This is a genomic window from Endothiovibrio diazotrophicus (genome assembly GCF_054657215.1).
On the sequence record NZ_BAAHXB010000002.1, the window covers coordinates 56,940 to 112,951 of the forward strand.

At 66.1% G+C, this 56,012-nt stretch carries 53 protein-coding genes and 1 tRNA gene (2 of these 54 cut by a window edge); 36 read left to right on the forward strand and 18 right to left on the reverse strand.

The genetic code is table 11. The features are described from left to right. The 9 genes from ACYQ2W_RS00980 to ACYQ2W_RS01020 form a co-directional block, all read right to left on the reverse strand. Positions 1-1,106, reverse strand: partial view of a beta strand repeat-containing protein gene (locus ACYQ2W_RS00980; RefSeq protein ID WP_459862516.1) — the 5' portion only. Its footprint begins 1,192 nt before the window's first position; only the first 1,106 of its 2,298 coding nucleotides appear in the window; its start codon is at positions 1,104-1,106; its stop codon lies off the left edge, out of view. Between the two features lie 236 nt (positions 1,107-1,342). After that, on the reverse strand, positions 1,343-1,873 hold the full coding sequence (locus tag ACYQ2W_RS00985) for a hypothetical protein (protein ID WP_459862518.1): 531 nt from the start codon (positions 1,871-1,873) through the stop codon (positions 1,343-1,345). A 2-nt stretch (positions 1,874-1,875) separates the two neighbouring features. Then, positions 1,876-2,376 carry a DUF1425 domain-containing protein gene (locus tag ACYQ2W_RS00990; RefSeq protein WP_459862520.1) on the reverse strand — a complete coding sequence of 167 codons (501 nt, stop codon included), beginning with the start codon at positions 2,374-2,376 and terminating at the stop codon, positions 1,876-1,878. 19 nt (positions 2,377-2,395) lie between these two features. Further along, complete coding sequence (locus ACYQ2W_RS00995; RefSeq protein ID WP_459862521.1) at positions 2,396-4,114, reverse strand: COG3014 family protein; 1,719 nt, start codon at positions 4,112-4,114, stop codon at positions 2,396-2,398. Between the two features lie 51 nt (positions 4,115-4,165). Continuing rightward, positions 4,166-5,455, reverse strand: a complete 1,290-nt coding sequence (locus tag ACYQ2W_RS01000; RefSeq protein WP_459862523.1) for a CsgG/HfaB family protein — start codon at positions 5,453-5,455, stop codon at positions 4,166-4,168. Between the two features lie 9 nt (positions 5,456-5,464). Beyond that, complete coding sequence (locus ACYQ2W_RS01005; protein WP_459862525.1) at positions 5,465-5,725, reverse strand: hypothetical protein; 261 nt, start codon at positions 5,723-5,725, stop codon at positions 5,465-5,467. Positions 5,726-5,780: 55 nt separating this feature from the next. Continuing rightward, entirely contained in the window at positions 5,781-6,668 is an 888-nt protein-coding gene (locus ACYQ2W_RS01010; protein WP_459862527.1) for a FlgT C-terminal domain-containing protein, read from the reverse strand. Positions 6,669-7,358: 690 nt separating this feature from the next. Next, positions 7,359-7,859, reverse strand: a complete 501-nt coding sequence (locus ACYQ2W_RS01015) for a hypothetical protein (protein WP_459862529.1) — start codon at positions 7,857-7,859, stop codon at positions 7,359-7,361. Beyond that, entirely contained in the window at positions 7,856-8,281 is a 426-nt protein-coding gene (locus ACYQ2W_RS01020; protein ID WP_459862531.1) for a c-type cytochrome, read from the reverse strand. Before ACYQ2W_RS01020 ends, ACYQ2W_RS01015 begins: the two co-directional genes overlap by 4 nt. A gap of 200 nt (positions 8,282-8,481) precedes the next feature. Here ACYQ2W_RS01020 and ACYQ2W_RS01025 point away from each other — a divergent pair, with 200 nt between their 5' ends. From ACYQ2W_RS01025 to ACYQ2W_RS01035, 3 genes are all read left to right on the forward strand, one after another. Next, positions 8,482-9,258, forward strand: a complete 777-nt coding sequence (locus ACYQ2W_RS01025; RefSeq protein WP_459862533.1) for an oxygen-binding di-iron domain-containing protein — start codon at positions 8,482-8,484, stop codon at positions 9,256-9,258. Further along, positions 9,255-11,432: a PAS domain-containing hybrid sensor histidine kinase/response regulator gene (locus ACYQ2W_RS01030; RefSeq protein WP_459862535.1), complete on the forward strand. Its 2,178-nt coding sequence runs from the start codon at positions 9,255-9,257 to the stop codon at positions 11,430-11,432. Before ACYQ2W_RS01025 ends, ACYQ2W_RS01030 begins: the two co-directional genes overlap by 4 nt. Before the next feature lie 312 nt (positions 11,433-11,744). Further along, positions 11,745-12,356 (forward strand): riboflavin synthase subunit alpha, encoded by a 612-nt coding sequence (locus ACYQ2W_RS01035; protein ID WP_459862536.1) that lies wholly within the window; start codon positions 11,745-11,747, stop codon positions 12,354-12,356. 73 nt (positions 12,357-12,429) lie between these two features. Here ACYQ2W_RS01035 and ACYQ2W_RS01040 read toward each other — a convergent pair whose 3' ends face one another. Then, complete coding sequence (locus tag ACYQ2W_RS01040; RefSeq protein WP_459862538.1) at positions 12,430-12,684, reverse strand: FmdB family zinc ribbon protein; 255 nt, start codon at positions 12,682-12,684, stop codon at positions 12,430-12,432. Positions 12,685-12,793: 109 nt separating this feature from the next. Between ACYQ2W_RS01040 and ACYQ2W_RS01045 the strand changes: the two genes are divergently transcribed. The 10 genes from ACYQ2W_RS01045 (at position 12,794) to ACYQ2W_RS01090 (ending at position 20,200) form a co-directional block, all read left to right on the forward strand. After that, positions 12,794-13,081: a type II toxin-antitoxin system Phd/YefM family antitoxin gene (locus ACYQ2W_RS01045; RefSeq protein ID WP_459862540.1), complete on the forward strand. Its 288-nt coding sequence runs from the start codon at positions 12,794-12,796 to the stop codon at positions 13,079-13,081. Beyond that, positions 13,069-13,506, forward strand: a complete 438-nt coding sequence (locus tag ACYQ2W_RS01050; protein WP_459862542.1) for a type II toxin-antitoxin system VapC family toxin — start codon at positions 13,069-13,071, stop codon at positions 13,504-13,506. The genes ACYQ2W_RS01045 and ACYQ2W_RS01050 overlap by 13 nt, the downstream gene beginning before the upstream one ends. Beyond that, on the forward strand, positions 13,503-13,901 hold the full coding sequence (locus ACYQ2W_RS01055; protein ID WP_459862544.1) for a nucleotidyltransferase family protein: 399 nt from the start codon (positions 13,503-13,505) through the stop codon (positions 13,899-13,901). Before ACYQ2W_RS01050 ends, ACYQ2W_RS01055 begins: the two co-directional genes overlap by 4 nt. Beyond that, the gene (gene hepT / locus ACYQ2W_RS01060) at positions 13,894-14,304 is read left to right on the forward strand and encodes a type VII toxin-antitoxin system HepT family RNase toxin (protein ID WP_459862546.1); all 411 of its coding nucleotides are present in this window, start codon (positions 13,894-13,896) and stop codon (positions 14,302-14,304) included. Before ACYQ2W_RS01055 ends, hepT begins: the two co-directional genes overlap by 8 nt. Further along, entirely contained in the window at positions 14,277-15,950 is a 1,674-nt protein-coding gene (locus tag ACYQ2W_RS01065) for a formate--tetrahydrofolate ligase (protein ID WP_459862548.1), read from the forward strand. The genes hepT and ACYQ2W_RS01065 overlap by 28 nt, the downstream gene beginning before the upstream one ends. Before the next feature lies 1 nt (position 15,951). Further along, positions 15,952-16,143 (forward strand): CPXCG motif-containing cysteine-rich protein, encoded by a 192-nt coding sequence (locus tag ACYQ2W_RS01070; protein WP_459862550.1) that lies wholly within the window; start codon positions 15,952-15,954, stop codon positions 16,141-16,143. 235 nt (positions 16,144-16,378) lie between these two features. Beyond that, the gene (locus tag ACYQ2W_RS01075) at positions 16,379-18,151 is read left to right on the forward strand and encodes an N-acetylglutaminylglutamine amidotransferase (RefSeq protein WP_459862552.1); all 1,773 of its coding nucleotides are present in this window, start codon (positions 16,379-16,381) and stop codon (positions 18,149-18,151) included. A 256-nt stretch (positions 18,152-18,407) separates the two neighbouring features. Then, positions 18,408-18,740, forward strand: a complete 333-nt coding sequence (grxD, locus tag ACYQ2W_RS01080; protein ID WP_459862554.1) for a Grx4 family monothiol glutaredoxin — start codon at positions 18,408-18,410, stop codon at positions 18,738-18,740. A gap of 85 nt (positions 18,741-18,825) precedes the next feature. Then, positions 18,826-19,506: a type 1 glutamine amidotransferase gene (locus tag ACYQ2W_RS01085; RefSeq protein ID WP_459862556.1), complete on the forward strand. Its 681-nt coding sequence runs from the start codon at positions 18,826-18,828 to the stop codon at positions 19,504-19,506. A gap of 52 nt (positions 19,507-19,558) precedes the next feature. Continuing rightward, positions 19,559-20,200 carry a methyltransferase family protein gene (locus tag ACYQ2W_RS01090; RefSeq protein WP_459862558.1) on the forward strand — a complete coding sequence of 214 codons (642 nt, stop codon included), beginning with the start codon at positions 19,559-19,561 and terminating at the stop codon, positions 20,198-20,200. A 314-nt stretch (positions 20,201-20,514) separates the two neighbouring features. On the opposite strand, the gene cheD is transcribed toward ACYQ2W_RS01090, so the two are convergent. Next, the gene (gene cheD, locus ACYQ2W_RS01095) at positions 20,515-21,144 is read right to left on the reverse strand and encodes a chemoreceptor glutamine deamidase CheD (RefSeq protein WP_459862559.1); all 630 of its coding nucleotides are present in this window, start codon (positions 21,142-21,144) and stop codon (positions 20,515-20,517) included. A 6-nt stretch (positions 21,145-21,150) separates the two neighbouring features. Continuing rightward, the gene (locus ACYQ2W_RS01100) at positions 21,151-22,011 is read right to left on the reverse strand and encodes an HDOD domain-containing protein (RefSeq protein ID WP_459862560.1); all 861 of its coding nucleotides are present in this window, start codon (positions 22,009-22,011) and stop codon (positions 21,151-21,153) included. Here ACYQ2W_RS01100 and ACYQ2W_RS01105 point away from each other — a divergent pair. Further along, entirely contained in the window at positions 22,010-22,573 is a 564-nt protein-coding gene (locus tag ACYQ2W_RS01105) for a CreA family protein (protein ID WP_459862562.1), read from the forward strand. The genes ACYQ2W_RS01100 and ACYQ2W_RS01105 overlap by 2 nt on opposite strands. A gap of 127 nt (positions 22,574-22,700) precedes the next feature. Here ACYQ2W_RS01105 and ACYQ2W_RS01110 read toward each other — a convergent pair whose 3' ends face one another. Next, entirely contained in the window at positions 22,701-24,833 is a 2,133-nt protein-coding gene (locus ACYQ2W_RS01110; protein WP_459862564.1) for a nitric oxide reductase activation protein NorD, read from the reverse strand. A gap of 309 nt (positions 24,834-25,142) precedes the next feature. Between ACYQ2W_RS01110 and ACYQ2W_RS01115 the strand changes: the two genes are divergently transcribed. The 20 genes from ACYQ2W_RS01115 (at position 25,143) to mtgA (ending at position 44,284) form a co-directional block, all read left to right on the forward strand. Then, positions 25,143-25,352 carry a hypothetical protein gene (locus ACYQ2W_RS01115; protein WP_459862566.1) on the forward strand — a complete coding sequence of 70 codons (210 nt, stop codon included), beginning with the start codon at positions 25,143-25,145 and terminating at the stop codon, positions 25,350-25,352. Positions 25,353-25,576: 224 nt separating this feature from the next. Continuing rightward, positions 25,577-26,332, forward strand: a complete 756-nt coding sequence (gene tpiA / locus ACYQ2W_RS01120) for a triose-phosphate isomerase (RefSeq protein WP_459862567.1) — start codon at positions 25,577-25,579, stop codon at positions 26,330-26,332. Positions 26,333-26,357: 25 nt separating this feature from the next. Next, the gene (gene secG, locus ACYQ2W_RS01125; protein ID WP_459862568.1) at positions 26,358-26,855 is read left to right on the forward strand and encodes a preprotein translocase subunit SecG; all 498 of its coding nucleotides are present in this window, start codon (positions 26,358-26,360) and stop codon (positions 26,853-26,855) included. 19 nt (positions 26,856-26,874) lie between these two features. After that, a tRNA-Leu gene (locus tag ACYQ2W_RS01130) sits at positions 26,875-26,959 on the forward strand. A gap of 511 nt (positions 26,960-27,470) precedes the next feature. Next, the gene (locus ACYQ2W_RS01135; protein ID WP_459862570.1) at positions 27,471-27,827 is read left to right on the forward strand and encodes an NADH-quinone oxidoreductase subunit A; all 357 of its coding nucleotides are present in this window, start codon (positions 27,471-27,473) and stop codon (positions 27,825-27,827) included. After that, positions 27,818-28,294, forward strand: a complete 477-nt coding sequence (locus ACYQ2W_RS01140; RefSeq protein WP_459862572.1) for a NuoB/complex I 20 kDa subunit family protein — start codon at positions 27,818-27,820, stop codon at positions 28,292-28,294. Before ACYQ2W_RS01135 ends, ACYQ2W_RS01140 begins: the two co-directional genes overlap by 10 nt. A 5-nt stretch (positions 28,295-28,299) precedes the next feature. Then, positions 28,300-28,992, forward strand: coding sequence for an NADH-quinone oxidoreductase subunit C (locus ACYQ2W_RS01145; protein ID WP_459862574.1), 693 nt, complete (start codon positions 28,300-28,302; stop codon positions 28,990-28,992). 49 nt (positions 28,993-29,041) lie between these two features. Further along, positions 29,042-30,295 (forward strand): NADH-quinone oxidoreductase subunit D, encoded by a 1,254-nt coding sequence (locus tag ACYQ2W_RS01150; protein ID WP_459862576.1) that lies wholly within the window; start codon positions 29,042-29,044, stop codon positions 30,293-30,295. Next, entirely contained in the window at positions 30,295-30,795 is a 501-nt protein-coding gene (nuoE, locus tag ACYQ2W_RS01155) for an NADH-quinone oxidoreductase subunit NuoE (RefSeq protein ID WP_459862578.1), read from the forward strand. Before ACYQ2W_RS01150 ends, nuoE begins: the two co-directional genes overlap by 1 nt. A gap of 3 nt (positions 30,796-30,798) precedes the next feature. After that, entirely contained in the window at positions 30,799-32,070 is a 1,272-nt protein-coding gene (gene nuoF, locus ACYQ2W_RS01160) for an NADH-quinone oxidoreductase subunit NuoF (RefSeq protein WP_459862580.1), read from the forward strand. 156 nt (positions 32,071-32,226) lie between these two features. Then, the gene (gene nuoG, locus ACYQ2W_RS01165; RefSeq protein ID WP_459862582.1) at positions 32,227-34,590 is read left to right on the forward strand and encodes an NADH-quinone oxidoreductase subunit NuoG; all 2,364 of its coding nucleotides are present in this window, start codon (positions 32,227-32,229) and stop codon (positions 34,588-34,590) included. A gap of 6 nt (positions 34,591-34,596) precedes the next feature. Further along, complete coding sequence (gene nuoH, locus ACYQ2W_RS01170; protein ID WP_459862584.1) at positions 34,597-35,655, forward strand: NADH-quinone oxidoreductase subunit NuoH; 1,059 nt, start codon at positions 34,597-34,599, stop codon at positions 35,653-35,655. Between the two features lie 4 nt (positions 35,656-35,659). Next, complete coding sequence (nuoI, locus tag ACYQ2W_RS01175; RefSeq protein WP_459862586.1) at positions 35,660-36,148, forward strand: NADH-quinone oxidoreductase subunit NuoI; 489 nt, start codon at positions 35,660-35,662, stop codon at positions 36,146-36,148. Positions 36,149-36,324: 176 nt separating this feature from the next. Next, positions 36,325-36,930 (forward strand): NADH-quinone oxidoreductase subunit J, encoded by a 606-nt coding sequence (locus ACYQ2W_RS01180; protein ID WP_459862588.1) that lies wholly within the window; start codon positions 36,325-36,327, stop codon positions 36,928-36,930. Beyond that, positions 36,927-37,232 carry an NADH-quinone oxidoreductase subunit NuoK gene (nuoK, locus tag ACYQ2W_RS01185; RefSeq protein ID WP_459862590.1) on the forward strand — a complete coding sequence of 102 codons (306 nt, stop codon included), beginning with the start codon at positions 36,927-36,929 and terminating at the stop codon, positions 37,230-37,232. Before ACYQ2W_RS01180 ends, nuoK begins: the two co-directional genes overlap by 4 nt. A 6-nt stretch (positions 37,233-37,238) precedes the next feature. Further along, positions 37,239-39,230 carry an NADH-quinone oxidoreductase subunit L gene (gene nuoL, locus ACYQ2W_RS01190; protein WP_459862592.1) on the forward strand — a complete coding sequence of 664 codons (1,992 nt, stop codon included), beginning with the start codon at positions 37,239-37,241 and terminating at the stop codon, positions 39,228-39,230. Positions 39,231-39,271: 41 nt separating this feature from the next. Then, positions 39,272-40,786, forward strand: a complete 1,515-nt coding sequence (locus ACYQ2W_RS01195) for an NADH-quinone oxidoreductase subunit M (RefSeq protein ID WP_459862594.1) — start codon at positions 39,272-39,274, stop codon at positions 40,784-40,786. A gap of 19 nt (positions 40,787-40,805) precedes the next feature. Next, positions 40,806-42,236, forward strand: coding sequence for an NADH-quinone oxidoreductase subunit NuoN (gene nuoN / locus ACYQ2W_RS01200; protein WP_459862596.1), 1,431 nt, complete (start codon positions 40,806-40,808; stop codon positions 42,234-42,236). 376 nt (positions 42,237-42,612) lie between these two features. After that, complete coding sequence (locus ACYQ2W_RS01205) at positions 42,613-43,440, forward strand: methylated-DNA--[protein]-cysteine S-methyltransferase (protein ID WP_459862598.1); 828 nt, start codon at positions 42,613-42,615, stop codon at positions 43,438-43,440. Positions 43,441-43,576: 136 nt separating this feature from the next. Continuing rightward, complete coding sequence (gene mtgA, locus ACYQ2W_RS01210) at positions 43,577-44,284, forward strand: monofunctional biosynthetic peptidoglycan transglycosylase (protein ID WP_459862600.1); 708 nt, start codon at positions 43,577-43,579, stop codon at positions 44,282-44,284. A 225-nt stretch (positions 44,285-44,509) separates the two neighbouring features. On the opposite strand, the gene ACYQ2W_RS01215 is transcribed toward mtgA, so the two are convergent. The 4 genes from ACYQ2W_RS01215 to ACYQ2W_RS01230 all read right to left on the reverse strand — a co-directional run bounded on the left by ACYQ2W_RS01215 (position 44,510) and on the right by ACYQ2W_RS01230 (position 53,068). Continuing rightward, complete coding sequence (locus tag ACYQ2W_RS01215) at positions 44,510-45,712, reverse strand: hypothetical protein (RefSeq protein WP_459862602.1); 1,203 nt, start codon at positions 45,710-45,712, stop codon at positions 44,510-44,512. A 25-nt stretch (positions 45,713-45,737) separates the two neighbouring features. Beyond that, positions 45,738-48,650, reverse strand: coding sequence for a COR domain-containing protein (locus tag ACYQ2W_RS01220; protein ID WP_459862603.1), 2,913 nt, complete (start codon positions 48,648-48,650; stop codon positions 45,738-45,740). 364 nt (positions 48,651-49,014) lie between these two features. Continuing rightward, positions 49,015-52,086 (reverse strand): hypothetical protein, encoded by a 3,072-nt coding sequence (locus ACYQ2W_RS01225; RefSeq protein WP_459862605.1) that lies wholly within the window; start codon positions 52,084-52,086, stop codon positions 49,015-49,017. Continuing rightward, a complete protein-coding gene (locus ACYQ2W_RS01230; RefSeq protein ID WP_459862607.1) occupies positions 52,070-53,068 on the reverse strand; it encodes a hypothetical protein in 999 nt (332 codons plus the stop codon). The genes ACYQ2W_RS01225 and ACYQ2W_RS01230 overlap by 17 nt, the downstream gene beginning before the upstream one ends. Positions 53,069-53,642: 574 nt before the next feature. On the opposite strand from ACYQ2W_RS01230, the gene egtB reads away from it, so the two are divergent. Continuing rightward, positions 53,643-54,923: an ergothioneine biosynthesis protein EgtB gene (gene egtB, locus ACYQ2W_RS01235; protein WP_459862608.1), complete on the forward strand. Its 1,281-nt coding sequence runs from the start codon at positions 53,643-53,645 to the stop codon at positions 54,921-54,923. Then, positions 54,920-55,870, forward strand: coding sequence for an L-histidine N(alpha)-methyltransferase (egtD, locus tag ACYQ2W_RS01240; protein ID WP_459862610.1), 951 nt, complete (start codon positions 54,920-54,922; stop codon positions 55,868-55,870). The genes egtB and egtD overlap by 4 nt, the downstream gene beginning before the upstream one ends. A 16-nt stretch (positions 55,871-55,886) precedes the next feature. Here egtD and ACYQ2W_RS01245 read toward each other — a convergent pair whose 3' ends face one another. Beyond that, a protein-coding gene (locus ACYQ2W_RS01245) for a hypothetical protein (protein WP_459862611.1) crosses the window boundary here: on the reverse strand, positions 55,887-56,012 show its end. 141 nt of this gene lie beyond the right edge of the window; 126 of the gene's 267 nt are visible here — the last part of the coding sequence; its start codon lies beyond the right edge, outside the window; it ends in the stop codon at positions 55,887-55,889.

Genomic DNA, 56,012 nt, shown 5'->3' on the forward strand with positions numbered 1-56,012 from the left:
GTTCCCTGGCCGAGCACCATGTTGGTGGCGACCCCGTTCAGGGAGCCATCGACGATTCGGGTGGACGCCTGGTTGGCTTCGCTGGCATTGCCAATGCTTGTATTGACCGCTCCGGAACCGGCCACGACGTTGGTGATGGCCCCGTCAAAGTTGCCGCCGGAGACGAGGGTGGCGGCCTGGTTGGCCTCCGCCCGCTGCCCAATCGAAGTGTTGACGGTGGTCCCGGTGGTGGTGTTGGTGATCGCGCCACGCCCGCTGCTGGCTTCCAGACGGGCCGACCCCATTGAAGAGCGGCTTTCGTTGCCGACCGCGGTGTTGGTGGCGGTGTGGCCCGACACCAAGTTGGTGGCCGCGCCGGAGAAGCGGGTACCCATCATGACGGTGGAGGACGTGGCGGCGCTGGTGTCGCGTCCCAGGGCTGTGTTGATGATGGTTGCCGCAGTGACTGCGTTGGTGATCGCGCCGTTCCCGGTGCTGCCCTCCAGGCGGGTCGATCCCGTTGAAGAGCGGCTCTCGTCACCGACCGCGGTGTTGGTGACGGTATGGCCGGACACCAGATTGGTGGCCGCGCCGGAGAAGCGGGTGTCGGTCATGACCGTGGAGGATGCGGCAGCGCCGGCTTCCCGTCCGAGGGCCGTGTTGATGATGGTTTCCGCTGTGGGGGTGTTGACTACCGAGCCGGTGACGCTCGATCCACTGATCTGTTGTGCATTGAGCGTCGCCGATGCACCCGAACCAACCGCGGTGTTGTTGGCGCGGGTGTGATCGGAGGTGTTGAGAAGCATCGCGCGGATCTCGGCGGCTGTGATGGTTACGGAGTTGCGGTCCGCCCGGCTTCCACTGCCGATCGCGGTATTGGTTTCGTTTCGTCCGTCGTATCGGTTGACGATCGATCCTTCGACCGTCGATCCCGCCGTTCGCACGGTCGCCAGATTTGCCGTGCTGCCGTTGCCGACGGCGGTGTTCGCCACATTCCCGGCGGTGGCCTGGTTGGCGATATCACCGTGAATGGTGTTTTCGTCGGCCCAGACAAGTGTGGCGCACAGCGACGCAGCGAGGCCGAGTTGTCTGGAGAGGGTTGCTGTGAATAGGTGACGGCGGCCCATGTCGCTTTCCTTCCGTGGCGGTTGATTGGTTCGGTAGGTGTCTTTTATTTGTGGTCTTGAATTATCTGCTATGAATCTACACCAGATTCCGTCAAAGAAAAATCTTGAATCGATGGGTGAGGCCGGTTCGCGGGTCGGATACAGACGGTTGTGCTTTAAATGTTTCGCCTGCAGGCCGCTTGAGCGGTGGCCGAGAGCCGTTGCTCGTCGGCCACCGGTGTCCCCTCCGGAGCCTCTTACAGGACCCCCCGGCGGGCCTTGGCCAGCTTGAGTCGATCGGACCAGTGCCCTTGCAGGTCTCCTTTCAGATTGAACAGCTTGAGCGTCATCTTGTATTCCACCAGCTCCTCGCCTTTCTCGCCGTATTGGCGGCTGGAGGTGATTTCGGAGCGGACGATGTAGTCGAACCGCGTGGCGGAGTTGTCGACGATACGGGCGACGCCTGCGTTGAAGAGGGTTTCCTGGATGCGGTCGTACATGTCTTCGACCCGCAGGTTGGGGTCATCGGTATTGTTGCGGATACGGCCGACGATCAGGCGCGGGCGGCGCTTGGCCCAGTCGGCAAGCTTGGGATCGGCGAGCATCTTGTTGGTGATGTTCTCGGCAAAACCCATCAGATCACCCAGGTTGAGGTCGGCTTCGAGGTGTTCACGGGTTTCCGAATCGGCGATGCTCACCCGATCCCGGACCGGGTTCGCGGAGTCACAGGCGGTGAGGGTGAGGGCGGCAAGGCCCGCGAAGGTCAGCCTCAGGGCGGTTTGCTTCAAGCTCATTGGTTGGAGTCCTCTTCTTTCTTGGGGGGATTGCGTCGGTCGTAGTCGATGAAATAGTCGTCGGGGGCGCGGACCGTGACGACCATGTGGCCGGCCTGCTGCTGTTTCCCGGTGCTTTGGATGCGCCGGGTCTGACGCGGACCGAGGAAGATCCGGGTCCACATCGCTTCTTGATCGAGCTGGAACCCCTGGTCGTCCTCCCACGTGATGCGATATTCCAGGGCGAGCCGGTCGTCACTCAGGTTCTGCAGCGTGACCTGTCCTTGCATGAAGGCGCCGGCCTGTCGGAGACGGGGATCGATCAGCTTGATTTTTTCCAGCAATGCCGTGGAGCCGACGATGAGGGTGGCGTTTGGATGCTGGCTTCGATCGATGGTGGGGTGGGCGACGTAACGCCCGTCATCGGCACTTTCGCTGCGGGTCTGTTGACACCCCAGGGAGAATGAGGTGGTGACGATCACCGCACAAAGAGCGATCGATTGAAAGAGGGGTTTCATGGCTGGGTTCTCCAACGGTTCAACTCTTGTCGATCCAGAGTTTGGGCGCTTGATGGACCATCAGGTTCTTGTTGATGCTGCGACCATAGATGAATCCGTGTCGACCCTTGGGCAGCTTCAGCTTCTGGCGGGCAACCTCTTTGCCCTTGGCATCGAAGCTGACCAACTGGAGGTTGGTGGTGTTCTTGCTGAGCTCCAGGCGGGCACCGCGGAGGGTGGCCGGCAGGCTCATCCAGGAGCGGGTGTCGGGGGTGGACATCTCCTGGCGCACGGCGCTGAACAGGGCGCCGAACGGGACTCGCGAGAGGGTCTCGTTCTCGATCACGCTACGTACGAGGCCAAGGGTGGCACGTAGCTGGTTGAGTGGCTCGGCGTCCTTTTGGTAACGGAGGGCGAGCGCCTCGACATCGGCGATGGTGCCGAGGCGGGCGAGGCGCTTGCCTTTGCTGTTCTGCACCTCGATGCGCGCTATCTGGCTGTCGGTGGGGGTGTAGATGGGCAGTTGCAGGGAGGCGATTCCCCGGGGGGTGGGGATCATGTTGACCATCACCTTCTTCTCGGGGGCGAAACCGTCGGCGATCACGATGTGTACGAGCTTCTTCTTTTTGTTGGGACTCTTGCGCTTTTTCACCGCCTTCAGCGTTTGCGCGATCAGCTTGCTCTTGGGATTGAGCTTGGCGGCCTTGTCGTAGGCGATGCGTGCATTGTCCCAGGCGCTCGGGTCCTCGTAGGCGTCGAACTCCTGGACGATGCCGGCGAGGTACCAGCCGAAGGGATTGGAGTAGGCGCTGAGGACCCGGTTTGCGCGGTCCTCGAAGCGGGCGTACTCCTTGGCGATGTTGCCACTGAGCGCCTCCTGGGTCTCGGCGGCCTGGCCCTGGTCCGTCTTCTTGTTCTCTTCGGCGAGCTTGCTCTCGACCTCGCTCAGGCGCTCCTTGAATTTTTCCTCTTCCCGGTCCTGCCAGTCCATGGCCATGCGTGCGACGTTGTAGGCACGGCGGTCGCCCTGCATCAGGTACGCGATGGACTGGTAGTTGAGCATCAGCACCCGCTCGTAGCCCTCGCCCTGGTAGGGACCGATCTCTTCGTTGCCGGTGAGGGTTTCAAGGCCGAAATTGAGGGCCTTCTTCGCGGTTTCTGTCAGTTCCCCCTCGTCTTCGCGCACCCCGAGTTGCTCTTGGGCTTGCCGCAGATTGTCGATGGCGGCCTTGCTGTCGCCGCGATCGAGTTCCAGGGTTCCCATCTCCAGATAGTTGAGAAAACGAAGTTTTTCGTCAGTGACGTCAAACCCTTCTTGCGCTTTTTCGTTGGTGTCGTTGCCTAACGAAAGGATGTCGAAGCCACCTTCCGGCGCCGTGGTTTCATCCGCGGCTTGCGTGGGCGTCAACTTTTTCTTCCCGTTGCTTTCGTAGAAGGCCACCGCGTCATCGAGATTGCCCTGGTAGATCGCCTGTTTGACCGGCAGGAACTCCTTGGCGTACCCCTTGTAGACGATCTTCGCCGGCAGGATGCCGCCGCGAACCTGCTGTTCGGGTGGGGCCTCAGGGGTTGGTGTCGGGGTGTCTGCCGATGACGTGGAGGTGGTGGTGGGTTGCGACAGCGACTGGGTCGTCCCGCTCAGCGACTGCCCGATTCCCTTACCGATCTGGTCGAGTTGGTCGAGAAAGCCGCCGTGGGCGGTGGCGGCGAAGAGGGCGGTGAGGGCTACGGTGGCCACTCGATGGGGGAGAGGGGGCATTGTTGCGGGTCCTTCGTCTCTATATTTCTTGGCGTTTTCCGGGAGTGGACGTCAAAAGGCGGGGCGGTAGGCTGGCTTTGCCGGTGCCCCCTTCGCGTCGGTCGATATCGGGGAGGCCTCGCGGGGTTTGCGCAGCAGCGCCCCTTCCGGCACGTCGCGTGGGCCCTCGACCATCCGCGCGACACTGGTCTTGGCGTCGACCTGTCTGATCTCCGCCAGCCCCAGGCGCTGCTCCTGCCGTCCCAGGGATTCGTGGGTGTAGGGGTCGAAGAACTCCCGGCCCTCGCTGAACACCTCGAAGCGTTCGCCGCGGTGGAGGGTGACGCCCCCCTGGTTGATGACGAACTCGCCGCCACCGTTGACGGCGATCACCCGCGGCGGATAGAGGTGGTCGATCACCTGGCGGCTCAGCTCCGCGGCGGCGGCGGTGATGAAGCGGTCGCGGGCGACGGTGGCGTCGGCGGGGTCGCCGAGCTTCTTCGCCCCCTCTTCGGGGGTGACGGTCCACTCGATGGCGTCCGCCCACTTGACCTGCCGGGTGGCCATGACGATGACCCGGTACTCCGCCCGCAGGCGGCCTTCGTAGCCGCTGGCCAGCTCGTCGACCACCGGGATGCGATAGCGCTTCTCCCGCAGGGTGGCGGCGGTGATGGTGCCCACCACCAGGTAGTCGACGCCGAGCACCTCGCCGAGCTTGGCGTATTCGCTCAGCGCGGCATCGGGGCTGTCGAGCAGCCGTCGCTCATCGGCGTACTCGGCGGAGAAGTCCCGATCCATGATGCTGAAACGGCGGCTCTGGGTGAAGTCGGTGACCAGCGCCTGCTGGAAGCGGCGGGAGAGCTCGTGCGGGGGGAGGCCGAGGAACAGCACCTCGCGTAGCGGGAGGTGGAAACGGAAGGGGAGGACGGCCAGCTTGCGCCGGTTGTTGGCGTCGAAGCCGGGAGGGGTGTAGCGCTCGATGGTGGCCTTGACCCGGGCGTGGAACAGCCCCTTGTCGTCGGCGTCGAGGGAGAGGACGTCGTAACCCGATATCACGCCGGCGCTTTTCAGATCCAGGCGGTTGCCGCGCTGGTGCAGCAGGGTGGCGGCGGCGACCTCGCGGTCGCCGAACTGGGCGTTGAACTGGTAGGTGACCTGATCGTGGAGCTGGCGGTGGTCGATCTTGACGCCGGAGCTCTGCTGCAGCGCCTCGACCAGGGCGTTGGCCACCGCTTCCCGTGCCGTCGGGCCGGTGGAGCTGGCCTGCCGCTCGACGGTTTCGCCGACGGCGGAAAGCGACAGGAGGAGCGTGATCGCGGCGGCGCTCAGGCGGAGCAGCGGGCGGCGGTGAAGCGGATTCATGGTGGCCCCTCAGAAATCGTTGGCGCGCAGGTAGACCCTGCCCGGGTGCGTGCCGTCGTCGTCGGCGGTGGTGGTGGTCTGCCCGTCGGCGGCGTGCCGGTCGGGTTCCCGGTGGTCGCGTGCGCCGTCGGCCTCCTCCCCCGAGGCTTGGCGGGCGTCGGTGGGTGAGGTGGTTTCGATCTCGGTTGCGGCGCCGCCGGTTGCCGCCCACAGGGGCGGGGCGGCCAGCAGCAGGGTGCCGATCAGCACCGAGGGAAGGGCGTGTCGCATGGGGGCTCCTTGCGCGGGTGGGGCGTCGTGGCGGCTCGGCTTATGGATTATTGTTTTAAGGCTCACGCAGGATGTCGCCTTGGGCGATTGGCGTCTGGGGAGGCGTTCCGGTGATCACCGTGACGGTGTACTTGGGGTTGATCCGCTCCACCTTCACCTTGCCCAGGAGCTCCTCGGTGGAGCCGAGGCTTTCGCCGGTGTAGGGGTCGATCAGCTCCTCGCCGGGACGGTAGACGTTGAGCAGGTCCCCCTTCTTCAGACCGCCGTCCTTGCCGCGGTTGATCCACACCTGATTGCCCTTGGTGGTGATCACCCGCATCGGGAACACGGTATCGGTGAGCTGGTCCGCCAGTTGGGCGGCGACCCGTTTCGCCATGGTGGAGAAGTGGCCGGCGGCGGGGACGCCGCCGCGGGTGTTGACCACCTCGGGGCGGGTTGAGAAACCACTTTTGAGGAAGAAGGTGGTCTTGATGCCGCCGCTGGAGGTGTCGATCACCTGTACCTGGATCTCGATGGAACCCTGGTCCTGGCGACTGTATTTGTCGTCGATGTTGGGGATCGGCGTGGTGGTGCGGTAGAAGGAGAAGGTCTGGACCGTCGGCAACACCAGGTAGTTGGCGTTTTCCAGTTTGCCGGTGGCGGCGTTGCCCTTGGCCAGGTCGGAATCGGCGAACTGCTGCTCCTCGCGGATCTGGGCGAGGGCGCCGCTCTGTCGGGTCAGCACCTCGAACTTGCGACTCTTCTGCAGCGCGGCCTCCATCTCCGCCACCAGGGCGTCGGTATTGAGGCGGGTGGCGGCGCGCCCCTTGACCCCGTCAGTGTTTGGCGTCTTGACCGCCACTCGTGGTTTTTCGAGGGGCTCGCCCCAGCCGGTGACGGGGAGTAGTGCGGCGGCGAAGAGGAGAGCGAGTGCCGCGAAGGGGCGGGAGGCAACGTGGATCATGGGTCTTGACTCGGCTGTCGTGATTATTGGGGAACGGGTTGTGCGAGGAGCGCTCCTAACATGGGAACTGCTGATCGCGGAATATGGGCCAATGGCGACGGCGCACCCCACCCGAAGGTCTGATATCGAGGCCGAGGCCGGTCGTCGTGCCGGTCGGGTTCAGAATAGTCGGTCGGCATTGCGGGGCCGTGTGTCGTAGCAGTGCGGAGGCGGGCGGACCGCGTTTCCGCGAGGTGCGGGGCAGATCTCCCAAAAAATTCGCCGGAAAATACTGCGGGTATGGGGCGGGCGTGACAATAAGTAAGTGCGCGTAGGTAAATCGATAGGCATTTTTTTCCATTTTCTTACGAGTCAATTGGTCATTTTCTTACATGTGGCGATGGTGTCTGTCGGCTAAGGGCCCGCGAAAGAATAACTTCCTGTTTTGGGGCGTCGAGACGCGCGTCCGGCAAGGTGCGCAAAGGGACGCATACTTGTCGCATGCTGCGGCTTCCGCGTCCTGCTCGCACCGCATACCTACTTCCCTGTCGGCAACCCTTTGCGCAACCGGGGCCGTCATTCCGGTTATGCAGCCGATTTGTGGGTAAGAGGCAGGGCTAGGAGCCTGCCGGACGATGGATGAATCGGCCGCGAAAGCGGGATGACGGCCCTGCCCTCCCGCAGCTCGATCCCCCATAGTCCGACAGGCTCCTAGTCCATGGTGTCGCGGTGGGGCGATTCCGGGATCGGCCGGCGGGGGCCACGCAGGCGGCGGATGACGCGGGCCTCGGTGAGGAGTGCGTCGAGGGGCAGCGGGGGCTGCGGAGTGTCGCCGAGGGCCAGTTCGGCGAGCAGTTCGTGGCGTTCGGTTACGGTGAAATAGTCGGCGGGGGAGAACAGGCGGGCGGCGAGGCGCTCCCCGCGGCGCAGGTGGTCGAGGCCGGCGCGCAGTTTGCGGCTGATCAGCAGTTGGCCGTAGAGCAGCTCCAACAGGGCGGTGGCGTGGGGACGGTGTTTCAGTTCGGCGGACAGGGAGCGATAGTCGGCCTCGGTCGCTTCGCCGAGGTGAAAGCGGGCGGTCAGCTCCTGGAGGCGGGGGGTGAGGCGGCGGCGGTGGGCGCGACCGGTGCGCCGCCGGGCGTTCTCCAGCAGCTGGCGGGCGGCTTCGGTATCGAGCGGATCGGCCAGCCAGCGACCGAGCATTCCGGTCATTCGCGGAACTGGTGGTGGCACGCCTTGCAACTCTTGCCCAGTGCCCCGAGGGTCTCGCCGGTGGGGTTGGCGGCGAAGGCGGCGGAGGTGTGGACCAGCTTGTCGGCGGCCTTCTCGAACTCGGCGCGTTTCGACCACACTTCGGGCTTGGCGTCGGTGTCGCCGAAGTCGGAGCCCGCGGGGAAGCCGGCGGCCATGATCGGACCCAGGTCGGCCAGGGCCTTGGCGTGTTTGGTCAGGTCGTCGCGGAACGGCACTTGCCCCTTGAGAATGGCGGCGGCACTCTTTAGATGGGCGGAGGCGGCCTCCATGGCGTGCTGGCGGTACTTGATGATCTCTTCTTCCTGGTCGGCGACGGCGGCGGTCGAGAGGGCGGCGCCGAGCAGCAGCAGCAGAGCGGGGGCGAGGCGGCGGGTGATCATGGGGCGCTCCTTTATGTTGAGTTGATAGGTCAACTAATGTTCAAGAGCCTATCACCGGGACCGGGTGCGGGAAAGGCGGTCGGTGCCAGGCGGAACGGGGGACGAATCTCTATAGTTGTAGTCATCGTCCGACCGGTGGCGCCCTCCGTGGGGGCTCCGCCGAGGGGGACTGGGGTGTGGTTTTTTGAGGAGGAGTCGTCGTGGTGGTGCTCGATCGATTGACGGCGCCGGAGGAGCCGGGGCCGGTACTGCTGTACGAGGAGGGGGATCACCGACTCTACTGGCTGGGGCTGCGCGAGGAGACCGCCTTTCGCTGCAACTCCTATCTGATCGTCGACGGCGACCAGGTGCTGCTGGTGGACCCGGGGAACCGCGACGCCTTCGGCCGCATCCGCGAGGAGGTGGCGGCGGTGGTCGATCCCACGGCGCTCGGCGGCCTGGTGGTGTGTCATCAGGACCCGGACGTGGCGGCCTCCCTCGGCCAGTGGCTTGCCCTCAATCCCGAGGCGCGGGTGGTGACCAGCCCGCGCACCCGGGTGCTGCTGCCCCACTACGGGGTCCACGACTACCGCTGCCACGACATCGAGGAGGTGCCGGAATTGGCGCTTCCCTCGGGTTCGACGCTGCGCTTCCTGCCCGCCCCGTTCCTCCACTCGCCGATGGCCTTCGCCACCTTCGATACGGCCAGTGGCTTCCTCTTCTCCGGCGACCTCTTCGCCGCCATCGACACCGATTGGCGGCTGGTGGTGGATGACTTCTCCGCCCACGCCGTCAAGCTGGACCTGTTCCACATCGACTACATGGCCTCCAACGTCGCCGCCCGCGGTTTCGTCCGCTCCCTGGCGGGGCTCGATATCCGGGCGATCTGCCCGCAGCACGGTTCGATCATCCCACAGCGCTTCGTCGCCGATGCCCTGGTCTACCTGGAGCGTCTGCGCTGCGGCACCGACCTGCTCTACCCGGACCTGGTGGGATGAGCCGGCGGCCGGACGGCGAGGGGGGGCAGGAGGCGCTGGCCGCGCGGGTCGCCGAGCTGGAGCGGGAGAACCGCCTGTTGCGCGAGGAGGGGCGGCAGGCGGGGCGGATTCGCCGCCTGTGGGAGCGCTCCCTGGCCCAGCTCGATCAGGCGCGCCACGCGCTGGAGGCCGCCGAACAGGAGCTGGGTGGGGCCAATGCCCAGTTGGAGCAGCGGGTGGCGGAGCTGAAGCGGGCCAAGGAGTACGTGGAGCACGTCGCCTACAGCGACAAGCAGGTGATCGAGCACATGCTCGAAGGGGTGATCACCACCGATGCGGCGGGGGTGATCCTGGCGGTCAACCCCGCCTTCGTGCGGATCACCGGCTACGACCCCGAGGAGGTGATCGGCCATACCCCGCGGGTGCTCAAGTCGGGGCGCCACGACGAGGCGTTCTACCAGCGGCTGTGGGCCGAGCTGATCGAGCGGGGGCGGTGGCAGGGGGAGATCTGGAACCGGCGCAAGAGCGGCGAGGTCTTCCCCGAGCGGTTGAGCATCGCGGCGATCCACGATTGGCGTGGGGATACGGTCAACTACATCGGGGTGTTCACCGACATCAGCGAGGCCAAGCGCATCGAGCAGGCGCTGATCGACGCGCGCAACGCCGCCCAGGAGGCATCGCGGCTGAAGTCCCAGTTCCTCGCCAACATGAGCCACGAGGTGCGCACCCCGATGAACGCCATCATCGGCATGGCCGACCTGCTCTCGGAGACCCCGATGGAGCCGGAGCAGGGGCGCTTTCTCAATATCATGCGCTCGGCCAGCAACCTGCTGCTCACCCTGATCGACGACATCCTCGACCTGGCCAAGGTGGAGGCGGGGCAGCTGGAGCTGGAGCACATCGCCTTCGACCTGCCGGAGGTGATCGAGGACGTGCTGGAGGTGCTGGGGGTGCGTGCCCGCGACAAGCATTTGGAGCTCCACGCCCGTCTCGACGACGGCGTCCCCGAGGTGGTGATGAGCGATCCGGTGCGGCTGCGCCAGGTGCTGTTCAATCTGGTCGGCAACGCGGTCAAGTTCACCGATCGCGGCGGGGTGGAGGTGCGGGTGAGCCGGGTGGCGGGGGCCGACGGGGTGCTCGAGTTCGCGGTACGGGACTCCGGCATCGGCATCCCCGCGGAGCGGGTGCGGGCGATCTTCTCCGCCTTCACCCAGGCGGACGCCAGTGTCACCCGCCGTTTCGGCGGCACCGGCCTCGGGCTGACCATCTGCCAGCGGCTGGTGGAACTGATGGGCGGGCGGATCTGGGTGGAGAGCACGCCGGGGGAGGGCTCCACCTTCTTCTTCACCATCCCGGCGCAGGCCGCCAAGGTGGTGCTGCCGCGCCCGGCGCTGGCCGCCCTCGACGGGGTGGCGGTGCTGCTTGCCGGCGGCAGCCCGGCCTCGCGGTTGATCGCCCGCCGGTCGATGGAGGCGGCCGGCGCGGTGGTCGAGGAGGAGGAGCGGATCGATCACGCCATGCGTTGCCTGGAGCGGCCGGAGTGCGGCGGCTTCGCCGCGCTGGTGCTGGATGCCACGCCCAACGGCAGCCACTGCGTGGAGGTGGTGGAGGGGGTGCGTTCGCGTCCGTCGCTGGTCGAGCTGCCGATCGTCGTGCTCGGCTTCGGCGAGCGGCGGGTGGACGCCCGCCGTGCCCGCGAGCTGGGGGTGGTCTATCTGCTCAAGCCGGTGAAGCGGCGCGAGCTGCAACGGGGATTGGCCCTGGCGCTGGGCGGCGAGCCGGAGCCCGAGGCGGGGGCGGGGCTCGAACTGCACGGGCTGAAGATCCTGCTCGCCGAGGACTCCGACGACAACGTGCTGCTGCTCAACGCCTACCTGCGCGAGACGCCCCACCTGGTGGAGCGGGTGGAGAACGGCGAGGAGGCCTTCGAGCGCTTCCAGGAGGAGAGCTTCGACCTGGTGCTGATGGACGTGCAGATGCCGGTGATGGACGGCTACGAGGCGACCCGGCGGATCCGTGTGTGGGAGCACGAACAGGGGCGCCGGCCGCTGCCGATCATCGCGCTCACCGCCCACGCGATGAAGGAGGACCGCGCCCGCTCGAAGGCGGCGGGCTGCACCGAACATTTGTCGAAACCGATCCGCAAGGCCGACTTCCTGCGGGCGGTGAACCGCTACGCCCTGGCTTCGGATTGACGGATCGGTTTGCCGCGGAGGTGCTTCAGGGGTGGTCGCAGGGCCGGGCGGCAACCGGCAACACGAGGGGGTTCACGGTTCCTGGTGGTGGCACATCATTTCCCTGTAGGAGCGGCCCGGAGGCCGCGATCGGGACGGAGTGCGGCGCATGGATCCCGCTTGCGGCAGGATCGGAAACGGCGCCATCGCGGCCTCGGGGCCGCTCCTACAGGTGCGGTCTCGCGATCCCCGGAGTGCTCCGAATCGGCACGGCCGGCGTCCGCTCCGTGGTACAACAGGGCCCTGCCCACCATCCACCGAAGAGGAGAGAGCATGTTCACCGGGATCGTTCAGGGCACCGCGGAGGTGGTGCGTATCGTCGAGAAGGAGCAGTTCCGCACCCACACCCTGCGCTTCCCGCCGGGGAGCATGGAGGGGGTTCGACCCGGCGCCTCGGTGGCGCACAACGGCTGCTGCCTCACCGTCACCCGCATCGACGGCGATCGGATCGACTTCGACCTGATGCGCGAGACCCTGGCGGTGACCAATCTCGGGGGGCTGCGCGAGGGGGATCGGGTCAACTTCGAGCGTGCCGCCCGCTTCGGCGACGAGATCGGCGGCCACGCCATGTCGGGCCACATCATCGCCCGGGCGGAGGTGGTCGAGGTGAACGTCGCGGAGAACAACCGCCAGGTCTGGTTCGAGCTGCCGGAAGAACTGGTGAAGTACGTCTTCGCCAAGGGCTACATCGGCATCGACGGCATCAGCCTGACCATCGGCCGGGTGGAGGGGCGGCGCTTCGACGTCAACCTGATCCCCGAGACCCTGGAGCGTACCACCATCGGCGAGCGCCGGGTGGGCGATCGGGTCAACATCGAGATCGACCCGCAGACCCAGGCCATCGTCGACACCGTCGAGCGGGTGCTGGCGGAGAGAAGGACTTAACCACAGATTTCGCAGATGAACGCAGATTCAAAAGATCGGAAATCTGCGCCAATCTGCAAAATCTGCGGTTGAATCAAATCCCGCAGCCGCCGCTCGGGCAGCAACTGCCGGAGGAGCAGGGTGGCAGGTTGCCGCCGCCGAGGCTTGACGCCTGCACCACATTGCCGCCGGTGGCGAGGCGCTGTACCGGGCTGTCGGCCGGGGTGTCGCCGGGGTCGATCCCCGCCCGGGCGCACAGCTCGCCCCAGCTCTTCATCTCCTCGCTCATGCGGTGGATCACCTCCACCACCCGTCCGTTGGCCTCGCAGCGGTAGTCGTAGGTCGGCATCTTCTCTCCTCCGGGAATGGGATCGTTGTCGGCGCAGGATTATAGACTTGTCGGCACTCTACGCACGGACCATACTCATGGCCATTAAGATAGCCATGTTGGTGTCTCTATGCACGAGTTCTCCATTGCCGAGGCAAAAAACCACCTCACCCGGTTGATTCGCGAGGTCGAAGAGGGTGAAGCGGTGCGCATCACCCGGCGCGGCAAACGGGCGGCGGTGGTGTTGTCGGAGGCCGAGTATCAGCGGCTGAAACGGTATGAGCCCGAGGCGGACCTGTGGGCGACCATCACCGCCTGGCGGGATACGGCTCAGCCCTCCGCGGAGGAGCTCTCCGACGAGGAGATCGACGGCTGGCGCGAGCGCACCGAGGGCAGGGCATTTTCATGGGAGGAGTGAGCTATCTGCTGGACACCAACATCCTCTCCGAGCCCACCCGCGCCGCGCCCCATCCGGGGGTGATGGAACGATTGCGCCGGCATGGCGCGGCAGTGGCCACCGCCGCGCCGGTGGTCCACGAACTGCGCTTCGGCATTGAACGGCTTGCGCACGGGCGGCGCAGGGCTGCGCTCTCCGACTACCTCCGACGCCTCGTCGAGCAGCCGCTGTTGGTGCTCCCGTATGATCGTGCCGCGGCGCTCTGGCACGGTGAGGTCCGCGCCCGGCTGATGGCGGAGGGGCGTACTCCCGCCTTCGTCGACGGCCAGATCGCCGCCATCGCCGTGCTCAACCAGCGGGTCCTGGTCACCCGCAACCATCGCGATTTCGCCGATTTTCCCGGTCTCCGGGTGGAGAACTGGTTCGAGATGGTGGAGTGGGAATGATCCGACTGGACGATGTAGTGATGCACCGGGAGGCGATCGCCGCGCTGGCCCGCCGCTTCGGTTGGCGTCTGGTGGTGCTGTTCGGCTCCACCGCCGTCGAGGGTGCCGGGCGCGACGTCGACCTGGCGGTCCAGCCCGAGGCGGTCCCGAGCTTGCTGCAGCAGTGCCGTTGGCAGGCGGAATTGGAGGCGCTCTTCGATCCGGTTGCCGTGGATCTGGTGGTGGTGCGTGACGTCACCAATCCGGTGACCCGCTTCGAGGTGTTCCGGCCGGGTCGCCTCCTCTACGAGGCGGAGGAGGGGCTGTTCGATCGTGAGCAGGACCGCGCCTTCTTCCTCTACGCCGACAGCGAAAAATTCCGCCGTGCCAGTCGGGAGATCTTGCGTGATGAATAGGCAGGAAGTGATGGAGCGCAAGCTCGCCGCCCTGAGTCGATTCCTCACCGACCTGCGGCCCTATGCGGCGATGGAATCGGATGCACGGCGGCGCGAGCACTACGCCATCGAGCGGTTGCTGCAACTGCTCTGTGAGGCGGCCGCCGATATCGCGCTGCAGGTGTGCAAGGCGGAGCAGGTGGTCCCCGCCTCCAGCTATCGCGAGATCTTCTCCAATCTGGCAAGCCGCGGGGTGCTTCCCGAGGCGATGGCCGACGAGCTGGTCGAGGCGTGTGCCATGCGCGACGTGCTTACCCATCTCTATGACACCATCGATCTGGATCTGGTCATCGGGGCGGTGGAACCCGCCGTCGAACTCTACGGCACGTTTCTGGCGTGGGCCGTGGCCCGGGCCGACCGGTGAGCGGTGCGCTACGCCCCATCGATGGAGTGGCGGCCGATCTGGGGTTCGCGCCCGATCAATTGATGCCTTGTGGCGATGCTATCGCCAAGATCCGGTTGGCCGCCCTGCCGAAGCGCGATACCCCGCTCGATGGCCGCATCGTGCTGGTCTCGGCGATCAACCCGACCAAGGCGGGGGAGGGCAAGACCACCGTCTCGGTGGGCCTCGCCCAGGGGCTGCGGCGGATCGGCAAACGGGCGGCGCTGGCGCTGCGCGAGCCGTCGCTGGGGCCGATCTTCGGGGTGAAGGGGGGCGGCACCGGCGGCGGGCGCTGCCGGCTGGAGCCCTCCACCCGCATCAACATGCACTTCACCGGCGACCTGCACGCGGTGACCGCCGCCCACAATCTCCTCTCGGCGCTGATCGACAACGCCATCCACCACCATGCCGGGCTCGACCCGGGACTCGATCTGGAGCAACGCCAGGTGTTCTGGCGGCGGGTGCTCGACGTCAATGATCGCGCGCTGCGCCATACGGTGATCGGTCTCGGCGGGCGTGGCGACGGGGTGCCGCGGGAGGCCAGTTTCGATATTTCGGCCGCTTCCGAGGTGATGGCGATCCTCGCCCTGGCCGAGGATCCCGCGGACCTGAAGGCGCGGCTCGGGCGGATCCTGGTGGGCTTCGACCGCGCCGGCGCGCCGGTCACCGCCGAGCGGCTGGAGGCCACCGGGGCGATGGCGGCGCTGCTGCATGACGCGATCCTGCCCAACCTGGTGCAGTCCACCGAAGGGGTGCCGGCGCTGGTCCACGGCGGCCCCTTCGGCAATATCGCCCACGGCTGTAACAGCGTGGTGGCGACCCGCACCGCGGCGGCGCGGGCGGAGTACGTGGTGACCGAGGCGGGGTTCGGCTTCGACCTGGGGGCGGAGAAGTTCTTTGACCTGAAGTGCCGCGCCTCCGGCCTCTGGCCCAGTGCGGTGGTGCTGGTGGTGACGGTGCGGGCGCTGCGCATCCACGGCTGCGGGCGGGCGGAGGGGGGCGGGTCGGTCGATGAGGTGGTGCGCGGGCTGGCTCATCTCGACCACCACGTGCGCAGCGTGCGTGCCTTCGGTTTCCAGCCGGTGGTCGCGGTCAACCGTTTCGATGGGGATTCCGAGGAGGAGCTGCGTGCCGTCGAGCGCGGCTGTGCGGAGCGGGGATTGGCGGTGGCCCGTTTCGACGGTTTCGCGGCGGGTGGCGCGGGGGCGGAGGCGCTTGCCGCGGCGGTGGTGGAGGCGGCTGCGGGGCCGCGGCCGGAGGTGCGCTTCCTCTACGGTTTGGAGGCCTCGCCGGAGGAGAAGATCGCCGCGGTGGCGCGGACCATCTACGGCGCGGCGGACGTCGCCTTCAGCCGCCATGCGCGGCGGGAGCTGGAGCGGCTCTCGGCGCTCGGTTACGACCGCCTGCCGATCTGCATCGCCAAGACCCATCTGTCGCTCTCCGACGACCCCCACCGGGTGGGGCGGCCCGCGCCCTTCACCCTGCCGGTGGAGTCGCTGCGGGTGGCGGCCGGGGCGGGCTATCTGCTGGCGCTCACCGGCGACATCGTGACCATGCCGGGACTGCCGCCGGAGCCGGCGGCGCGGCGCATCGGGCTGACCGACGATGGCCAAGTAACGGGGATCTGAGATGACTGGACTGGAGACGATCGAGGTGCAGTGCCCCTACTGCTGGGAGCGCATCGAGGTGGTGGTCGACACCTCGGTGGAGGAGCAACGCTATATCGAAGACTGCTCGGTGTGCTGCCGCCCGATCCTCTTCGAGGTGACCGTCGACTCCGGAGGCTTCCCGTTCGTTACCGCCCGCTCCGAAGAGGAGTGAATCGTTGACCACGAATGATCCGGGAGGCGTTTCCTTCACCGGACGGATCGCGCTTCACGTCGTTCCTCCCCGAAAACGAACCACGTTCGCTTCCCGGATTGGATCGGGGTGACGACGAAGCCTGCCTGGAACCGCCGCACTCCTGCGATCCACTTCAGCGGTTCCACCTTGCATCGCTGCCCCTCCGGCCCGACACTCTCTCAACCCCTCTTCAACGAATCCCTCGGTAGACCCTATGTGCGGAATCTGCGGCGAACTGCGTTTTGACGGCGTCCACCCCGACCTGGGGGCGACGGCACGGATGATGGAGAAGCTGGCGCGGCGGGGACCGGACCACGGCGGCAGCTGGTCCGATGGACCGCTCGCCCTCGGTCACCGGCGGCTCTCCATCATCGATCTCTCCTACCACGCCCACCAGCCCATGGTGGATACCGAACTGGGCCTCGCCCTGGTCTTCAACGGCACCATCTACAACTATCGCGAGCTGCGCGAGGAACTGGCGGGCCGAGGCTATCGCTTCTTCTCCACCGGCGATTCCGAGGTGATCCTCAAGGCGTACCACGCCTGGGGCGAGGGGTGCGTGGAGCACTTCAACGGCATGTTCGCCTTCGCCGTATGGAGCATCGGTGAGCGGACGCTGTTCCTCGCCCGCGACCGCCTCGGCATCAAGCCGCTCTACTTCTCCTGCGAGGCCAAGCGGGTGCGCTTCGCCTCCAATCCGCAGGCGCTGCTCGCCGCCGGCGGGGTGGACACCAAGCTCGATCCGGTGGCGCTGCACCACCAGTTCACTCTCCACGCGGTGGTGCCGGCGCCGCGCACGGTGCTCAAGGGGGTGCGCAAGCTGGCCCCCGGCACCAGTGTCACCTTCGATGCCAAGGGGGGGCGCCGGGAGCGCCGCTACTGGCAGCTCAGGGCGCAGCGGCCGGAGACCCCGCTGAGCGAGGAGGAGTGGGTCGAGGCGACCCACCAGGCGCTCAAAACGGCGGTGGAGCGGCGGCTCACCGCCGCCGACGTGCCGGTGGGTGTGCTGCTCTCCGGCGGTCTCGACTCCAGCCTGCTGGTGGGGCTGATGGCGGAGATGGGGCGCGAGGAGATCCTCACCTTCTCGGTGGGCTTCGAGGACCAGCCGGAGGAGAAGGGGAGCGAGTTCGAGTATTCCGATCAGGTGGTGGCGCGCTTCGCCACCCGCCATCACAAGTATTCGATCCCCAACGGCGAGGTGCTCAAGAGGCTCCCCGAGGCGGTGGCCAACATGGCCGAGCCGATGGTGGCGCAGGATGCGGTGGCCTTCTACCTGCTTGCCGAGCAGGTCTCGAAGGAGGTGAAGGTGGTGCTCTCCGGCCAGGGGGCCGACGAGGTGTTCGGCGGCTACTTCTGGTACCCGAAGATGGGGGAGGCGACGGGCGGCGATCTGGAGCGCTTCCGCAACCACTACTTCGATCGCGACCACGACGAGTTTCTGGAGATGGTGATGCCGCCGTTCCAGGGGCCGGACCACACCGCCACGCGGATCGGGGAGCTGCTCGGCGAACCCGATGCCGACGAGTATCTGGATCGGGTGCTGCGCATGGACGTCACCACGCTGATCGTCGACGACCCGGTGAAGCGGGTGGACAACATGACCATGGCGTGGGGGCTGGAGGCGCGGGTGCCGTTCCTCGACTACGAGCTGGTGGAACTGGCGATGAAGATCCCTCCCGCGCTGAAGCTGAAGGAGGGGGGCAAGTTCCCGCTCAAGGCGATCAGCCGCGGCCTGCTTCCCGACGGGGTGATCGATCGCCCCAAGGGCTATTTCCCGGTGCCGGCGCTGAAGTATGTGCGCGGCCCGTTCCTCGACTTCATGCGCGAGGTGCTCGGCTCCGAGGCGTGCCGCCGCCGCGGCCTCTACCAGCGCACCTACGTCGACAAGCTGCTCGCCGACCCCGAGTCCCACCACACCCGCATTCTCGGCTCCAAGCTGTGGCACCTGGCGCTGCTCGAATACTGGCTGCAGACCAACGTCGATTGAAGTCCTGTTCGGCGCTCGCGTGGTAATGCAGAGGACGCAAAGACGCGGAGAACGCAGAGAAAGAGATCAATCGCTTTTGTTTTTTTCTTCTCCGCGTTCTCTGCGTCTTTGCGTTCTCCGCGTCGAGCAACCTTCGCTGGGAAGGACCCGGTGGGTGATGGCACTCCCAAACCCCATTTCACGGCGGGTTTTTGTTCGGGCGCGGATGTGGTTTCATATTCCGACTACTGTGAATGGTTTTTGCGAGGTAACAGCAATGGACGTCCTTGAGCGTATCGGGCAGGCGGTGAAGGAGAATCCGGTGATCGTCTTCATGAAGGGGACGCCGCAGATGCCGATGTGCGGCTACTCCGCGCGCACCGCCCAGGCGATGATGGAGACCGGTGTCGGTTTCGCCTACATCAACGTGCTGACCGACCCGGAGGTCTTCGAGAACCTTCCCCGCTATGCCGATTGGCCGACCTTTCCGCAGGTCTACATCGACGGCGAGCTGGTGGGGGGGTGCGACATCACCCTGGAGCTGGCGGCCAACGGCGAGCTGAAGACGATGATGGAGGCGGCGGCGGCGAAGGCGCCGCCGGCGGAGTAGGCACTAGAGACGCCGGGCCACGGGCCCGGCGTTTTTCGTTTTGGCGCACCTTGTTTCGAGAGGATGATCAGCGATGAGGATACAGGTGATCCAACATGTCCCCTTCGAGGGGCCGGGCAGCATCGCCCGTTGGGCGGAGACGGGCGGGCACCCCATCGCCTACACCCATCTCCATGCCGGTGATCCGCTGCCGGAGCTCGATGCCTTCGACCGGCTGGTGGTGATGGGCGGCCCGATGAACATCTACGAGTACGATGCCTATCCGTGGCTGAAGGCGGAGAAGGCGTTCCTTGGCGAGGCGGTGGCGGCGGGGAAGACGATCGTCGGCATCTGCCTCGGCGCCCAACTGCTGGCCGACGTGCTGGGTGGTCCGGTCACCCCTGGCCGGGAGAAGGAGATCGGCTGGCTGCCCATCGAACTCACCGCCGAGGGGAAGGCGTCACCGGTCTCCGGTTTCCTCCCCGGACGGCCCACCGTCTTCCATTGGCACGGCGACACCTTCGCCACCCCGCCCGGCGCCGAGCGGCTGGCGGTGAGCGAGGGATGCGACAACCAGGCCTTCCTCTACGACGGCCGGGTGCTCGGGCTGCAGTTCCACCTGGAGTCCACCGCCGAGAGCGTCGTCTCTATCGTGCGGAACTGTGCCGATGAACTGGTGCCGGGACATCGCTTCATCCAGGATGCGGATACCATCCTCACCGAAGGGTCCGGGCACTATGCCGCGATCAACGACTATATGGCCGGGCTGATGGATCGGCTGCCTTGAGGCCTCGGCGATCGGTATACCCGTCGATGTCGGCGTTACCCGTGACCGGAAAATGTACACCGCCGATCATCTGATATTGGCACTCGCCTGGATCGGCTATTTCGCGCTCCATTCGCTGACCGCATCATTGTGGTTGAAGCGGTGGATGGCGGAGCGGTGGCCGCGGCTGATGCCGTTCTACCGGCTGCTCTTCAACGGCGTCGCCGGGTTGCTGATCCTGCCGCTGCTGGGGTTCATGTATTCGCTGCAGGGGGCGTGGCTGTGGCGCTGGCAGGGGGGTGGCTTCTTCATCGCCAATGGCCTGGCGTTGGCGGCGTTGGCGGGATTCGCGTGGTCCCTGCGCTGGTATGACGGCCAGGAGTTCCTCGGCCTGCGCCAGCTTCGCCATCGGGTGGCGGCGGTCGAGGATCAGGAGCGGTTCCACCTCTCGCCGCTCCACCGCTACGTACGCCACCCGTGGTACTCGCTCGGGTTGGTGCTGGTCTGGACCCGCGACATGGAGCCGGCGCTGCTGCTCTCGGCGATCCTAGTCACCGCCTACTTCGTGCTCGGTTCCCGGTTGGAGGAGCGCAAGCTGATCGCCTATCACGGCGAGCGCTATCGCCGCTATCGCGAACGGGTGCCTGCGCTGATCCCGTGGAAGGGGCGGGCGCTGACGGCGTCGGAGGCGGAATTCCTGGTTGGCGGCGGATGATCGGCGCCGTGAACCATAGGGCGCCCCGCGGGCGCCGTGCCAAACGGAACTGCCATGCTTTCGGACGGGCCTGACGGCATCGGAGGCGGAGTCCTTCGTTGGCTGCGGATGATCGACGCGGAGAACGCAGAGAACGCGGAGGGTAATAGGGCGCTTCGGGCACGCCCGTGCCAAACGGAGTCGCCATGCCTTCGGTTGGGCCGCGGCGCCCGCGGGGCGCCCTATAAGGCTTGCTGACGCCCCTTCCCCTCTCTTCTCCGCGTTCTCTGCGTCTCTGCGATCTCTGCGTTTCCCAGCCGGACCTCAAGCCGGACTCAAAACAGCTCGATCTCCCCCTCCACCGGCTTCTCCTCGATGGCGCTGAGGTAGGCGGTCTCCCGGGCGGCGATGGTGTTGGTGTGCAGCGAGCGCAGCTTCTTCACCCGCACCCGGCCGGTGGTCGGGAAATAGATCACCTTGCGCGGGTAGACGTCACCGAGGTCGCGGGTGGCCAGCTCCAGTCCCTCGGTGCGCACGTAGTCGAGGGCGAAGCGGATGTTGCGCTCTCCCACCGTGGTGGCGGTGACGAGGATGCGCCCGCCGCCGAACAGCTTCACCTCCAGGTTTTCCCGCCGTCCCCCGGCCTTCAGGATATCGTTGATCAGGTGCTCCATGGCGAAGTTGCCGTAGCGGGTGGCGGCGCTGGTGTCGGCGGCGTGCCAACTGCCGGCGTCGCCGCTCGACGCGGGGAGCATGAAGTGGTTCATGCCGCCGATGCCGAACACCTTGTCGCGCACGCAGGCGGAGATGCAGGAGCCGAGCACGGTGAAGACCGCCTCGTCGTGGAGGGTGACGTAGTATTCGCCGGGGAGGATCTTCGCCGCGAAGACGCCGTGGGTGGCGTCCCACTTGCGGCTGATGTGGCCGAAGCCGCGTAGCGCGCGGGGTGGGGCGGTGGGTTCCATCGCGCGCTACTCCCCGGCGGGGGAGAACAGCTTGGACGCCTCGTCGATCCCCTCCATCGCCTCGGTTACCGCCGTCTCCACCGCCGCCCGGTCGAGCCCGGAGAGCTTCCAGGCGGCGGCGGAGATCGGTGGTGCCTGCTCCGGGTCGAGGGTCTTCAGCTCGGCCATCTGGGCGGCGATGTTGGCGATGTGGACCAGCGCGGTCTCCGCCTGGAACGCTTCGGCCCGTTCGACCGCGTGGTGGTGGCGGATACACTCCTCGAGGATCGGCGGTAGCTGCCACAGGTGCGCCAGCTCGCCCCCCACGTCGCCGTGGTCGAAACCGAGCACCCGCTGCTCCGCCTGGTGGATCGCCAGCTCTTCGGGGCTGTCGAGGGTGAGCAGCAGCACCTTGCGGGCCAGCTCGGGCAGCCGGCTGAAGATCACCAGCTCGCCGATGTCGTGGAGCAGCCCGGCGGTGAACATCACCTCCGGCTGGCCCTTGCGCGCCTGTCGCGACAGGGCGCGGGCGCACAGCGCACAGAGCAGGCTGTGGTTCCAGAAATTCTTCATCGACACCAGTTCGTTGGGCAGCCCCTCGAAGGTGTCGGTCACCGAGGTGGCGAGCACCAGGGCGCGGATCTGCTGGGTGCCGAGCACGGTGACCGCGCGGGCGACGGTGTCGACCGTGGCGGTGAGGGCGTAGAGCGGGCTGTTGGCCAGGCGCAGCAGGCGGGCGGTGAGGCCGGGGTCCTGGGCGATGATCTCGCCCACCTGGGCGGCGCTGCCGCGGGGATCGTCCACCGCCTGGTTGACCCGGATGAACACCTCCGGCAGGGAGACCAGCTCACCGACCCCTTGGACCAGCAGTTCGACAGGTGTGGTCATGGTGGCTCCTCTTCGCCTGGTTCATACCGGATCAAACATCCAGTATGCCATTGCGGAACAAGAGGATGCTATATTGCGCGGCCGACATTTGAAGAATGTACTCATGCGCCGTATAGCTCTCGCCGTTTTCGCCCTGATCGCTTCACTGGATGTCTCTGCGGAGCCCGTTGGCTGCGTCTCGACGGTGTTCAAGTGGATTGGTCCCAACGACAAGATCTGTGTGGATTCCTTCCATGATCCCAAGGTCGATGGTGTCGTCTGCCATGTGAGCCGGGCGAAGACCGGTGGGGTCAAGGGCGCCGTTGGATTGGCCGAAGATACCTCCGACGCCTCCATCGCATGCCGCCAGGTCGGCCCGATCGCGATCAAGGGCGACCTCGAAGATGGAGAGGATGTGTTCAAGGAGAGCCGCTCATGGTTTTTCAAGAAACTCCAGGTGGTGCGGTTTTTCGATCGGGCGAACAACACCCTCGTCTATTTGAGCTTTTCGGACCGGCTTATCGAGGGGTCGCCCAAGAACTCCATCTCCACGGTGCCGATCATGCCTTGGGGGGCGAGGTAGATCGTCGGAAGGATCCTTTCCGGGACGCCGTCATCCAAAATATTCGACCGCAGATTTGCGCAGATGACTATCTGCGTTCATCTGCGTAAATCTGCGGTTCATTTTCCCCTCCGGGTTGTTCGTGGCGCTACGTGGTCAACCGCCGATAGATGTCCGATACCTTGAACGGCAGCTGCCGCACCTCGTCCACCACGGTGAAGGCCGCCGGCCCGTAGAGGTGCGGCAGGTAGTCGCGGGCCTCCTCGTCGATGGTGATGCAGTAGGGATGGATGCCGTCGCGCTTCGCCTCCAGCAGGGCGCGGCGGGTGTCCTCGACGCCGTACTCGCCGCGGTAGCCGTCGTAGTCGTCGGGTTTGCCGTCGGAGAGGGTGATCAGCACCCGGGTGCGGGCGCTCTGTTCATTGAGCAGCCGGCTGAGGTGGCGGATGGCGAAACCCATGCGGGTGTAGTCCTGTGGGCGGATGCCGGAGATGCGGGCGCGCACGGTGGCGTCGTAGGGCTCGTCGAAGCGCTTCACCCGGTAGAGGTCACAGCGCTTGCGGGTGTTGCCGGAGAAACCGTAGATGGCGTAGCGGTCGCCGAGGGCCTCCAGCGCCTCGCAGAGCAGGATCAGCGACTCGCGCTCAGCGTCGTTGATCCAGCCGCGGGTGGAGCCGCTCATGTCGACCATGAAGGCCACCGCGATGTTGCGCTCCGCGCGGTGCAGCCGGGTGAAGAGGCGTTCGGGCATCTCGCGCCCGGCGCGGTGGTCGGCCAGCGCCTCCACCACCGCGTCGATATCGACCCCTTCGCCGTCCGGCTGGCGCTTGAGGATGCGCTCCTCGTCGCGTAGCGCCTCGAAGGTGCGCCTCAGGTGGCGCGCCAGTCCCGCGTGTTTGCGCAGGGTCTCCTCGGCGAAGTCGTCGCGGACCGCCTCCACGTCGCGCTCGCGCACCGCGCACCACCCCTTGCGGTAGTGCTGGCGGCGGTGATCCCACTCCCGCTCCAGGGTCGCACCCTCCTCGTGGTAGGTGCCGCGCCACACCGCGTCAGGATCCTCCTCCTCCTGCACCTCCTTGAAATAGCGCGGGTCGTAGTCGCCGGGGCCGGCGGGGTGGAGGTATTCGTCGGGGATGTCGTCGAGGTCGAGGAGGATCGAGGTGGCGAGTCGCGTCACCTCGTCGGGCGGGGCCAGCGGGGCGTCGTCGAGCAGCAGTTCGAAGCGCACCCCTTCGGGCACCGTCGGGTCGGGGACGATCCGCTTGTCGAAGCGTGTCTCCCGTTCGGGGCCGGGCGTCTCCCGCGTCTGTTCTTCCAGCATGCGGGCCAGCGCGACGCGGAAGTGGATCTTCTCCCGTTCGATGCGCGCGGCCTGCACCGCCTGGACCAACGGCGGGTCGAGACGTCCCTGGTAGCTGCGCGGGGGAGGGGGCGCCAGTTCGCCGACCCGGTCGAGGGCGATGGCGAGGCAGTCCTCGGCGGTGGCGTCCGCGCTGCGCAGCCGGCCGGCCAGCGCTTCCCACTCGTCCGAGGGAGCGGTGTCGGCGAGCTTTGCCTCCACTTCGCCCATCTCCCGATAGAGTCCCGGTAGCTCGCGGCCGATGCACCCCTCCAGCCGCTCGGTCTCCAGGGCGTGGAAGAGGGTGAGCAGCCGATCGCCGTCGGGGTGTTGCTCGACCAGGGTCGCCAGCGGCAGGCGGAAGGTACCGAAGCGGGTCTGCGCCCAGTGCAGTGCCACCATCGCCTTGTAGAGCCGGAAGTTGTCGCGGGCGTCGGGTAGCCGGGCGACGATCGGCGGCAGGAACAGCGTCTCGCTGTCGGTGTAGGGGGCGTCCGCCTCCTCCAGTTTGAGATGGCGGCCGGAGAGGCCGTGGAGGAAGTGCCCGAGCACCCCCTGCTGTTCCTCGAACAGTGCGCCGGCGGCCCGTTCGTGGGTGACGTGGACGAAGGAGTCGATCTCGTGGATCGCCGCCAGCGCCGGGTGCAGCCCCTGGCGGTCGTAGAGGTCCATGGCGCGCACCGCCCACGCCTCGATGCCCCGTGGGGCGAGCACCTCCAGGGCGTAGGCGGCGTGGCCGGCGAACCGATAGGCCAGTTCGATGTGGGTGCTGGCGATGCGCCGCACCCAATCGAGCACGTATTGCTGCTCTTCCCGCGTCAGCCGTGCGATCGCCGCGGCGGCGGGGCCTGCGTCGCGGAAGTTGAACTCCACCTCGAGGATCTCGTCGAGGCGCGCCTCGATCCGGTCGGGCGGGAGGGGCGTGTCGTCGGCGCTGCTCATGGCGCGAGGATAGCAGCGGGGCTTGGCCTGCCCCAACCCTTTCGCGGGTAGGGGTGGCGGGGCGGTGTGGTGTCCGCTGTAGGAGCGGCCCCAAGGCCGCGATCGTGCGGAGTGCCGTGCCTCGAAGATACTGGCGGCGGTTGGCGGAAACGGCGCCATCGCGGCCTCAGGGCCGCTCCTACCGTTCGGTTGCGGCCGGCGTAGCGGTGCGGCGACGGCTTTGCGGGATTTCTCAACGATTTTGGGGTTGTAATAACTGAGTGAAAGACTAAACCAATAACAAGGTCAACCCACCGCCAGGAGTCCACCATGATCATCCGCACCACTACCGACCCGATCTCGCTGCACGACGTCCCCAACCCCGAGAGCCATCCCTGCGTCCACATGGGGGACGGCGACAACGGCATCGACGTCTACTTCGAAAATGAGACCAACCGTCAGACCTTCCTGCACATGGACGTGGAGGAGCGCAAGGTCCTGGTCGGCGACGCCTCCGACGACTACGTCGCGGAGGGTTGACGAATACCCATCGACCGCTCCTTCGTTCAACCCCATCCACCCCGCCGGGGAGGGGGCATCGCCCCCTCCATTCCCCCTCTTCCAAACACGGGGTGCGCGCCGCGCCAGAGCTCGCAAGAACCCCGCCCGTCACGCCGCCTCCGCCACCAAAAAGACCCATTGCATTTTCCAGCGCACCCCGCTACAGTAGCGCGCTCTTTTCGACGGGTCTCAAGGAGACAGGCATGCGTCAACCCCTGGTTGCCGGCAACTGGAAGATGAACGGCTCCCGCGCCATGGCGAAGGAGTTGATCGAAGGTCTGAAGGCGGGTATCGGTGAGGTCTCCAAGGCCCGGATGGCGGTCTGTCCCACCTTCGTCCACCTGCCCGAGGTGGCCTCTCTGCTGGAGGGCTCCAGCATCCAGTTCGGTTCCCAGGACGTGTGTGATCGGGTCGGCACCGGTGCCTTCACCGGCGAGGTCTCCGGCGAGATGCTCAAGGAGTTCGGCTGCACCTATGCCATCGTCGGCCACTCCGAGCGCCGCAGCCTCTACGGCGAGAGCGACGAGTTCGTCGCCCAGAAGTTCGCCGCCGCGCGTCAGGCCGGCCTCAAGCCGATCCTCTGCGTCGGCGAGACCCTGGAGGAGCGCGAGGGCGGCATCACCGAAGAGGTGGTGGGTCGCCAACTCGATGCGGTGATCGAACTGGAGGGGGTCGAGGCCCTGGCCGACGGCGTCATTGCCTACGAGCCGGTGTGGGCCATCGGCACCGGAAGGACCGCGACCCCGGAGCAGGCCCAGGAGACCCACGCCTTCATTCGTGGCAAGATCGCGGCGCTCGATGCCGAGGTGGCCGGGAAGGTGCAGATCCTCTATGGCGGTTCCATGAAGCCGGACAACGCCGCGGAGCTGATGGCCAAGCCCGACATCGACGGGGGCCTGATCGGCGGCGCGTCGCTGAAGGCGGCCGATTTCCTCGCCATCGGCAAGGCCGCCGGCTGAGCCGAGCGGAGAGAGACAGAATTTTATGTTGACGATCCTGCTGGTCATCCAGGTCTTCGTTGCCCTCGGGCTGATCGGGTTCATCCTGATTCAGCACGGCAAGGGGGCGGACATGGGGGCGGCCTTCGGTGCCGGAGCGTCGGCCACGGTGTTCGGCGCCCAGGGTTCGGGTTCCTTTCTGACCCGCACCACGGCGATCCTGGCGGCCATCTTCTTCGTCAACAGCCTGGTGCTTTCGCTGCCCGCGGTCCATGGCCGTGACGAGCAGAAGCAGAGCATCATGGATCGGGTGAAGGCGGCCCAGCCGGCCGTGCCGGCGATCCCCGAGGATGCGATGCCGGTGGATGACGTGCCGGGGGCCAAAGTTTCGGACGTGCCTGCCGCTCCGGCCGCCGGTGCGGAGGATGTTCCCACGGTGCCGGCCGACGATGCGGCGCCTGCGGCGGAAGCGGATGTTCCGGCGGTGCCCGCCGCGCCGGAGAAGAAGGATGTGCCGGTCATTCCCACCGCTCCGGTGGAGTGACGGGAAGGTGACGAGTTTTGCGGATGTGGTGGAATTGGTAGACACGCTATCTTGAGGGGGTAGTGGCGCGAGCCGTGCGAGTTCGAGTCTCGCCATCCGCACCATACGAAAAGCGCCGGCCATGCCGGCGCTTTTTTTTGCCTGCATTTTCCTGGTGGGTTGGGTAAATTGACGGTTTTCCCCTTAGCGCCTCTTTTCTTTTCTTTCGCACTTTTTTTGTCAATTATTCGCTTCCCGGCAGGCCCCCGGATCTTTATGTCTTTTTTTTTATAGGTCCTTAAGCGCATCATTAACTTCTTGATAAAGAAGAAAAATGATTGGGCCGTCGCAGGCTTGACAGGGGGTTTGTCCGTCGCCTATCCTGATTCGGATTTTTACGTAGTGTCGACCCGTTAAGCGGGCTAGTCACGAAGTTTGTTTCCGGTGCGGGTCGGCAGGGTGCCGATCGTCGGTGCCGAGTGGCGGGGATGCACCCGCCACGATTTCCAAGAAGAAATTGGGGAGAGAGTCTTTGCGCTACGGGTCGGGGCCTGCGGTCCCTTCGCGCCCTCCCCACGTCTTCCGGTCGCTCAACTAGAGAGAGCCGCGGTTCGTCCGCGGGCTCGGTGAGGCGAAATGCTCGAGAACTATCTGCCCATCCTGATCTTCATCCTGGTCGGCATCGCCGTCGGTGTCGGTCCCATGGCGATCGGCTTCCTGCTCGGGCCCCACCGCCCGGACAGCGAGAAGAACTCCCCCTACGAGTGCGGCTTCGAGGCCTTCGAGGACGCCCGCATGAAGTTCGATGTGCGCTTCTATCTGGTCGCCATCCTCTTCATCATCTTCGATCTGGAGATCGCCTTCCTCTTCCCCTGGGCCATCGTGCTCGACCAGATCGGCCTGTTCGGTCTGCTCGCCATGGCAGTGTTCCTCGGGATCCTGGTGATCGGCTTCATCTACGAGTGGAAAAAGGGCGCACTGGAATGGGAGTAGAAGGTCTCCTCGAAAAGGGGTTCGTCACCACCAGTGCCGATACCCTGATCAACTGGGCGCGCACCGGCTCGATGTGGCCGATGACCTTCGGCCTGGCCTGCTGCGCGGTGGAGATGATGCACGCGGGTGCCTCGCGCTACGACCTGGACCGCTTCGGCATGCTGTTCCGGCCCAGTCCGCGCCAGTCCGATCTGATGATCGTCGCCGGCACCCTGACCAACAAGATGGCCCCGGCCCTGCGCAAGGTCTACGACCAGATGCCCGAGCCGCGCTGGGTCATCTCCATGGGCTCCTGCGCCAACGGTGGCGGTTACTACCACTACTCCTACGCGGTGGTGCGCGGCTGCGACCGCATCGTGCCGGTGGACATCTACGTGCCGGGCTGCCCGCCGACGGCGGAGGCGCTGCTCTACGGCATCATCCAGCTGCGTGACAAGATCAACCGCACCAACACGATTGCCCGGTGACCTTCATGAGTGAATCCCTGCAAGCGTTGGCGGAGAAGGTCGCGGAGCGTTTCGGCGCGGCGATCGAGGGTTCCGCGATCGAGCGCAACGAACTGACCCTGGAGGTGGCCGCCGGCTCCTTGCGCGAGGTCTGCACCGCCCTGCGCGACGAGGAGGCGTTCGCCTTCGAGCAACTGATCGATCTCTGCGGCGTCGACTACAGCGCCTACGGCCGGGACGAATGGGACGGTGAAAACGGTCCCGACACCGGCTTCAGCCGTGGCGTCGAGGGCGGTAGCGGTCGCGACTGCGCCTTCACCCCGAAGGCCCGTTTCGCGGTGGTCTATCACCTGCTGTCGGTGAAGTACAACCGCCGGCTTCGCCTGCGCGCCTTTGTCGCCGACGAGAGCCTGCCGCGGATCGACTCGCTGGTCGACATCTGGAGCGCCGCCAACTGGTTCGAGCGCGAGGCGTTCGACCTCTACGGCATCCTCTTCGACGGCCACCCCGACCTGCGCCGCATCCTCACCGACTACGGCTTCGTCGGTCACCCCTTCCGCAAGGACTTCCCGCTCTCCGGCCATGTGGAGATGCGCTACGACCCGGAGAAGCGGCGGGTGGTCTACGAGCCGGTCTCCATCGATCCACGCACCCTGGTGCCCCGGGTGATCCGCGACGACCACCGCTACCTCGGCGACGGCGAGGCCCACGAGTCCTGAGCGGGCTCGCTGGTCCCGGAACGGCACACCCCAGAGAGAATCAGCGCAGATGCCTGAGATCCACAACTACACCTTGAACTTCGGCCCCCAGCACCCGGCCGCCCACGGCGTGCTGCGCCTGGTGCTGGAGATGGACGGCGAGGTGATCGAGCGCGCCGACCCCCACGTCGGCCTGCTCCACCGCGGTACCGAGAAGCTCGCCGAGAGCAAGCCGTTCAACCAGTCGATCGGCTACATGGACCGTCTCGACTACGTCTCGATGATGTGCAACGAGCACGCCTATGTGCTCTCCATTGAGAAGCTGCTCGGCGTCGAGGTGCCGGAGCGCGCCCAGTACATCCGCGTGATGTTCTCTGAGATCACCCGCATCCTCAACCACCTGCTGTGGATCGCCGGCCACGGTCTCGACGTCGGCGCCATGTCGATGTTCCTCTACGCCTTCCGCGAGCGTGAAGATTTGGTCGATATCTACGAAGCGACCACCGGCGCACGGATGCACGCCACCTACTTCCGTCCCGGCGGCGTCTACCGCGACCTGCCGGCGACCATGCCGCTGCACCAGCCCTCCAAGTTCCACGACGAGAAGGAGACCGCCCGGCTCAACGCCGATCGCGGCGGCTCCTTCCTCGACTACATCGAGGCCTTCACCGAGCGCTTCCCGTCGCGGGTCGACGAGTACGAAACCCTGCTCACCGACAACCGCATCTGGAAGCAGCGTCTGGTGGACGTCGGTATCGTCACCCCCGAGCGGGCGCTCAACCTCGGCTTCACCGGTCCGATGCTGCGCGGTTCCGGCATCGAGTGGGACCTGCGCAAGAAGCAGCCCTACGAGGTCTACGACCGTATGGACTTCGACATCCCGGTGGGCACCAACGGCGACTCTTACGACCGCTATCTGGTGCGCATGGCGGAGATGCGCGAATCCAACAAGATCATCAAGCAATGCGTCGACTGGCTGCGCACCAACCCCGGTCCGGTGATCGCCGCCGACCACAAGGTGGCACCGCCCGCCCGCGCCGAGATGAAGGGCGACATGGAGTCGCTGATCCACCACTTCAAGCTCTTCTCCGAGGGCTACTGCGTCCCCGAGGGCGAGGCCTACGCCGCGGTGGAGCATCCCAAGGGGGAGTTCGGCATCTACCTGATCTCCGATGGCGCCAACAAGCCCTACCGGCTGAAGATCCGCCCGCCGGGTTTCGTCCACCTGTCGGCGATGGATGAGATGGTGCGCGGCCACATGCTGGCCGACGTGGTCACCGTCATCGGTACCCAGGACATCGTATTCGGGGAGGTGGACCGCTGATGGCCGCCCAAAATACCTCACAGGCACTTTTGAACGACGCATCGCGCGCCGACATCGACCGCTGGGTCGCCAAGTATCCGCCGGAGCAGAAGCAGTCGGCGGTGATGGCCGCCCTGCGCATCGCCCAGGAGCAGAACGGTGGGCACCTCACCCGGGAGCTGATGGACGCCGTGGCCGAGTATCTCGAAATGGCGCCGATCGCAGTCTACGAAGTGGCCACCTTCTACTCCATGTACGAACACAAGCCGGTGGGCAAGCACAAGATCTGTGTCTGCACCAACATCTCCTGCCTGCTGCGCGGCTCCGAGGAGGTGATGGATCACCTGGAGAAGAAGCTGGGTGTGAAGCCGGGCGAGGTGACCGCCGACGGCAAGTTCTCCTTCAAGGAAGTGGAGTGCCTCGGCGCCTGCGGCCACGCGCCGATGATGTCGGTGGGCACCGAGTACCACGAGAACCTCACCGGCGAAAAGATCGACGCCATCCTGGACGGACTGGAGTAAGCGATGTCCAACCAAGTCTGTTTCAGCAACCTCGCGGCCGAGCGCTCCTGGACCCTGGAGGCCTACAAGGCGGCCGGCGGCTACCAGGTGTGGGAGAAGATCCTCAAAGAGGGGATCACCCCCGAGCAGATCATCGACGAGATGAAGGCCTCCGGCCTGCGCGGCCGCGGCGGCGCGGGCTTCCCCACCGGCCTCAAGTGGTCGTTCATGCCGCGCAACAAACCGGGGCAGAAGTACATCCTGTGCAACTCCGACGAGGGCGAGCCGGGCACCTTCAAGGATCGCGACATCCTCCGTTACAACCCCCACGCGGTGATCGAGGGGATGTGCATCGCCGGCTACGTGATCGGCGCCACCCGCGGTTACAACTACATTCGCGGTGAGTTCTGGGAGCCCTACCAGCGTTTCGAGGGGGCCCTGGAGGAGGCGCGCGCCGCCGGCTACCTGGGCGAGAAGCTGCTGGGCAGCGACTGGGAGATGGAGATCCACTCCCACCTCGGCGCCGGCGCCTACATCTGTGGCGAGGAGACCGCGCTGATCGAGTCGATCGAGGGCAAGAAGGGGCAGCCGCGCTTCAAGCCGCCGTTCCCCGCCAACTTCGGTCTCTACGGCAAGCCGACCACCATCAACAACACCGAGTCGCTCGCCTCCGTCCCCTACATCCTGCGCAACGGCGGCAAGTGGTTCGCCGACCTGGGTACCGCCAACGCCGGCGGCGAGAAGCTGTTCTGCGTCTCCGGCCACGTCGAGAAGCCGGGCAACTACGAGATCCCCATGGGCACCCCCTTCAGCGAGTTGCTGGAGATGTGCGGCGGCATCTGGAAGGGGCGCAAGCTCAAAGCGGTGATCCCCGGCGGCTCCTCCACCCCGGTGCTGCCCGCCGAGATCATCATGAACTGCACCATGGACTACGACTCGCTGGCCAAGGCGGGGTCGATGCTCGGTGCCGGCTCGGTGATCGTGATGGACGAGACCACCGACATGGTGAAGGCGCTGGCACGCATCGCCCACTTCTATTACGAGGAGTCGTGCGGCCAGTGCACCCCCTGTCGCGAGGGGACCGGCTGGATGGCGCGCGCTATTCACCGCATCTACCACGGCGAGGGGCGGCAGGAGGACCTGGACATGCTGACCGACGTGGCCAACAAGATCCAGGGCCACACCATCTGTGCGTTGGGTGACGCCGCGGCGATGCCGGTGGCCTCGTTCATCCAGCACTACCGTGACGAGTTCCAGTACTACATCGACCATGGCAAGAGCATGGTCACCGGCTGACCGTTACATAGAAGAAGATTGATCCGCCAATGAACGCAAACGAACGCCAATTGAAGAGAAGAGCCCGGGACGGCTTCGCCGCCGAAGGCGGCAGCGTTATTTGCGTTCGTTTGCGTTCATTTGCGGACAACTCTTCTCTTCGAGTGGCTTTCAACGATGACTGACTTGGTCAAATTCGAGATCAACGGCACCGAGGTGGAGGCCCCCGCGGGCACCATGCTGATCGACGCCGCCGACAACGCCGGGATCAAGATCCCCCGCTTCTGCTACCACAAGAAGCTCTCCGTCTCGGCCAACTGCCGGATGTGCCTGGTGGAGGTGGAGAAGGCGCCCAAGCCGATGCCCGCCTGTGCCACCCCGGTGAACGCCGGGATGAAGGTCTTCACCCGCTCGCCCAAGGCGATCGCCGCCCAGCGCGGCACCATGGAGTTCCTGCTGATCAACCACCCGCTGGACTGCCCGATCTGCGATCAGGGCGGCGAGTGCGAGCTGCAGGACCTCTCCATGGGCTATGGCCGCGACCTCTCGCAGTTCAGCGAGGGCAAGCGCGCGGTGCCCGATCCCGACCTGGGGCCGCTGGTCGCCACCGAGATGACCCGTTGCATCCACTGCACCCGCTGCGTCCGCTTCGGCGTGGAGATCGCCGGCGTGCCGCAGCTGGGCGCCACCGGCCGCGGCGAGCACACCGTCATCGGCACCTACGTCGAGCAGGCGCTCACCTCGGAGCTGGCCGGCAACATCATCGACCTCTGTCCGGTGGGCGCGCTCACCTCCAAGCCCTACCGCTTCACTGCCCGTTCCTGGGAGCTGCGTCAGAGCGCTTCCATCGCGCCCCACGACGGTGTCGGCTCCAACATCAATATCCACACCCTGCGCGGCAAGGTGATGCGGGTGGTGCCGCGGGACAACGAGGCGCTCAACGAGCAGTGGATCTCCGACCGCGACCGCTTCAGCTATCAGGCGGTGAACAGCGGCGAGCGGCTGCTGCGGCCGATGATCAAGGAGAACGGCAACTGGGTGGAGACCGACTGGAACCGCGCCCTGGAGGTCGCCTCGCAGGCGCTGTGGAAGGTCTCCGGCAACGACCTCGGTGTGCTGGTCTCCCCCAACGCCACCAGCGAAGAGATGGTGCTCGCCGCCAGGATCGCCAAGGGGCTGGGCTGCGACAACATCGACCACCGCCTCAACCAGGCCGATTTCCGCGACCAGGAGCTGGCCCCCGCGTTCCCCTATCTGGGCAGCTCCGTCGAGGCCCTGGAGTCGATGAACGCCGCCCTGGTGGTAGGCTCCAACCTCCGCAAGGAGCAGCCGATCCTCGCCCACCGCCTGCGCAAGGCGGCGCAGGCCGGCGGCAGCGTGATATTCCTCAACCCCGCCGACTTCGAACTCAACTATCGCGCCGCCGCCTCGATCGGCGTCGCGCCGGGCCGCATGGTCGGCGAGCTGGCGGCGATCGCCAAGGCCGCCGCCGAGGTGAGCGGCAAGTCCGCCCCCGCCGGCGTCGCCCAGTTGATTTCCAAAGCCGAGGCGAGCGACCAACACACCGCCATCGCCCGCCATTTGAGCGACGGCGAACAGGCCACCGTGCTCCTCGGCAATCTGGCCATCGCCCACCCCGATTACGCGGTGCTGCGCTCCCTGGCCATGGCCATCTCCGGGATGACCGGCGCCGCCTTCGGCGTGGTCGGCCTCGGTGCCAACGCCGCCGGCGCCTGGCTCACCGGCTGCGTCCCCCATCGCGAGATCGGCGGCGAGGCGAAGCCGGGTGCCGGGATGGATGCCCGCGCCATGCTCGCCGACGCCCGCCGCGGCTACCTGCTGTTGGGCGTCGAGCCCGAACTGGACTGCTGGGACTCCGCCGCCGCCGTCTCGGCCCTGGCCGGCGCCGAGCAGGTGGTCGCGCTGACCTCTTTCGTCTCCGATGCGTTGAAGGAGCGGGCCGGCGTGCTGCTCCCCATCGCCACCTTCGCCGAGACCTCCGGCAGCTATCTCAATGCCGAGGGGCGTCTCCAGTCCTTCAACGGCGCGGTGGCCCCCGCCGGCGACGCCCGCCCCGCCTGGAAGGTGCTGCGCGTGCTGGGCAACCTGCTGGAGCTGGAGGGCTTCGACTACGAGGCCTCCAGCGAGGTGATCGACGACGCCCTGCGTGCCGTGCTGGAGGCCCCCTCCACTGCGCCCGGTTCCTGCAAGGCGGCGGAGGCCACCTTCAAGGACGAGGGGGTGCAGCGCATCGGCGAGACCCCGATCCACTCCGCCGACGCGGTGGTGCGCCGCGCCCCCGCCCTGCAGGCGAGCCCGGACGGCTGGCGCGGGTCGGCGCGGATCGCCGCCACCCTGGCCGGGAAGCTGGGGGTGGGGGAGGGCGACGCGATCGCCGTCGCCTGCGGCGACCACCGGATCACCCTGCCGGCGACCCTCGATACCCGTCTTCCCGGCGGCTGCGTGTGGCTGCCGGTCGGCGTCGCCGAGACCGCCGGCTTCGGCCCCGCCTTCGCCACCGTGACCCTCGAAAAGGCTTAAACAGGTATGGAACAGTTGATCGCAGTCCTCTGGATCCTGATCAAGATCGTGGCGATCGTCTTGCCGCTGATGGGTCTGGTCGCCTACTACACCCTGGCCGAACGCAAGATCATCGGCTTCATGCAGCTGCGTATCGGACCGCACTACAACTGGCCGCGCGGCTGGTTGCAGCCGATCCAGGACGCGGTCAAGCTGATGTTCAAGGAGATCATCCTCCCGACCAACGCCAACCGCTTCCTGTTCCTCACCGCGCCGATCCTCTCGATCACCCCGGCGCTCGCCGCCTGGGCGGTGATCCCCTTCGGCGCCGACGGGCGGCTGGTGCTCGCCGACATCGACGCCGGCCTGCTCTACGTGCTGGCGCTCAGCTCCTTCGGCGTCTACGGCATCATCCTCGCCGGCTGGGCCTCCAACTCCAAGTACGCGCTGCTCGGCGCGATGCGCTCGGCGGCGCAGATGGTCGCCTACGAGATCGCCATGGGCTTCGCCCTGGTCGGTGTGCTGATGGCCTCCGGCTCGCTGAACCTCGGCGACATCGTGCGCGCCCAGGAGGGGAGCTTCGTCACCTGGTTCTGGCTGCCGCTGCTGCCGCTGTTCCTGGTCTACTTCATCTCCGGGGTGGCCGAGACCAACCGCGCGCCGTTCGACGTCGCCGAGGGCGAGTCGGAGATCGTCGCCGGTTTCCACGTCGAGTACGGCGGCATGGCCTTCGCGGTGTTCTTCCTCGCCGAATACGCCAACATGATCCTGATCTCGGCGCTCACCGCGCTGATGTTCCTCGGCGGCTGGCTCAACCCGTTCCAGGGCATCCCGCTGCTCGAGCCGCTGACCGCGTGGGTGCCGGGGCTGTTCTGGTTCTTCGCCAAGACCTGCGTCTTCGCCTACCTCTTCCTCTGGTTCCGCGCCACCTTCCCGCGCTACCGTTATGACCAGATCATGCGCCTGGGCTGGAAGGTGTTCATCCCGGTCACCATCGTCGGCCTGGTGCTGGCGGCGGTGCTGATCTACTGCCAGGTCTACCCCTGGTTCGACAAGCCGACCGCCGTGGCGCTGGGCGGGGTGTAACGATATGCGAGCACTCAACCACTTCCTCAAGAGCTTCTCGATGTGGGAGCTGCTGAAGGGCCTGCGCCAGACCAACACCTTCTTCTGGTCGCGCAAGCTCACCCTCTACTATCCGCACGAGAAGACCCCGCAGTCGCCCCGCTTCCGCGGCCAGCACGCCCAGCGCCGCTACCCCAACGGCGAGGAGCGCTGCATCGCCTGCAAGCTGTGCGAGGCGGTCTGTCCGGCGCTGGCGATCACCATCGAGGCGGAGCCCCGCGAGGACGGCCAGCGGCGCACCACCCGCTACGACATCGACATGTTCAAGTGCGTCTACTGCGGCTTCTGCGAAGAGGCCTGCCCGGTGGACGCCATCGTGCTCACCCGCAACTTCGAGTTCTGCTACGACGGCAAGGGTCAGAACATCATGACCAAGGAGAAGCTGCTGAAGGTGGGCGACGAGCGCGAGGCGGAGATCGCCGCCGACCGCGCCACCGATGCTCCTTACCGCTAAGGCGAAGAAGAAGGATTTTTCCGCAAATGAACGCAAATGAACGCAAATCAAGAGTTGAAGAGGTGGAAGCCACGCTTTCTTCTTCATTTGCGTTTATTTGCGTTCATTTGCGGACAAATCTTTATCTGATGCGTTCGCGGACAAAAATTTCTGCCGATGAGTAAGGCAACACAACTATGAGTTTCGAGCAGATCATCTTCTACTTCTTCGCCGCCATCCTGGTGTTCGCCGGGTTGCGGGTGATCACCGCCAGGAACCCGGTGCACGCCGCGCTGTTCCTGGTGCTCTGCTTCGTCACCAGCTCCGCCCTGTGGATGCTGCTGGAGGCGGAGTTCCTCGCCCTCACCCTGGTGCTGGTCTACGTCGGTGCGGTGATGGTGCTGTTCCTCTTCGTGGTGATGATGCTCGACATCAACCAGACGCCGCTCCAGGAGGGCTTCGCCAAGTACCTGCCGCTGGGCGGCACGGTGGCGCTGATCGTGGTCGCCGAGATGGCCCTGGTGATCTACCGCAACGTCACCGTCGACCGTTTCCCCGCGCCCGCCGCGGCCGCGACCGCCGACTACTCCAACACCAAGGCGTTGGGCAGCGTGCTCTACACCGACTACGTCTACTCCTTCGAGGTGGCGGCGATGATCCTGCTGATCGCCATCGTCGCGGCGATCTCGCTCACCCTGCGGCGGCGTCCCGAGACGAAGAAGCAGACGGTGGGCGAGCAAGTCAAGGTGCGCGCCGGCGACCGGCTGCGCATGGTGAAGATGGCGGCGGAGAAGAAACAATGATTGCCCTGGCCGATTACCTGATCCTCGGTGCCGTGCTCTTCGCGCTGGCGGTGGCCGGGATCTTCATCAACCGCAAGAACGTCATCATCCTGCTGATGTGCATCGAGCTGATGCTGCTGGCGGTCAACACCAACTTTATCGCCTTTTCCCACTACCTGGGGGACAGCGCCGGTCAGGTCTTCGTCTTCTTCATCTTGACCGTGGCCGCCGCCGAGGCGGCGATCGGCCTGGCGATCCTGGTGGTGCTGTTCCGCAACCGCCGCACCATCAACGTCGATGACCTGAAGAGCCTGGAGGGGTAGCCCGTCGTGGAGAATCTCTATCTCGCCATCCCGCTGGCCCCGCTCGCCGGCTCCCTCGTCGCCGGCCTGTTCGGCGGCCGCATCGGCCGCGCCGGCGCCCACTGGGTCACCATCATCGGCGTGGCCGTCGCCTTCCTCCTCTCCCTGGTCGCCTACAAGCACGTGGTGTGGGACGGCGCCGAGGCATTCAACGGCACGGTCTACACCTGGATGGTCGCCGAAGGCGTGCGCTTCGAGGTGGGCTTCCTGATCGATCAGCTGACCACACTGATGATGTGCACGGTCACCTTCGTCTCGCTGATGGTCCACGTCTACACCATCGGCTACATGGCCCACGACGAGGAGAACTGGCCCGCGGGCTCGCTCGCCGGCACCAACAGCTACCAGCGCTTCTTCTCCTACATCTCGCTGTTCACCTTCTCCATGCTGATGCTGGTGATGAGCAACAACTTCCTCCAGCTGTTCTTCGGCTGGGAGGCGGTGGGTCTGGTCTCCTACCTGCTGATCGGCTTCTGGCTGAAGCGCGAGAGCGCGGTCTACGCCAACCTCAAGGCGTTCCTGGTCAACCGCGTCGGCGACTTCGGCTTCCTGCTCGGCATCGCCGCGGTCTACATGCACTTCGGCACCCTCGACTACGCCGAGGTGTTCGCCAAGGCCCCCGCGCTGGCCGAGACCACCATCCAGATCTTCGAAGGCACCGACTGGTCGCTGATGACCGTCATCTGCATCTTCCTCTTCATCGGCGCCATGGGTAAGTCGGCGCAGGTGCCGCTGCACGTCTGGCTGCCCGATTCCATGGAAGGTCCGACCCCGATCTCCGCGCTGATCCACGCCGCCACCATGGTCACCGCCGGTATCTTCATGGTGGCGCGCATGTCGCCGCTCTACGAGCTCTCCGAGACCGCGCTGTCGGTGGTGCTGGTGATCGGCGCGATCACCGCCTTCTTCATGGGGCTGCTCGGCCTGATCCAGAACGACATCAAGCGGGTGGTCGCCTACTCGACCCTCTCCCAGCTCGGCTACATGACCGTGGCGCTGGGGGCGTCCGCCTACGCCGCCGGCATCTTCCACCTGATGACCCACGCCTTCTTCAAGGCGCTGCTGTTCCTCGCCGCCGGTTCGGTGATCATCGCCATGCACCACGATCAGGACATCCGCAACATGGGCGGCCTGAAGAAGTACATGCCGATCACCTACTGGACCTCGCTGGTCGGCTCGCTCGCCCTGATCGGCTTCCCCGGCTTCTCCGGCTTCTTCTCCAAGGACGCGATCATCGAGGCGGTGCACCACTCGACCAATCCGGCCGCGGGGTTTGCCTACTGGGCGGTGCTGCTCGGCGTCTTCGTCACCGCCCTCTACAGCTTCCGCATGTTCTTCCTGGTGTTCCACGGCGAGGAGCGGATGGACGAGCACACCCGCCACCACCTGCACGAGACCCCCAAGGTGGTGACCGTGCCGCTGATCCTGCTCGCCATCCCCTCCGTGGCCCTCGGCTGGATCACCATCGGCCCGGTGCTCTTCCACGGCTACTTCGACGGCGTGATCCACGTCGCCGGGGAGCACGACGTGTTGGCCGGGATCGGCGAGCACTTCCACGGCTCGTGGGCCTTCCTGCTCCACGGCGTGATGGGCCTGCCGCTGCTGCTGGCCGCCGCCGGCGTCGGTGTCGCCTACTGGTTCTACATGGTCAATCCGTCGATTCCGGCGGCGATCAAGGAGAAGTTCAGCTGGCTGCACAAGCTGTTCGAGAACAAGTACTACGCCGACGAGTTCAACGAGCTGTTCTTCGCCGGCGGTGCCCGCCTGCTCGGCAGCCTGCTGTGGAAGAACGGCGACATGCGCCTGATCGACAGCACCCTCGTCGATGGCAGCGCGAAGACGGTGGGCTGGATCTCCGGCATCGTCCGCCACCTGCAGAGCGGCTACCTCTACCACTACGCCTTCGCCATGATCCTCGGGCTGGCGGCGCTGCTCTGGTACTTCGTCCTGGCCGTTTGAGCCGGGACTCGGAATAAGACGTACCGAAAGGTAACCAACGAATGTTCGCGGATCTGCCCCTGCTCAGTCTCTTGATCTGGATGCCCATCATCGGCGGCTTCCTGGTGCTCACCGCCAGCGACAAGGAGGCCAACGCCGCCCGCCGCCAGGCGCTGTTCTGGTCGATCGGCACCTTCCTGCTGAGCATCCCGCTGTGGACCAGCTTCGATCCCGCCACCGCGGCGATGCAGTTCACCGAGACCGCCTCCTGGGTCGAGCGCTACCAGATCTACTACCGCCTCGGCGTCGATGGCTTTTCCATGCCGCTGATCATCCTCACCACCTTCACCACGGTGCTGGTGGTGCTCGCCGCGTGGGAGGTGATCCAGACCCGCGTCGCCCAGTACATGGCCGCCTTCCTGATCATGGAGGGGATCATGAACGGCGTCTTCGCGGCGCTCGACGGCATCCTCTTCTACGTCTTCTGGGAGGCGATGCTGATCCCGATGTTCCTGATCATCGGTATCTGGGGTGGCCCCAAGCGGGTCTACGCCACCATCAAGTTCTTCCTCTACACCTTCTTCGGTTCGGTGCTGATGCTGGTGGCGCTGATCTACCTGCACCTGCAGGCCGACAGCTTCAATATCCTCGACTTCCACAACGTGCCGCTGGGCGAGACCGCGCAGATCCTGATCTTCCTCGCCTTCCTCGCCGCCTTCGCGGTGAAGGTGCCGATGTGGCCGGTACACACCTGGCTGCCCCACGCCCACGTCGAGGCGCCCACCGGCGGCTCGGTGATCCTGGCGGCGATCATGCTCAAGATCGGCGGCTACGGCTTCCTCCGCTTCTCCCTGCCGATCGCCCCCGACGCCTCCCACCAGCTCGACTGGCTGATTATCCTGATGTCCCTGGTGGCGGTGGTCTACATCGGCTTCGTCGCGCTGATCCAGCAGGACATGAAGAAGCTGATCGCCTACTCGTCGATCGCCCACATGGGCTTCGTCACTCTCGGCTTCTTCCTCGGCTTCGAGATCTTCAAGCAGACCGGATCGATGGAGGGGGCGGCCCTCGGCATCGAGGGCGGGATGATCCAGATGGTCTCCCACGGCTTCATCTCCGGCGCGCTGTTCCTCTGCGTCGGGGTGATGTACGACCGGGTCCACTCGCGCCAGATCGGCGACTACGGCGGCGTCGCCCACACCATGCCGATCTTCGCCGCCTTCATGGTGCTGTTTGCGATGTCCAACTCGGGGCTGCCCGGCACTTCCGGCTTCGTCGGCGAGTTCATGGTCATCCTCGCCGCCTTCAAGGCCAATTTCTGGTACGCCTTCCTCGCCGCCACCACCCTGATCCTCGGCGCCGCCTACACCCTGTGGCTGGTCAAGCGGGTGGTCTACGGCGAGGTGGCCAACGACAACGTCGCCAAGCTCACCGACCTCAACGCCCGCGAGTTCGTCATCCTCGGCCTGCTCGCCGTCGCGGTGCTCGCCCTCGGCCTCTATCCCGCCCCGCTGGTGGAGGTGATGGAGGCGTCGGTGAACAACCTGCTGGCGCACATCGCCCAGTCCAAGCTCTAACGGTTGAAGCGATACCCCTATGCACTTCGTCACCCCCGACTTTCTGCCCGCGCTGCCGGAGATGTTCGTCGCCGGCATGCTCTGCTTCATCCTGGTGCTCGACGCCTTCCTCAACGACGCCCAGCGCAACGCCACCTACCTGCTCGCCCAAGCGACGCTGTTCGGCGCGGCGCTGCTCACCCTGACCGGCCTCGGCGGTGAGGCGCAACTCACCTTCAACGGCTCCTTCATCAAGGACGCCATGGGTGACCTGCTCAAGGTGTTCCTCTACGTCACCACCATCGGCGTCTTCCTCTACTCCCGCGACTACCTGCGCCAGCGGGACGTCTTCAAGGGCGAGTACTTCGTCCTCGGCTTGGCCGCCGTCCTCGGCATGATGGTGATGATCTCCGCCCACAGCTTCCTCACCATCTATCTGGGGCTGGAGATGCTCTCGCTCTCGCTCTATGCGATGGTCGCCTTCGAACGCAGCAACGGGGTCGCCTCCGAGGCGGCGATGAAGTACTTCGTCCTCGGCGCGCTCGCCTCCGGCATGCTGCTCTACGGCATCTCCATGCTCTACGGCGCCACCGGCTCGCTGGACCTCAAGGTGGTGGCCGAGGCGCTGCCCAACCTGGGTCGCGACCCGCTGCTCGCCTTCGGCCTGGTCTTCGTGGTGGTGGGGCTCGCCTTCAAGCTCGGCGCGGTGCCCTTCCACATGTGGCTGCCCGACGTCTATCACGGCGCCCCCACCTCGGTGACGCTGTTCATCGGCACCGCGCCGAAGCTCGCCGCCTTCGCCATGGTGATGCGGGTGCTCGCCGACGGCCTCGGCGGACTGGTCGCCGACTGGCAGCAGATGCTGATCATCCTGGCGGTGCTGTCACTGGCCATCGGCAACGTGGTGGCCATCGCCCAGACCAATCTGAAACGGATGTTCGCCTATTCGACCATCTCCCACGTCGGCTTCCTGATGCTCGGCATCCTCGCCGGTACCCCCGAGGGCTACTCCGCGGCGATGTTCTACACCATCACCTACGCGCTCACCGCGCTGGGCGGCTTCGGCATGATCCTGCTGCTCTCGCGCAAGGGGTTCGAGGCGGAGAATCTGGAAGACTTCAAGGGCCTCAACCGCAAGAGCCCCTGGTTCGCCTTCATGATGCTGCTGATCATCTTCTCGATGGCCGGCGTGCCGCCCACCGTCGGTTTCTACGCCAAGCTGGCGGTGCTCCAGTCGGTGATCGCCATCGACCTGCTGTGGCTGGCGGTGGTCGCCGTCGCCTTCGCCATCATCGGCGCCTTCTACTACATCCGGGTGGTGAAGATCATGTACTTCGACGACCCGACGGACGAGGAGGGGATCAGCGCGCCGTTCGACATGAAGGTGCTGCTCTCCGCCAACGGGTTGGCGATGGTCGCGTTGGGTGTCCTGCCCGGCGGTTTGATGGCCCTCTGCTCCGCCGCAATCTGAAGCCACGAAAAAGCCCCGCCTCCCTCGCGCGGAAGCGCGTCGGGAGGCGGGGCTTTTTCGTGGCTATGTCTGATAGCCGTGGCGACACTCCTCGACTGTAGGAGCGGCCCCGAGGCCGCGATGACGCCATGTCCGTTCCTACCACTTGCCAAATCGAGGTGCCTCACTCCGTCGTGATCGCGGCCTGGGGGCCGCTCCTACAACGAATCGCGGCGCTATCGATCGCAACACGAGATTCGGATTGAGGCGGGCCGTGAATCTCGAACCCGAGGCGGTTGCCGGCCGTATCGGTTTCCGGTGCAAGTGCGCAAGATTCGGATTGAGGTGGGGCGGGCGAGGTCCAATACTTCCCGTAACCGCAGGCCACGAGACCACCATGTCCGACTACGCGCGCATCGCCGAGGCCATCGCCTTCATCACCCGCAACGCGCGGCGGCAGCCGTCGTTGGAGGAGGTGGCCGCGCACCTGCACCTGAGTCCCTACCACTTCCAGCGGCTCTTCGCCCGTTGGGCGGGGATCAGTCCGAAGCGCTTCCTCCAGACACTTACGCTGGAACACGCCAAGCAGCGGTTGCGCGAACCGCGTCCGTTGTTGGAGGTCGCCCATGAGGTGGGCTTGAGCGGCGGCTCCCGCCTACACGACCATTTCGTCACGCTGGAGGCGATCACTCCCGGCGAGTTCAGGCAGGGTGGGCGTGGCTTGGTGATCGAGTATGCCGTCCATCCGACGCCGTTCGGCGAGGCGTTCATCGCGGTCACCCCCAGGGGCATCTGCACGCTCTCCTTTCTGGATTCCCGCGAAGCGGCGGGATCCCTGGAGCAACTGCGCCGCGAGTGGCCTCTCGCGACCTTGGTATCCAACCCGGATGCCTCCGCACCGGCCGCCGCGGTGCTCAATGCGGGCCGCGCCGCCAACGTCCCGCTGTCGCTGCACGTCCGTGGCACCAACTTCCAGATCCAGGTGTGGCGTGCCCTGCTGCAGATCCCGTTCGGTGCCGTGGCCAACTACAGCGAGGTCGCCGCGGCCCTCGGCCGCCCCCGTGCGGCGCGATCGGTGGCGACGGCCATCGGCGCCAATCCGGTGGCGGTACTGATTCCCTGTCACCGGGTCATCCGGCAAAGTGGCGAACTGACCGGCTACCGCTGGGGAGCGGTGCGCAAGCGCGCCGTTCTCGCTTGGGAGTCGGTCGGCGATGGGCGGTGATTTCATGAAATGCAACGGCTCGCGTTTCTGATTGAAGCGCAGATCAACGCAGATTCTCGCCGATGAATACCCGGTCCAATCTGCGGAAATCTACGTTAATCTGCGGTTGGTTCTCTTGATGGGGCGAGTCGTTGCCATGAAGTCCCGTAACTCCCGCACGGCCTTTTTTTTCGGGCGATTGTCGCTTTTCCTGTTCGGTGTCGTCGCCGCCTTTCCGCTCTGGTGGGGAGGCTGGGTGGTCTACTACAGCGACCACAATCCTGACCTCACTCCTTTCATGACGGCGCGCGTCAGCGAATTGGTCGCAGCGGGGCAGGGTGGGGTGTTGGAGCGGCGGTGGTTGCCCTATGAGCGTATCTCCCCGCACCTCAAACGGGCGGTGATCGCCGCGGAGGATGCCCGTTTTTCCGATCACGATGGTTTTGACTGGGACGCGCTGGAGCGCGCCGCGCGTAAGAATCTGGCGAAAGGACGGATCGCCGCCGGCGGCTCCACGATTACCAACCAGCTGGCCAAGAACCTCTTCCTCGGCCCCGAGCGGACCCCCTGGCGCAAGCTCAAGGAAGCGGTGATCACGGTACTGATCGAGGCGGTGATGGACAAGCGGAGGATCCTGGAGATCTACCTCAACGTCATCGAGTGGGGCGAGCGCTGCTACGGCGCGGAGGCCGCCGCCCGCCACTACTTCCGCACCGGCGCCGACCGCCTCAGTCGCCAGCAGGCGGCGTTGCTCGCCTCGATCATCCCCAATCCCCGTTACTACGAAGACCGCGGCTTCACCGCCCACGCCCGCAAAAAGGCCGCGGTGATCCGCGAGAGGATGAGGCTCGCGACGCCGCCGTAGCCACGATGAGTGGGAGCGGTGGCGGATGGAGAAGGGGCTGTCTCTTGGTGTAGTTTGCGGGCATGCGACCTTCTGGTTACGACGCTCCGCGTCGTAACCGCGCTTGGGACGCTCCGCGTCCGGGGGGGCGGCACGAGACCCGACGGTGGTGCTTTCGTTCGACATGACGCGGAGCGTCGGGGAAGACGTTTCCACGCGGAGCGTGGGAACGAGGGGGAGGGGCGCCTATAGACATCCCTCCCGCGACCAGCGGCATACTGGCGTGATCGCCCGGCGCAGACAGCCGGTGGCTTGGCACACGGCGGCACCGAGGGTCCAGCTCACGTCGAGCTTTGCGGACTGCGGGGGTATCTCCAGTTCGCGCAGGTACTTCTTCAAGTAGACCGCCTGGAAACAGGCGTTCTCCCCGCCGTAGCAGTTGCCGCGATCCACGCAGCAGGTCTGGACGTCGCTCGCCTTCATGTAGTTGAAGGCACCGGTGAGGAACCAGCGGTCGACCGCGTCCCGGTGCGCGGGGAGGCGGTTGTGGGTGCCCCGGCCGGCGCCGTCGTAGTTGTAGGGGTCGATGATGCCCGCCTTCCCGGTGATGGTGATTTGGCTGGCGCAGTCGCTCTCCTTCCACCCCGGCGTGGCGTGGCCGACGCCGTAGTCGCACGCCTGCGGAAGGCCGAGGCTCTTGGGCGCCTCGTCCTGGCCGAGTCCGAGGAAGGAGTAGCTGTAGAGACGGATGGGCCGGCCGTCGACCACCACGCTCTTCACCGCATCGCGGGTGATGTCGCAGTCGGGGCAGGGGAAGGTGATCTGCGCGGAGGCGCCGCCCATCTCGACGATGCCGATCCGCTCGTCGCCGGTCTGCTTCCAGGCCGAAAGCCACGCATAGAGTCCCTCCTCGTAGCCGCTCAGGGTGCGCGTGTTCAACGCCACCGAGCGGCCGACCTTCGCTGCCAGTTTCTTGCGCAGGGTGCGCCACAGCGCCTCGCTGCGCGCGCGGTTCTCGTACTCGGCGATGCGCATCCCGGCGGTGGCGTAGACCGAGGCGGAAAGCAGATCGCAGCGGGCCGGCCAGTCGAACCCCTGCCATGCGGGGCGGCCCTCCTTGCCGGGGGGGCCGTCCTTGACGATGCCGTCCAGTGCCGCCACCACCTCGTCGGTGACCGCCTCGGCGTCCTGCCAGCGCTTGCCGCGGATCTCCCGCACCGGGTCGGCCAGGGCGGAGACCTTGGGGCCCTCATGCTCCAGCCATCCCTCCGCTCTCTGTTCGTAGAGGTAGAGACGGGTTCCGCTGCTGCCGGCGTCGTAGATGACGTGACAGGCAATGGGCGCCGAGGTTTCGGTCGCGGCGGTGCCGGTGGCCCCTTCGGCGTGGCTGCCGCCGGCGATCAGCAGCGCGAGGACGAGGAGCGGCAGGCGGTACGGTTTTCGGTTCATGGGCAACGTCCCTATGGGAGGCCGGTTATGCGAGGGCGCGGTCGATCAGCGCCTTCACCCTGGCGAAGTCGTTGCGGGCGAGGGCGGTGTGGTCGCGGGTGAGGAGGAAGTCGTTAATCTGGTGGAGGATGTCGCCGACGTGTCGATGGAACGCGTCCATCAGTTTGAAGCGGGCGAAATCCTCCTGGCCGATCACCCCGGCGCCGTGCTCCCGGATCAGGGCGTCGATGGTGTCGTACTCGCCCTTCCAGTGGATGGCGTGGTCGATGCGTCCCTTCGGTGTATCGATCTGCAAGTCCTCCTGCACCAGCGGCACGATGCGCCGCAGGAAGTCGTCGCCGCGCTGGCGGGCGTTGAGGTAGATGCGGTAGAGCTCGGTCATGCAGTACTCCGAGCGCAGGTAGGCGGCGCTCAGTACCACCACCACGCAACGCCCGGTGCTGAGGCGTTCCATGAACTGGGAGATCCGCTCGCCGTCGCGCATCACTTCCGAGTCGCGGAGGATCCGCAGCCCCTGGCGCTCCATTGCGGTGCAGAGGTCGGCTACCAGCGGCTCCTCCCGCTCGCGCGCCCAGGCGTAGGAGACGTAGAGTTCCGGCAGGTCGGGCGAGTGAACTGGCGGCGGGGCGGGTTCCAGGGGCGCGGGCTCTTCTTCTGGATGGCGGTGGGGGTGATTCCCCCGCGCCTCCAGCAGTTGGCCGGGCCACTGGGAGCGTTCGTTTAGCTTGGCGATCTGCTCCACCAGGTTTTGCTGCAGCCGTTCGGCGCCTACCCCCTTGGTGCAGACCATCACCCGGCCGCCGTATCCCTCCTCGTCCGGGATCTCCTCCACCAGGGCGGTGGCGTGACTGGCGGCGTCATAGAGGCAGAGGCCGTAGCGCCAGTAGAGGGCGCTGTCGGCGGCCTGCTTGCCCAGCGCCGAGAGTAACGTGCGGGCGATGGCGGGGGAGAGAAAGGGATAGGCGAAGGTCGCCCCCAGCGGCGTGTCCCCCAGCGCCTCCCAACGCGCCGCCAGATCTCCGGTTACTTCTTCTTGCTCCGGCAGCAGGTCCGGGGCGACGTATTCGGTCTCCGTGTCATCGTGGGCATGGCGGTGGACGAAGCAGATGCCGCTGGTGGTCATCATGCCGATCAACGCCTTCTGGTCCTGCTCCGAGAGACCGGTCCGTCGCCAGAGCAGGTTGTGGAGATCGGTGCGGGTGAAGCGGCCGCCGAGGCGGCGCAGAGTGTCATGGACGCCGCCCTCGCGGGTAAATAGGGAGTAGACGTGGTTGAGGGCCCAGGACTGATCCAGCACCAGTTGGTTGTTGAAGAGGTTGGGTTGGTGGAAGACCATCCCCGCACGGTGCAGCACTTCGGCGAAGCTCTTGGGGTCGTGGACGTTCTGCTCGTTGCAGAGCCCTTCGAACGCCTCGTAAGGGATCAGCCGATGGTTCCGCCGCCCCTCGTCGGCCTCGCACGCGTCCCGGTCCCGCCATTCACGTAGTCGCTCCCACACCGCCAACCGGTTGCGCCCGATCTGGGGTCTTCCCTGGCGCTCCCGTAGGTCGGCCACCGCCCGCCGCAGGGCATCCATCAACTGCGCCTGCCCGCAGTCGTCCTTGGCGCTGTAAGTGACACGGGTGAAGAGTCGTCCCGCCTCCTCGAAGGGGCGCAGCCACTCCTCCGCCACCGGCAGGTTGGCCCGCTCGCCGCGACCGCCGTCGCACTGATTCTGCACCACGATCACCGGGCTCTCCTCGCCCCCCAGGTGGCGGATGTACTCCAGCCAATAGGGGAGCGGGTGGTTGCGGAATACCATGCCGCCGTGCTCGTGCTCACCCTCCTCGCTCTCCGGCGTCCACAGCAGCACGAAGAGGGCGCGGGTGCGCATGAACAGCGCGTGGGTGCCGTGGTAGAGCTCCTGTCCGCCGAAGTCGAAGAGGTTGAGGATTGCTGGCTCCTCATCCTCGAAGCTGAGTTCCACCGAGGTGACGGTGATGCCGTGGGTCGAGTCTGCCTCCTCTTCGAACCCCTCGCCCCGCAGCCGGCGGCAGAACTGGGTCTTGCCGATACGGCCGTTGCCCAGCACGATCACTTTCTGATCCCGCTGCGGCTCCGCGCCCGATTCCAGATCGGCGAGATGGGCGCGGACGCGGGGGAGGCAGTTGTCGTATTGGTGTTGCGAGAGCACCTCCGCGGGGATCTCGGTGAGGGCTGGGAGGTGGTCGGCGAACAGCTTCTTCAGCGTTGGGTAGTCGAGGAGCGGACGGGGGAGGTGGTGGATGGGTGAGCCGAAGAGATCGAGATACCGCAATTGAGTTTGACCTGATAGAGCGGACAGGTCGGTAACGTGGGTGTGCGAACAGTCAAGTTGTTGAAGTGCGGAGAGGCCGGCAATGGGCGCGAGATCGGCGACTGGGGTACCCCAACAGCGGAGTTCCCGGAGCGCGGAGAGCCCGGCGATGGGTGCGAGGTCAGCGACTAGGGTGTTTGAACAGTCGAGTAGTTGGAGTGCGGAGAGCCCGGCGATAGGCGCGAGATCGGCAACTTCGGTATTCCAACAGCGGAATTCCTGGAGCGCGGAGAGCCGGGCGATGGGCTCGATATCAGAGACTTGAGAGCACGAACAGTCGAGTTGCTGGAGCGAAGGATAGGTGGTGACGGAGAGGAGGTCGGCAAGGTTTGAAAAAGAACAGTCCAGGAGGCGAAGCCTGGGAAGGGGGGGCAGGGCGGTGATCAGGGTGTGGACGTCGTTAGGGATTAAATCATCGTGTCCAATTAGCGCCTCTCCGAGCACCAGCTCCTCCAGCCACTCCAGCTCGGCCAGTTCCCTAGGCGGGTGGGTCAGGCCGAGGTTGGCGAGATCGAGGCGGCCGGTGTAGGCAACCTTCTCGGCGGCGATGCGTTCCCGGGCGATGTCGAGGCGCGGTTGGCGCGGGGTGGGCTCCTTGCTCATGGGTGGGGATTCTATCGCCTCGTGGATTTCGCGGGCACTCCTGAACTCCGCGGCCACTTGGTTGTGAGGCTCCGCGTCGTCAACTCCGCCGTCACGGCGGATTCGTAGGTCGCCGATGCTTCGGCGACGCAAACGGGGGCAGTGGTGTGTGGGTTGCCGCCGAGCCTGGCCGAACGGATGAAGCGCTCGGGGAGCGCGGCGGTTGCTCATGCAGCGGTGCCTCCGTTCCCGTCGCCAAGGTATTGGCGACCTACGGGGACGTGCGTGGGGACCGGCCGTAAGCCGTTGACGGGACGGGGAACGAAAAGAGGCCCTCCGTTTCCACGGAGGGCCTCCATGGCACCTCACTTGCGGGGTCGTCGCCTCAGCGCACCACGGCGACTTCACCCGTATCGACCACCTTGAGCGCCCAGTCCTTGGCCAGGGTGTCGTCCAGGTTCAGGCGGCTGGCCAGATAGGCCAGGCGGTTGGTGTCGTTGCCCACCGCGGTGCACATCCGGTCCTGCAGGAAGAACGGCGGGATCGCCTGGTAGGAGAGGGTGGCGCGCACGCTCGCCGGCTCGCCGTGGATCGCGCTGAGGGGGACCTCGTAGCGCAGGGTGTCGCCGCCGTTGGCGGTCGGGCCGGTGTAGTCGGGATCGCCGTCGATGCCGACGAAGCCGGAGTCCTCGGCCAGGTCCTCGCCGGCGCCCAGGGCCTTGGCGATCGCCTTGCGCTCCTTCAGGCCGAGGTAGCCGGGCGGGGGCAGGCGGTTGTCCTTGACCACGGTGCAGATGCCGAGGAAGCCGGTGGTCAACTGGCCCGCCGGGGCCACCCCGTGGCCGCACTGGGGCGCCTTCCCGTCCTGGCTCTTCAGCGGCGGGGTGCTGACCAGTTCCTGATAGATCTGCACCTGGTCCTGGCGCGAGATTACCTGGTAGTGGGGTTGGTGCAGGCGCTTCTCCGGGGCGATCCGTCCCGCGCAGTCCTTCTCCCACCACAGCTCGCCGGGGAGCACCTGGCCCTGCTCGTCGACCAGTTCGCCGGCCGGGTTGACCCGCCCCGAGGCCCACAGGGTGTCGCCCTTGGCGTCGAGCACCTCGAAGGTGAGGAAGGCGCGGCGGAAGCCGACCCCGGAGGGGAACTTGTGGCCGGTCAGGCTGGCGATGGCGACGGTGGCGGCGAGCTGGCCCTTGGCGATGGTCGGCTTGCCGACCACCTGGATGGTGGCGGTGGCGTGGGCGGCCTGCTCCTCCATGGCGCGGGCGGTGAGCTGGATCGGGCTCAGCCCCTTGCTCCCCAGCATCGGGTCCTGTTCGGAGACCCCCAGCACCTCGGGGAACTGCTTGAACATCTCCACCAGGAACAGGTTGAGGCCGACCAGGGTGTGCTTGGCAAAGCCTTCACGCACCTGCAGGTCGATCTCCTCCTTGGGCAGCCGGTGCTCGGCCTCGGGGAAGTTGGAGAACTCCTGGATGCTGGCGATCTTGCTGCGGAACTTGCCGTGTTGGTCGCCGGAGGCCATGTGGCAGCCCTGGCAGCTCTGCGCCTTGGGCCCGGCGCCTTCCGGCAGCGGGCCGTACACCGATTTGCCGGTACGGTAGTCGCTGAAGGCCCACTCGGGATAGGTGGTCTGCTCGTAGAAGTGGCCGATGAATTTTCCGTTGTCGATCACCGGCAGATGCACCGTGTGGCAGGTGCCGCACACCTCCGAGTCCTTCATGATGGCGTTCTGCGCGGGGGCGGTGCCCAGGGATTGCACCATCGGCCGGGTCTTCGGCTGGGCGAACGGGCCGTAGAACTTGTCCTCCTCACCCACCAGGAAGCTGCCGGTGAAGGTCTTGGCGAAGCCGGTTTCGTCGGGGTTCAACAGCGCTTGACGCTGCATTACGCAGGCGTTCTGCGTCGCCCCCTGATACTTCTGCGTATCCTGCGGCCCCAGCACCATGTGGTGGCAGCCGGAGCAGGCGATGCCGTCGCGGGAGAGGGCGCCGTATTTGGCGTCCTTGGCGGCGGGGTTGCCGTCCGGGTAGGGGGCGGCGTCGATCATCGAGCGTTCGAAGGTCCCGCACTCCCCGTCCTTCTGGAAGTGGTCGATCTGGTACTGACGCTGCCCCTGGATGCCGTGGCAGCCGAGGCAGGTGGTCTGGATCAGGTCGGAGCTCTCCGGGTGGAAGGTCTGGGTCTCGCTCGCCAACTGGGCGAGGAAGATCGGGTCCCGTCCGGCCAGGCCCATCGGCGAGGTGCGCCAGGTGGCGTAGGGGGAGAGGTTGAGCAGCTTGTCGCCGTGGGGGTCGGGCGTGGTCATGTCGAACTGCAGGCCGGTACTGCCGGCGTCGTGGCAGCCGAGGCACTGGTCGCTGGTCAGGTACATGCTCTCCGGGGCGGGGCCCGAGGCGGGCATCCAGACGTTGTCGTAGGTCTGCGAGGTGAGGCGGAAGGGGACGTGGCGGCCCGATCCCCCTTCGTCGCCCTTGCGTTTGATCGACGAGGGCATCTCCGGCAGGGACTGGGCGAGCGGCGAGGTGAGCGGGACGGTGCCCCCTTCGACGGTCGCGTGTTGCTGGTGGATGTCGCTGGAGGTCATGAGCCCGCTCATGGTGTCGTTGGCCGGTGAGCGCTTGGCCGGTGTAGCGGGGGTGCCGCCTCCGAGATACTGGTTGTTGAAGAAGTCCTGGGAGAGATAGACCAGCGGATCGCCGGGCTCGCCGGCGATGTTGCGCAGGTCGGAGAAGGTCATCTGCTGGGCCGAGGCGTGGCAGTTCATGCAGTACTGGCCGAAGCCCATGTTGGGCAGTCCGTTCTTCTTCGGGTCGGCCGGCCAGTCCGGGCTCCAGCCCTCGCCTTCCCAGCCGTACCAGCCCCAGAACCAGCCGTCGTGGGAGGCTTGGCGGTCGCGCACCATGATCGCCGCGCCGCTGGTGGGAAAGAGGTGGTAGGGGTCGGTGCCGGCACAGGCGGCGGCCGGCGTGGGGTACATCTCCTTGACCATGATCGCGCCGTCGGGGATCGGCGCGGGCGCGGCCACCGGCTCGCCCCCCGCCGGGCGGTTGGTCTTGAGCCACTCCACCATCTCCGGCGAGTACCAGATCATCACCGGCGAGTGGGTGCCGTGATAGTTCCCGCTCCACTCACCGCTGCCGCGGACCGCGGTGTAGGGCCCGGTGTCGCGCACATCCTTGTCGTGCGCCCAGCCGGAGGCGGGGTCGCGGTGGCACCAGTGGCCGAAGAACTGGTTGAGCTGCTCTTCGTATTGGTTCAGCGGCAGCGCCGAGGGGTCGCGTACCGCGGCCGCCAGGGATTGGCAGAGTTGCGGATCGGTGGGCTTCAGGGCCTGCGGACTGAAACCCTTGCCGCAGCCGTCGGCCCAGCTGGGGGCGATCACCCCCGATGCGAGCAGCGCGGTGAGCGCGAGCAGCGCGCCCCGCGGGGCGATCTCCTTACGAAACCATTTCATCGCTTCCCCCTCCTCGTTGTGGTGGCGCCGCCATCGGTGGGCGGTGCCTGTTGGTATCGGTCGATGCTTGAATCGTCCCCGCTTCCGGCAGTGAGCGGGCCAGCAGGCGGCGCGCGGCGCGCCCCGCCTCGAGGTCGTGGCAGTTGACGATGGCGAGGCGGAAGCCGCCCGGCGGCATCGAGTGGCTGGCGGCGGGGCGGTCGGTGTGGAACGGGATCTGTACCGAGGTCACCCCGGGGAGGCGCCGCGCCTGCTCGATCCGCTCCGGCGGCGGCGGGCGCTGATGATCGTCGTGGGGCGTGAACAGCACCACGGAGTAGCCGTCGCGTCGGTCGGGGTCGGCGAACTCCCAGCGCCCCTGCGCGTAGAGCCGCACCAGCGCCTCGACCCAGCCGGCGCCGTAGAGGTCCGGCCACTGGTCGGCGAAGCGGAGGTGGACCTCGATGATGCGGCCGCCGATGGTCTCCAGGTTGAGCATGCCGGTGTAGCCCCTGAGATGGGTCTCGATCCAGGCGCCGCAGTAGGCCTCCAGTTCGGGTTCCGGTGCCGCCTGGATGGTCCAGTAGTCGAAGGTGCCGCCGGCCAGCGGGACGCCGGTGGCGTGGCGCCACCAGCGGGCGACCCCGTCCACCAGCGCGACGTCGCTCGATACGTGTCGTCCGCTGAGCAGCTCCATCCACAGGTGACCGGCGGTCTTGGCGTCTTCGTACTCCTCGCTGCTGTGCAGGGTGCGGCTGCCGGCCCCCATGCTCATCAGATTGACCAGCGGCTTGGAGAAGACCGGAAAGCGCGGCGGGGCGACGCCGTGAGGGGCGCAAGCGAGCCCCTGGCTCTCGGCGATGCGCAGCTTGTCGTAGACCCAGCGATGCTGTGCATGGCGGTTCCAGGCATCGGGGTCCTTGGTCGGAATATGGATATCCGCCGGGCAGGGGGTATCCGCGAAGAAGGGGATCCGCCAGGGGTCGGGTTCGTGGATCGGCATGTTCGCGTCGGTTCCTTGATAGCGGGCGGAAGGGGTGCGCGATCGCGCTCCGTATCCTGATCGAGCGAATACGGTTGCTCGAATGTTTTATGAATTATTCATGCTGCGTTGATTGTATCTTGCGGGCCGATAGTGCAATGAAATTTGCGGTGGCACAAGCGCCGAGGGAGAAACGGGAAAGTCATATTCCATAGGTAGCGTAATGACGGCAATCGACGCGGATGAGCGGAATGAGTGAGTATCAATATAATGGTTGTCGTTCGGTGTATCTTGTCGCATCACTTTTTTTCGACAAATCGTTCGTCACCTAGGTAACGGGGGGGAACAGTGTTATTCTGCGGCGCACGCCCGAACCTATAAATAACGTAAATATCATCCAGTTCCCCCTTGGTCGCGAGATCGCAGGAGCGGCCGGGTATGCGCTGCATCATGCGGCGGCGCTTCGGTGTGGCCGATCGCGAAGCGCCGGCCCCAAGGGAGTGGAATGCTCCCACCGGCGGGTGGTTCCGATGGCCGGTGGTGATGGATGAGATGACCTGTTTGGATGATGTCGCTCAGCAGGAGGGTCGATACGATGTCTTTCCCCCATGCCGTTGCCCGCGGCGAGGCAGTGGCCGATTTCCGTCGCATTCGGCAGGAGACGGCGCGGATCTGTAGTCCGCTGGCGGTCGAGGACTACGTGATCCAGACCACCGTCGAGGCGAGCCCGGCGAAATGGCACGTCGCCCACGTCACCTGGTTCTTCGAGACCTTCATCCTGGTCGAATTCAAGCCCGGCTACCGTCCCTTCCATCCGCGTTATCGTTATCTGTTCAACTCCTACTATGAGCAGGTCACGGGCGGCTTTTTCCCGCGGCCGCAACGGGGGTTGCTGTCGCGGCCGACGGTGGAGGAGATCTTCCGTTACTGCGCCCACGTCGACGAGCAGATGGGTGAGTTGATCGATGGTGCCCCGCAGTCGGCGTGGGAGCAGATCGCGCTACGGCTCTACATCGGACTCAATCACGAACAGCAGCACCAGGAGCTGTTGTTGACCGACCTGAAATATAATCTCGGCTTCAATCCGTTGCGCCCGGCCTATCGCGACGAGCTGCCCGAGAGCCCCGTCGTGCGGGTGGCTCCGCCGCAGTGGCTGGAGTTCTCCGGCGGGGTGCGCGAGATCGGCTACGCCGGCGACGGCTTCGCCTACGACAACGAGCGCCCGCGCCATGGCGTGTTCGTCCAACCCTATCGGCTGGCCTCGCGGCTGGTCACCAACGGCGAATACCTGGAGTTCATCGAGGCCGGCGGTTACGACGATCCGGCGCTGTGGCTATCCGACGGCTGGAAGTGCATCCACGAACGCCAATGGCGCGCGCCGCTCTATTGGGAGCGGCAGGATGGTGCGTGGTGGCTCTACACCTTGGGCGGTATGCGGCCGCTGCGGGAAGACGAGCCGGTGTGTCACATCAGTTATTACGAGGCGGATGCCTATGCCACCTGGGCGGGCAAGCGGTTGCCCACGGAGGCGGAGTGGGAGTGCGCGGCGGCCAATTGCACCGTCGCCGGCAACCTGCGCAACGCGGACTTTCTGCATCCTACCCCGGCCTCGGAACAGGATGGCGGTGGCCTGCAGCAACTGTTCGGCGACGTGTGGGAGTGGACTCGCAGCGCCTATCAACCTTACCCCGGTTTCCGCACCGCCTCCGGCGCATTGGGCGAATACAACGGCAAGTTCATGTGCAACCAGCAGACCCTGCGCGGCGCCTCCTGCGTCACCGCGGACGACCATGTGCGCGTCACCTACCGCAACTTCTTCTATCCCCACGAGCGCTGGCAGTTCAAGGGCATGCGTCTGGCGGAGGATGCGGCATGAACCTCCAATTCTACGATCTGCACCCGTCGCTGGCCGACTTCAAGAGCGAGGTGTTGAGCGGCATGGGGGCGGAGCGCAAGCGGCTGTCGCCGAAGTTCTTCTACGACCGGCGCGGCTCGCAGCTGTTCGATACCATCACCGAGTTGCCCGAGTACTATCCCACCCGCACCGAGATCGGCATTCTCGAACGGCATGCCCCGGCCATGGCCGGCTATCTGGGCAAGGATTGCCTGCTGTTGGAGCTGGGCAGCGGCAGCAGCAGGAAGGTTCGGCTGCTGTTGGATGCGCTGCGACCGGCGGCCTACATGCCCATCGACATCTCCAGGCAGCATCTGCTGGAGTCGGCACAGACCCTCGCCGGCGACTATCCGCAATTGCAGATACACGCCACCTGCGCGGACTACTCGGCCCCGTTCGAGCTACCGCACAGCCCGTCCGAGCTGCCGCGTGCGGCCTTCTTTCCCGGTTCCAGCATCGGTAACTTCGAGCCCGACGCGGCCTGCCTGTTGTTGCAACGCACGCGTGAACTCCTCGGTGTGGGCGGCCATCTGCTCATCGGCGTCGATCTGAAGAAGGAGCCCACCGTACTCAACGACGCCTACAACGACCGCGACGGGGTCACCGCGGCGTTCAATCTCAATCTGCTGGAGCGGATGAACCGCGAGCTGGAGGCGGATTTCGAGATCGATCACTTTGCCCACTACGCCTTCTACAACCCCATGCCGGGGCGGATCGAGATGCATCTCATCAGCCGCATTCCCCAGCAGGCGCGGATCGCCGGGGAGTGCGTCGATTTCGCCGAGGGGGAGAGCCTGCACACGGAGAATTCGTACAAATACACGGTGGACGGTTTTCAACAACTCGCCGCCGGCGCCGGGTTTGCGCCGTGCGAGGTGTGGCTGGACGCGGAACAGCACTTCAGCGTGCACTGTTTGCGGGCGGTGTGAGCGCCGGGGGCGTTAGTCAACATAGCAACTGATGGTCGTCGCCGGGATCCCCCGGATTGGTCCGGTTGGCCTGCACCATGCGCCGGAAGCGCTCCGGGTCCTGCCGGGCGATCTGGGTGTATTCGTTCAGCAGGTTGTGCCA

Coding starts and splice junctions, on each gene's coding strand:
- ACYQ2W_RS01195 (WP_459862594.1), top strand. CDS start 39,272: ATGTTCGCGGATCTGCCCCTGCTCAGTCTCTTGATCTGGATGCCCATC.
- ACYQ2W_RS01205 (WP_459862598.1), top strand. CDS start 42,613: ATGTCCGACTACGCGCGCATCGCCGAGGCCATCGCCTTCATCACCCGC.
- ACYQ2W_RS00995 (WP_459862521.1), bottom strand. CDS start 4,114: ATGCCCCCTCTCCCCCATCGAGTGGCCACCGTAGCCCTCACCGCCCTC.
- nuoK (WP_459862590.1), top strand. CDS start 36,927: ATGATTGCCCTGGCCGATTACCTGATCCTCGGTGCCGTGCTCTTCGCG.
- ACYQ2W_RS01110 (WP_459862564.1), bottom strand. CDS start 24,833: ATGAGCAGCGCCGACGACACGCCCCTCCCGCCCGACCGGATCGAGGCG.
- egtD (WP_459862610.1), top strand. CDS start 54,920: ATGAACCTCCAATTCTACGATCTGCACCCGTCGCTGGCCGACTTCAAG.
- nuoH (WP_459862584.1), top strand. CDS start 34,597: ATGGAACAGTTGATCGCAGTCCTCTGGATCCTGATCAAGATCGTGGCG.
- nuoI (WP_459862586.1), top strand. CDS start 35,660: ATGCGAGCACTCAACCACTTCCTCAAGAGCTTCTCGATGTGGGAGCTG.
- ACYQ2W_RS01115 (WP_459862566.1), top strand. CDS start 25,143: ATGATCATCCGCACCACTACCGACCCGATCTCGCTGCACGACGTCCCC.
- ACYQ2W_RS01090 (WP_459862558.1), top strand. CDS start 19,559: ATGTACACCGCCGATCATCTGATATTGGCACTCGCCTGGATCGGCTAT.
- ACYQ2W_RS01180 (WP_459862588.1), top strand. CDS start 36,325: ATGAGTTTCGAGCAGATCATCTTCTACTTCTTCGCCGCCATCCTGGTG.
- ACYQ2W_RS01005 (WP_459862525.1), bottom strand. CDS start 5,725: ATGCGACACGCCCTTCCCTCGGTGCTGATCGGCACCCTGCTGCTGGCC.
- grxD (WP_459862554.1), top strand. CDS start 18,408: ATGGACGTCCTTGAGCGTATCGGGCAGGCGGTGAAGGAGAATCCGGTG.
- ACYQ2W_RS01215 (WP_459862602.1), bottom strand. CDS start 45,712: ATGAACCGAAAACCGTACCGCCTGCCGCTCCTCGTCCTCGCGCTGCTG.
- ACYQ2W_RS01055 (WP_459862544.1), top strand. CDS start 13,503: ATGATCCGACTGGACGATGTAGTGATGCACCGGGAGGCGATCGCCGCG.
- ACYQ2W_RS01105 (WP_459862562.1), top strand. CDS start 22,010: ATGGTGGCTCCTCTTCGCCTGGTTCATACCGGATCAAACATCCAGTAT.
- secG (WP_459862568.1), top strand. CDS start 26,358: ATGTTGACGATCCTGCTGGTCATCCAGGTCTTCGTTGCCCTCGGGCTG.
- ACYQ2W_RS01070 (WP_459862550.1), top strand. CDS start 15,952: ATGACTGGACTGGAGACGATCGAGGTGCAGTGCCCCTACTGCTGGGAG.
- nuoF (WP_459862580.1), top strand. CDS start 30,799: ATGTCCAACCAAGTCTGTTTCAGCAACCTCGCGGCCGAGCGCTCCTGG.
- ACYQ2W_RS01015 (WP_459862529.1), bottom strand. CDS start 7,859: ATGACCGGAATGCTCGGTCGCTGGCTGGCCGATCCGCTCGATACCGAA.
- ACYQ2W_RS01135 (WP_459862570.1), top strand. CDS start 27,471: ATGCTCGAGAACTATCTGCCCATCCTGATCTTCATCCTGGTCGGCATC.
- ACYQ2W_RS01150 (WP_459862576.1), top strand. CDS start 29,042: ATGCCTGAGATCCACAACTACACCTTGAACTTCGGCCCCCAGCACCCG.
- nuoE (WP_459862578.1), top strand. CDS start 30,295: ATGGCCGCCCAAAATACCTCACAGGCACTTTTGAACGACGCATCGCGC.
- ACYQ2W_RS01035 (WP_459862536.1), top strand. CDS start 11,745: ATGTTCACCGGGATCGTTCAGGGCACCGCGGAGGTGGTGCGTATCGTC.
- ACYQ2W_RS01010 (WP_459862527.1), bottom strand. CDS start 6,668: ATGATCCACGTTGCCTCCCGCCCCTTCGCGGCACTCGCTCTCCTCTTC.
- ACYQ2W_RS01030 (WP_459862535.1), top strand. CDS start 9,255: ATGAGCCGGCGGCCGGACGGCGAGGGGGGGCAGGAGGCGCTGGCCGCG.
- nuoN (WP_459862596.1), top strand. CDS start 40,806: ATGCACTTCGTCACCCCCGACTTTCTGCCCGCGCTGCCGGAGATGTTC.
- ACYQ2W_RS01230 (WP_459862607.1), bottom strand. CDS start 53,068: ATGCCGATCCACGAACCCGACCCCTGGCGGATCCCCTTCTTCGCGGAT.
- ACYQ2W_RS01040 (WP_459862538.1), bottom strand. CDS start 12,684: ATGCCGACCTACGACTACCGCTGCGAGGCCAACGGACGGGTGGTGGAG.
- cheD (WP_459862559.1), bottom strand. CDS start 21,144: ATGGAACCCACCGCCCCACCCCGCGCGCTACGCGGCTTCGGCCACATC.
- ACYQ2W_RS01020 (WP_459862531.1), bottom strand. CDS start 8,281: ATGATCACCCGCCGCCTCGCCCCCGCTCTGCTGCTGCTGCTCGGCGCC.
- tpiA (WP_459862567.1), top strand. CDS start 25,577: ATGCGTCAACCCCTGGTTGCCGGCAACTGGAAGATGAACGGCTCCCGC.
- ACYQ2W_RS01140 (WP_459862572.1), top strand. CDS start 27,818: ATGGGAGTAGAAGGTCTCCTCGAAAAGGGGTTCGTCACCACCAGTGCC.
- ACYQ2W_RS01075 (WP_459862552.1), top strand. CDS start 16,379: ATGTGCGGAATCTGCGGCGAACTGCGTTTTGACGGCGTCCACCCCGAC.
- hepT (WP_459862546.1), top strand. CDS start 13,894: ATGAATAGGCAGGAAGTGATGGAGCGCAAGCTCGCCGCCCTGAGTCGA.
- ACYQ2W_RS01225 (WP_459862605.1), bottom strand. CDS start 52,086: ATGAAATGGTTTCGTAAGGAGATCGCCCCGCGGGGCGCGCTGCTCGCG.
- ACYQ2W_RS01050 (WP_459862542.1), top strand. CDS start 13,069: ATGGGAGGAGTGAGCTATCTGCTGGACACCAACATCCTCTCCGAGCCC.
- egtB (WP_459862608.1), top strand. CDS start 53,643: ATGTCTTTCCCCCATGCCGTTGCCCGCGGCGAGGCAGTGGCCGATTTC.
- ACYQ2W_RS01000 (WP_459862523.1), bottom strand. CDS start 5,455: ATGAATCCGCTTCACCGCCGCCCGCTGCTCCGCCTGAGCGCCGCCGCG.
- nuoG (WP_459862582.1), top strand. CDS start 32,227: ATGACTGACTTGGTCAAATTCGAGATCAACGGCACCGAGGTGGAGGCC.
- ACYQ2W_RS01220 (WP_459862603.1), bottom strand. CDS start 48,650: ATGAGCAAGGAGCCCACCCCGCGCCAACCGCGCCTCGACATCGCCCGG.
- ACYQ2W_RS01145 (WP_459862574.1), top strand. CDS start 28,300: ATGAGTGAATCCCTGCAAGCGTTGGCGGAGAAGGTCGCGGAGCGTTTC.
- mtgA (WP_459862600.1), top strand. CDS start 43,577: ATGAAGTCCCGTAACTCCCGCACGGCCTTTTTTTTCGGGCGATTGTCG.
- ACYQ2W_RS01045 (WP_459862540.1), top strand. CDS start 12,794: ATGCACGAGTTCTCCATTGCCGAGGCAAAAAACCACCTCACCCGGTTG.
- ACYQ2W_RS00990 (WP_459862520.1), bottom strand. CDS start 2,376: ATGAAACCCCTCTTTCAATCGATCGCTCTTTGTGCGGTGATCGTCACC.
- ACYQ2W_RS01100 (WP_459862560.1), bottom strand. CDS start 22,011: ATGACCACACCTGTCGAACTGCTGGTCCAAGGGGTCGGTGAGCTGGTC.